The organism is Paraburkholderia sp. IW21, from assembly GCF_041321145.1.
Taxonomy (GTDB): Bacteria; Pseudomonadota; Gammaproteobacteria; order Burkholderiales; family Burkholderiaceae; genus Paraburkholderia.
The window spans coordinates 57,672-113,918 of record NZ_JBGGWA010000016.1 but is presented as its reverse complement, the minus strand read 5'-3'; the positions used below and the strand labels follow the sequence as shown (position 1 = coordinate 113,918).

General features: G+C 57.9%; 52 protein-coding genes, 1 tRNA gene and 2 pseudogenes (2 of these 55 running past the window's edge). 24 read left to right on the top strand and 31 right to left on the bottom strand.

The window, feature by feature from the left end:
* Positions 1-1,048, bottom strand: partial view of an MFS transporter gene (locus ACAX43_RS29425; RefSeq protein ID WP_370711858.1) — the 5' portion only. It extends 164 nt beyond the left edge of the window; the window shows 1,048 of its 1,212 coding nt (coding positions 1-1,048); its start codon is at positions 1,046-1,048; its stop codon lies off the left edge, out of view.
* Between the two features lie 207 nt (positions 1,049-1,255).
* On the opposite strand from ACAX43_RS29425, the gene ACAX43_RS29420 reads away from it, so the two are divergent.
* From ACAX43_RS29420 to ACAX43_RS29410, 3 genes are all read left to right on the top strand, one after another.
* A complete protein-coding gene (locus tag ACAX43_RS29420) occupies positions 1,256-1,918 on the top strand; it encodes a HugZ family protein (protein WP_370711857.1) in 663 nt (220 codons plus the stop codon).
* 397 nt (positions 1,919-2,315) lie between these two features.
* Positions 2,316-2,621 carry an H-NS family nucleoid-associated regulatory protein gene (locus ACAX43_RS29415; RefSeq protein ID WP_370711856.1) on the top strand — a complete coding sequence of 102 codons (306 nt, stop codon included), beginning with the start codon at positions 2,316-2,318 and terminating at the stop codon, positions 2,619-2,621.
* 257 nt (positions 2,622-2,878) lie between these two features.
* Positions 2,879-4,117 carry a cation diffusion facilitator family transporter gene (locus ACAX43_RS29410; protein ID WP_370711855.1) on the top strand — a complete coding sequence of 413 codons (1,239 nt, stop codon included), beginning with the start codon at positions 2,879-2,881 and terminating at the stop codon, positions 4,115-4,117.
* Between the two features lie 117 nt (positions 4,118-4,234).
* Here the strand turns inward: ACAX43_RS29410 and ACAX43_RS29405 are convergent, their stop codons facing one another.
* The 3 genes from ACAX43_RS29405 to ACAX43_RS29395 all read right to left on the bottom strand — a co-directional run bounded on the left by ACAX43_RS29405 (position 4,235) and on the right by ACAX43_RS29395 (position 6,054).
* The gene (locus ACAX43_RS29405; RefSeq protein ID WP_012431468.1) at positions 4,235-4,693 is read right to left on the bottom strand and encodes an Lrp/AsnC family transcriptional regulator; all 459 of its coding nucleotides are present in this window, start codon (positions 4,691-4,693) and stop codon (positions 4,235-4,237) included.
* A gap of 90 nt (positions 4,694-4,783) precedes the next feature.
* A complete protein-coding gene (locus ACAX43_RS29400; protein ID WP_370711854.1) occupies positions 4,784-5,413 on the bottom strand; it encodes an exonuclease in 630 nt (209 codons plus the stop codon).
* Entirely contained in the window at positions 5,410-6,054 is a 645-nt protein-coding gene (locus tag ACAX43_RS29395) for an MBL fold metallo-hydrolase (protein ID WP_370711853.1), read from the bottom strand. Before ACAX43_RS29395 ends, ACAX43_RS29400 begins: the two co-directional genes overlap by 4 nt.
* Before the next feature lie 608 nt (positions 6,055-6,662).
* Here ACAX43_RS29395 and ACAX43_RS29390 point away from each other — a divergent pair.
* Complete coding sequence (locus ACAX43_RS29390) at positions 6,663-7,295, top strand: septal ring lytic transglycosylase RlpA family protein (RefSeq protein WP_370711852.1); 633 nt, start codon at positions 6,663-6,665, stop codon at positions 7,293-7,295.
* Positions 7,296-7,554: 259 nt separating this feature from the next.
* On the opposite strand, the gene rsmI is transcribed toward ACAX43_RS29390, so the two are convergent.
* Positions 7,555-8,433 (bottom strand): 16S rRNA (cytidine(1402)-2'-O)-methyltransferase, encoded by an 879-nt coding sequence (gene rsmI, locus ACAX43_RS29385; RefSeq protein WP_370711851.1) that lies wholly within the window; start codon positions 8,431-8,433, stop codon positions 7,555-7,557.
* Positions 8,434-8,560: 127 nt separating this feature from the next.
* Between rsmI and ACAX43_RS29380 the strand changes: the two genes are divergently transcribed.
* From ACAX43_RS29380 to ACAX43_RS29350, 7 genes are all read left to right on the top strand, one after another.
* Positions 8,561-9,061 carry a YraN family protein gene (locus ACAX43_RS29380; RefSeq protein WP_370711877.1) on the top strand — a complete coding sequence of 167 codons (501 nt, stop codon included), beginning with the start codon at positions 8,561-8,563 and terminating at the stop codon, positions 9,059-9,061.
* A 281-nt stretch (positions 9,062-9,342) separates the two neighbouring features.
* Positions 9,343-9,930 carry a phosphoheptose isomerase gene (locus ACAX43_RS29375; RefSeq protein WP_370711850.1) on the top strand — a complete coding sequence of 196 codons (588 nt, stop codon included), beginning with the start codon at positions 9,343-9,345 and terminating at the stop codon, positions 9,928-9,930.
* 26 nt (positions 9,931-9,956) lie between these two features.
* Positions 9,957-10,748: a BON domain-containing protein gene (locus ACAX43_RS29370; protein WP_370711849.1), complete on the top strand. Its 792-nt coding sequence runs from the start codon at positions 9,957-9,959 to the stop codon at positions 10,746-10,748.
* Positions 10,745-11,095 (top strand): c-type cytochrome, encoded by a 351-nt coding sequence (locus ACAX43_RS29365; RefSeq protein WP_370711848.1) that lies wholly within the window; start codon positions 10,745-10,747, stop codon positions 11,093-11,095. Before ACAX43_RS29370 ends, ACAX43_RS29365 begins: the two co-directional genes overlap by 4 nt.
* 64 nt (positions 11,096-11,159) lie before the next feature.
* Positions 11,160-11,235, top strand: a tRNA-Ala gene (locus tag ACAX43_RS29360).
* Between the two features lie 833 nt (positions 11,236-12,068).
* Positions 12,069-13,130 carry a plasmid replication initiator TrfA gene (gene trfA / locus ACAX43_RS29355; protein WP_370711847.1) on the top strand — a complete coding sequence of 354 codons (1,062 nt, stop codon included), beginning with the start codon at positions 12,069-12,071 and terminating at the stop codon, positions 13,128-13,130.
* 1,156 nt (positions 13,131-14,286) lie between these two features.
* Positions 14,287-14,502, top strand: coding sequence for a hypothetical protein (locus tag ACAX43_RS29350; protein WP_370711846.1), 216 nt, complete (start codon positions 14,287-14,289; stop codon positions 14,500-14,502).
* Positions 14,503-15,125: 623 nt separating this feature from the next.
* Here the strand turns inward: ACAX43_RS29350 and ACAX43_RS29345 are convergent.
* Positions 15,126-15,269, bottom strand: a pseudogene (locus ACAX43_RS29345) (transcriptional regulator); the annotation flags it as partial.
* A 223-nt stretch (positions 15,270-15,492) separates the two neighbouring features.
* On the opposite strand from ACAX43_RS29345, the gene ACAX43_RS29340 reads away from it, so the two are divergent.
* Positions 15,493-15,726, top strand: a complete 234-nt coding sequence (locus ACAX43_RS29340) for a hypothetical protein (protein WP_370711845.1) — start codon at positions 15,493-15,495, stop codon at positions 15,724-15,726.
* Positions 15,710-16,000: a hypothetical protein gene (locus tag ACAX43_RS29335; protein ID WP_370711844.1), complete on the top strand. Its 291-nt coding sequence runs from the start codon at positions 15,710-15,712 to the stop codon at positions 15,998-16,000. The genes ACAX43_RS29340 and ACAX43_RS29335 overlap by 17 nt, the downstream gene beginning before the upstream one ends.
* A 46-nt stretch (positions 16,001-16,046) precedes the next feature.
* Here the strand turns inward: ACAX43_RS29335 and ACAX43_RS29330 are convergent, their stop codons facing one another.
* The 7 genes from ACAX43_RS29330 to ACAX43_RS29300 form a co-directional block, all read right to left on the bottom strand.
* Positions 16,047-18,254 (bottom strand): DotA/TraY family protein, encoded by a 2,208-nt coding sequence (locus ACAX43_RS29330; protein ID WP_370711843.1) that lies wholly within the window; start codon positions 18,252-18,254, stop codon positions 16,047-16,049.
* A gap of 12 nt (positions 18,255-18,266) precedes the next feature.
* Positions 18,267-18,788, bottom strand: coding sequence for a hypothetical protein (locus ACAX43_RS29325; protein WP_370711842.1), 522 nt, complete (start codon positions 18,786-18,788; stop codon positions 18,267-18,269).
* Positions 18,789-19,140: 352 nt separating this feature from the next.
* On the bottom strand, positions 19,141-20,583 hold the full coding sequence (locus ACAX43_RS29320; protein ID WP_370711841.1) for a hypothetical protein: 1,443 nt from the start codon (positions 20,581-20,583) through the stop codon (positions 19,141-19,143).
* 8 nt (positions 20,584-20,591) lie between these two features.
* Positions 20,592-21,800, bottom strand: a complete 1,209-nt coding sequence (traW, locus tag ACAX43_RS29315; RefSeq protein WP_370711840.1) for a conjugal transfer protein TraW — start codon at positions 21,798-21,800, stop codon at positions 20,592-20,594.
* Positions 21,801-21,810: 10 nt separating this feature from the next.
* Complete coding sequence (locus ACAX43_RS29310; RefSeq protein ID WP_370711839.1) at positions 21,811-22,155, bottom strand: hypothetical protein; 345 nt, start codon at positions 22,153-22,155, stop codon at positions 21,811-21,813.
* Between the two features lies 1 nt (position 22,156).
* Entirely contained in the window at positions 22,157-22,369 is a 213-nt protein-coding gene (locus tag ACAX43_RS29305) for a hypothetical protein (protein WP_370711838.1), read from the bottom strand.
* Positions 22,370-22,806: 437 nt separating this feature from the next.
* Positions 22,807-23,781, bottom strand: a complete 975-nt coding sequence (locus tag ACAX43_RS29300; protein WP_370711837.1) for a site-specific integrase — start codon at positions 23,779-23,781, stop codon at positions 22,807-22,809.
* Positions 23,782-24,721: 940 nt separating this feature from the next.
* Between ACAX43_RS29300 and ACAX43_RS29295 the strand changes: the two genes are divergently transcribed.
* Positions 24,722-25,963 (top strand): PfkB family carbohydrate kinase, encoded by a 1,242-nt coding sequence (locus ACAX43_RS29295; RefSeq protein ID WP_370711836.1) that lies wholly within the window; start codon positions 24,722-24,724, stop codon positions 25,961-25,963.
* Complete coding sequence (locus ACAX43_RS29290; protein WP_370711835.1) at positions 25,956-26,549, top strand: 7-cyano-7-deazaguanine synthase; 594 nt, start codon at positions 25,956-25,958, stop codon at positions 26,547-26,549. The genes ACAX43_RS29295 and ACAX43_RS29290 overlap by 8 nt, the downstream gene beginning before the upstream one ends.
* Here ACAX43_RS29290 and ACAX43_RS29285 read toward each other — a convergent pair.
* A complete protein-coding gene (locus tag ACAX43_RS29285) occupies positions 26,546-27,382 on the bottom strand; it encodes a hypothetical protein (RefSeq protein WP_370711834.1) in 837 nt (278 codons plus the stop codon). The two genes, ACAX43_RS29290 and ACAX43_RS29285, sit on opposite strands and share 4 nt — an antisense overlap.
* On the bottom strand, positions 27,379-28,194 hold the full coding sequence (locus tag ACAX43_RS29280) for a DNA adenine methylase (RefSeq protein WP_370711833.1): 816 nt from the start codon (positions 28,192-28,194) through the stop codon (positions 27,379-27,381). The genes ACAX43_RS29285 and ACAX43_RS29280 overlap by 4 nt, the downstream gene beginning before the upstream one ends.
* A 442-nt stretch (positions 28,195-28,636) precedes the next feature.
* On the opposite strand from ACAX43_RS29280, the gene ACAX43_RS29275 reads away from it, so the two are divergent.
* From ACAX43_RS29275 to ACAX43_RS29265, 3 genes are read left to right on the top strand one after another with little or no spacing between them, the layout of a single operon-like run.
* The gene (locus ACAX43_RS29275; protein WP_370711832.1) at positions 28,637-29,836 is read left to right on the top strand and encodes a DUF6884 domain-containing protein; all 1,200 of its coding nucleotides are present in this window, start codon (positions 28,637-28,639) and stop codon (positions 29,834-29,836) included.
* Complete coding sequence (locus ACAX43_RS29270; protein ID WP_370711831.1) at positions 29,836-31,437, top strand: SIR2 family protein; 1,602 nt, start codon at positions 29,836-29,838, stop codon at positions 31,435-31,437. The genes ACAX43_RS29275 and ACAX43_RS29270 overlap by 1 nt, the downstream gene beginning before the upstream one ends.
* Entirely contained in the window at positions 31,430-31,912 is a 483-nt protein-coding gene (locus tag ACAX43_RS29265) for a nucleoside 2-deoxyribosyltransferase (protein WP_370711830.1), read from the top strand. The genes ACAX43_RS29270 and ACAX43_RS29265 overlap by 8 nt, the downstream gene beginning before the upstream one ends.
* Before the next feature lie 133 nt (positions 31,913-32,045).
* On the opposite strand, the gene ACAX43_RS29260 is transcribed toward ACAX43_RS29265, so the two are convergent.
* The 3 genes from ACAX43_RS29260 to ACAX43_RS29250 all read right to left on the bottom strand — a co-directional run bounded on the left by ACAX43_RS29260 (position 32,046) and on the right by ACAX43_RS29250 (position 36,056).
* The gene (locus ACAX43_RS29260; RefSeq protein ID WP_370711829.1) at positions 32,046-33,485 is read right to left on the bottom strand and encodes an HD domain-containing protein; all 1,440 of its coding nucleotides are present in this window, start codon (positions 33,483-33,485) and stop codon (positions 32,046-32,048) included.
* Positions 33,486-33,563: 78 nt separating this feature from the next.
* Complete coding sequence (locus tag ACAX43_RS29255; protein WP_370711828.1) at positions 33,564-34,052, bottom strand: hypothetical protein; 489 nt, start codon at positions 34,050-34,052, stop codon at positions 33,564-33,566.
* A 945-nt stretch (positions 34,053-34,997) separates the two neighbouring features.
* Entirely contained in the window at positions 34,998-36,056 is a 1,059-nt protein-coding gene (locus ACAX43_RS29250; protein ID WP_370711827.1) for a tyrosine-type recombinase/integrase, read from the bottom strand.
* 318 nt (positions 36,057-36,374) lie between these two features.
* On the opposite strand from ACAX43_RS29250, the gene ACAX43_RS29245 reads away from it, so the two are divergent.
* Both ACAX43_RS29245 and ACAX43_RS29240 read left to right on the top strand, forming a co-directional pair.
* Entirely contained in the window at positions 36,375-37,574 is a 1,200-nt protein-coding gene (locus ACAX43_RS29245; RefSeq protein WP_370711826.1) for a tyrosine-type recombinase/integrase, read from the top strand.
* Complete coding sequence (locus ACAX43_RS29240) at positions 37,571-38,437, top strand: hypothetical protein (RefSeq protein WP_370711825.1); 867 nt, start codon at positions 37,571-37,573, stop codon at positions 38,435-38,437. Before ACAX43_RS29245 ends, ACAX43_RS29240 begins: the two co-directional genes overlap by 4 nt.
* Here ACAX43_RS29240 and ACAX43_RS29235 read toward each other — a convergent pair.
* The 3 genes from ACAX43_RS29235 to ACAX43_RS29225 form a co-directional block, all read right to left on the bottom strand.
* Complete coding sequence (locus tag ACAX43_RS29235; protein WP_370711824.1) at positions 38,420-39,583, bottom strand: hypothetical protein; 1,164 nt, start codon at positions 39,581-39,583, stop codon at positions 38,420-38,422. The genes ACAX43_RS29240 and ACAX43_RS29235 overlap by 18 nt on opposite strands.
* A 395-nt stretch (positions 39,584-39,978) precedes the next feature.
* Positions 39,979-41,574 carry a DUF3987 domain-containing protein gene (locus tag ACAX43_RS29230; RefSeq protein WP_370711823.1) on the bottom strand — a complete coding sequence of 532 codons (1,596 nt, stop codon included), beginning with the start codon at positions 41,572-41,574 and terminating at the stop codon, positions 39,979-39,981.
* Between the two features lie 46 nt (positions 41,575-41,620).
* A complete protein-coding gene (locus tag ACAX43_RS29225) occupies positions 41,621-41,938 on the bottom strand; it encodes a hypothetical protein (RefSeq protein WP_370711822.1) in 318 nt (105 codons plus the stop codon).
* A 590-nt stretch (positions 41,939-42,528) separates the two neighbouring features.
* On the opposite strand from ACAX43_RS29225, the gene ACAX43_RS29220 reads away from it, so the two are divergent.
* Positions 42,529-42,729, top strand: coding sequence for a hypothetical protein (locus tag ACAX43_RS29220; protein WP_370711821.1), 201 nt, complete (start codon positions 42,529-42,531; stop codon positions 42,727-42,729).
* A gap of 757 nt (positions 42,730-43,486) precedes the next feature.
* Positions 43,487-45,151: a hypothetical protein gene (locus tag ACAX43_RS29215; protein WP_370711820.1), complete on the top strand. Its 1,665-nt coding sequence runs from the start codon at positions 43,487-43,489 to the stop codon at positions 45,149-45,151.
* 668 nt (positions 45,152-45,819) lie between these two features.
* Here the strand turns inward: ACAX43_RS29215 and ACAX43_RS29210 are convergent.
* Together ACAX43_RS29210 and ACAX43_RS29205 are read right to left on the bottom strand one after the other, a co-directional pair.
* The gene (locus tag ACAX43_RS29210) at positions 45,820-46,962 is read right to left on the bottom strand and encodes a toxin-antitoxin system YwqK family antitoxin (protein WP_370711819.1); all 1,143 of its coding nucleotides are present in this window, start codon (positions 46,960-46,962) and stop codon (positions 45,820-45,822) included.
* A 94-nt stretch (positions 46,963-47,056) separates the two neighbouring features.
* Positions 47,057-48,850 carry a hypothetical protein gene (locus ACAX43_RS29205; RefSeq protein ID WP_370711818.1) on the bottom strand — a complete coding sequence of 598 codons (1,794 nt, stop codon included), beginning with the start codon at positions 48,848-48,850 and terminating at the stop codon, positions 47,057-47,059.
* A 186-nt stretch (positions 48,851-49,036) separates the two neighbouring features.
* Between ACAX43_RS29205 and ACAX43_RS29200 the strand changes: the two genes are divergently transcribed.
* The gene (locus ACAX43_RS29200; RefSeq protein ID WP_370711817.1) at positions 49,037-49,366 is read left to right on the top strand and encodes a helix-turn-helix transcriptional regulator; all 330 of its coding nucleotides are present in this window, start codon (positions 49,037-49,039) and stop codon (positions 49,364-49,366) included.
* Here ACAX43_RS29200 and ACAX43_RS29195 read toward each other — a convergent pair.
* The 8 genes and pseudogenes from ACAX43_RS29195 to ACAX43_RS29160 form a co-directional block, all read right to left on the bottom strand.
* On the bottom strand, positions 49,344-49,979 hold the full coding sequence (locus ACAX43_RS29195) for a hypothetical protein (RefSeq protein ID WP_370711816.1): 636 nt from the start codon (positions 49,977-49,979) through the stop codon (positions 49,344-49,346). The two genes, ACAX43_RS29200 and ACAX43_RS29195, sit on opposite strands and share 23 nt — an antisense overlap.
* The gene (locus ACAX43_RS29190; protein ID WP_370711815.1) at positions 49,979-50,260 is read right to left on the bottom strand and encodes a hypothetical protein; all 282 of its coding nucleotides are present in this window, start codon (positions 50,258-50,260) and stop codon (positions 49,979-49,981) included. The genes ACAX43_RS29195 and ACAX43_RS29190 overlap by 1 nt, the downstream gene beginning before the upstream one ends.
* Positions 50,257-50,643 (bottom strand): hypothetical protein, encoded by a 387-nt coding sequence (locus ACAX43_RS29185; protein WP_370711814.1) that lies wholly within the window; start codon positions 50,641-50,643, stop codon positions 50,257-50,259. The genes ACAX43_RS29190 and ACAX43_RS29185 overlap by 4 nt, the downstream gene beginning before the upstream one ends.
* Before the next feature lie 100 nt (positions 50,644-50,743).
* Positions 50,744-51,668: pseudogene (locus tag ACAX43_RS29180) on the bottom strand (hypothetical protein).
* Entirely contained in the window at positions 51,665-52,591 is a 927-nt protein-coding gene (locus ACAX43_RS29175) for a phage capsid protein (protein ID WP_370711813.1), read from the bottom strand. The pseudogene ACAX43_RS29180 and the gene ACAX43_RS29175 overlap by 4 nt, the downstream one beginning before the upstream one ends.
* Positions 52,592-52,661: 70 nt before the next feature.
* Positions 52,662-53,657 carry a YqaJ viral recombinase family protein gene (locus ACAX43_RS29170; protein WP_370711812.1) on the bottom strand — a complete coding sequence of 332 codons (996 nt, stop codon included), beginning with the start codon at positions 53,655-53,657 and terminating at the stop codon, positions 52,662-52,664.
* A gap of 70 nt (positions 53,658-53,727) precedes the next feature.
* The gene (locus ACAX43_RS29165) at positions 53,728-54,693 is read right to left on the bottom strand and encodes a DUF932 domain-containing protein (RefSeq protein WP_370711811.1); all 966 of its coding nucleotides are present in this window, start codon (positions 54,691-54,693) and stop codon (positions 53,728-53,730) included.
* A gap of 97 nt (positions 54,694-54,790) precedes the next feature.
* Positions 54,791-55,273: a hypothetical protein gene (locus tag ACAX43_RS29160; RefSeq protein WP_370711810.1), complete on the bottom strand. Its 483-nt coding sequence runs from the start codon at positions 55,271-55,273 to the stop codon at positions 54,791-54,793.
* A 939-nt stretch (positions 55,274-56,212) separates the two neighbouring features.
* Here ACAX43_RS29160 and ACAX43_RS29155 point away from each other — a divergent pair.
* A protein-coding gene (locus ACAX43_RS29155) for a ribbon-helix-helix protein, CopG family (RefSeq protein WP_069263260.1) crosses the window boundary here: on the top strand, positions 56,213-56,247 show its start. 166 nt of this gene lie beyond the right edge of the window; the window shows 35 of its 201 coding nt (coding positions 1-35); it begins with the start codon at positions 56,213-56,215; its stop codon lies off the right edge, out of view.

Genomic DNA, 56,247 nt, shown 5'->3' with positions numbered 1-56,247 from the left:
CAAGTCCTTCGGCTGCGTGAATGCCTTTGACGCTCGCCGCCGCCGCGAACAACACCGGCATCATGTTCGCGAGGCCAAGACCCATCAGCGTGAAGCCGATCAGCGCGGCAACCGGATTCGGCAGGAGGAGCGCGCCGACCATTCCCGCGCACGCAAGCGACGCACTCGCCATCACCAGTTGCGGTGCGCCGAAGCGGGCGCGCACCGTGTCCCCGGCGAAACGCGCTGCCGCCATGCCGCCCGAAAACGCCGCGTAGGCCGCGCTCGCGAGGGCCGGCGTGGACAGCACGACGTCTCGCATGTAGACGGTGGCCCAGTCGTACATCGCGCCTTCGGCGATCAGCGCGACCAACGCCATCGCGCCGAGCGCCCACAAGGCCGGCGAGCGCCAGCGGTTGGCACGCGGCGTGGCGGCGTCGGGGTGCTCGGCGTGCGGCACGTGCGGCAGGACGGAAGGGCAGGCGGCGATCAGCACCAGCGCGCTGATCGCCGCCGCCAGCGCGAGATGCACCGCCGGTGCCATGCCGCGCGCCAACAATGCGCCGCCCACTGCCGCGCCGAACATCCCGCCCACGCTGAACATGCCGTGCAGCGATGACATGATCGGCTTGCCGAGCGCCTTTTCGACGGCGCTGGCTTCGGCGTTCATCGCGACGTCAAGCGTGGCCATGCCCGCGCCGAAGCTGGCCAGCACGACAAGCAACATCCAATAGGCCGGCACGATCAGGATGAGTGCCGCACACGCCGTCATCACGAGGCCGCCCGCGAGGCAGGCGCGGCGAGTGCCGACCCGCGCGATCCATGAGGCATTCGCCGCCATCGCGCCGATCGAGCCGCCGGCCACGGCCAGTAGCGCGAACGAAAGCATCGCCGCGTTCAGGTGGAAGCGGTCTCGTACAGTCGGCACATGCACCCCCCACGACGCGTACATCATGCCGGCGATGAAGAACACCGCCATCGTGGCGATCCGGGCGCGCTGCCGTGCGGTGGCGGAGAGATCGCGGTGAGCAGCGGGGAGGGCGGCGAGTTCGGAAGAGCGGTCGGACACTGAAATCTCTTGGAGGGAGGGGACGCGGAAGAAAGCGCGTTGAAAGCGAATTTCTGATTCTAACGAAGCGTGCTGTCTTATGCTTGGAACGGGTTGATCCCACGCTTACGATCGTTCGGGCCCGCGTGCGACGAAGATTAGGCCGGCCGCTGGCCTGTTGCCGCATTGCCCGGATCATCCGCCGCCAATCCATGGAGGAACGCGCACTTGAACATTCCCGCCCACGCTCCGCTGCATCTGCTGCACACGGCCGCTGTCGGCACGCTCGCTACCCACGCGCGCCAACCGGAAGGCTTTCCTTACCCTTCAGTGCTGCCCTTCGCACCGGACTCGCAGCATCGCCCGACGATCCTGGTGAGCCGCCTCGCCGAGCATACGCACAACCTGCAAGCTGACCCGCGCGCCGGTTTTCTGGTCGTCAATGCACCCGATGGGGACGTGTTGAGCGGCCAGCGCGTCACCTTGCTCGGCACTTTCGAGCCGGTCGATGCGGCTCCCGAGGTCGCACAGCGCTACCTGCGTTATCACCCTGACGCCGAACGCTACCTAGTTCTCGGCGATTTCACGTTCTGGGCGATGAAACTCGAACGGCTGCGCTATATCGGCGGCTTTGGCGCGATGGGCTGGCTCGGCGGCGCCGAGCTCGATCCGCTGCCGCCTCTCGGCTTCAATGAAGAGAACGCGCTGATTGAGCACTTCACCCGTCATTGTTCGGGCGCCGGCGGAATTCAGGTGCTTGGCGTCGATCGATATGGCGCCGATCTGACACGGAACGGTGCGCGCACCCGTTATGCCTTCGACGCCCCCCAATCCAATACCGAATCCTTGCATGCGGCGCTCGAAAATTGTGTCCAGCGCCAGGCTAATTAAGTTTTGAATCGCTGTGTGTGGGGAAAACACTCATTCCGCACCAAAGTGTGGTGCGAGTGTTGCAGTATGTTACGACATGTCATGTTGAAGTTTTCATGAGATGAAATGTTGGCATCAAATTCCGATCTTAATTTTCATTTTTTGATAATTGATCCAATAAATACCGATGTGCGACGACATTTTTCAGTGAGATACGAAATTATCTATTTGAAAGGATGTACATAACGCCGCAGTCGAATGAAATTTTTTGAAACGATTTTGGATTAATTTTACGAACACGCTTTTGCGGCCTTTCGATTTTGTGTTAATCTCGCCATCAAATTCCGAGGCATGATCATTTTCAAAGGGCAAGCTGGCTCAAGACTGGCAGTCATTCATCCACACCATAAGGGAACCTATGTCTACCTCTTACAAGGAACTACTCGCCCAGCGCGAGAAGCTCGAAAAGCAGATCGAAGAAGCAAAGTCGCGGGAATACGCGGAAGTGTTAAATGAGATCAAGCAGAAAATGGCCGATTACGGCATTTCGCTGGCTGAACTCGGCGGTGGTCGTGGTGCCAAGGCTGCTAAAGCCGGTCGTCCGCGCGCAGGTGTCGCACCCAAGTATCGCGACCCGGATAGTGGCAGCACGTGGTCCGGTCGTGGCAAGCCGCCGCGCTGGATCGCAGGTCAGGACCGCGAGAAGTTTCTGATCGAGAAGTAATACTAATGCCGTCAATCAGTGGCGCTTATAGACCGCCGCTGTTGCCAGAGAAAACCGCGTACCGTCAAGGACGCGGTTTTTTGTTGCGGTGGCGAACCGTTGTGGCATTTTGTCGCGTGCGCTTCGTGCAACGGGAACGCGAATGCTTTTCGTTTAGATAAGCATCTGATTTAAAAGGATTTTTTGTGGTTTATCCCGTGCATTTCGAGATGCGCCGGGTAGAATGCAGGCATTGAACTTTTCACTTTGCTTTTGAGATGCCTTCCACCGCCGCTGTCCAGTCCGCCGAGAAACATCGCGTTGCGCGCAAGAGTACCTTTGTCAGTATTGCGCTCAATACGGTATTGATGACGCTGCAAATCGTCATCGGGGTGTTCGCCCACTCGCAGGCGTTGGTCGCCGACGGTATCCATTCGCTCGCCGATCTGATTTCCGATTTTGTCGTGCTAATTGCCAATCGGCACAGCGGCGCGAAGCCCGATGCGGATCACAATTACGGACACAGCCGTTATGAAACGGTTGCTTCATTATTTTTGGGTGCACTGCTGATTTCGGTCGGCGTCGGTATGTTATGGCGCGCCGGGACGCGTCTCGCCGATTTGCAAAGCATCCCTGCCGTCCATATGAGTGCGCTCGTGGTCGCGGTGTTGGTGCTGATTTCCAAAGAGAGCCTGTTTCGCTACATGCTGCGGGAAGCGCAACGCGTGCGTTCAGCGATGTTGATTGCGAATGCATGGCACGCACGCTCGGACGCGGCGTCGTCGCTGGTGGTCGCAATCGGTATTGTTGGCAGCCTTGCGGGCGTGCGCCTGCTCGATCCTATTGCCGCGGCGATAGTCGGCTTCATGGTGGCCCGCATGGGCTGGATGTTCGGCTGGGACGCACTGCAGGATCTGTCCGACCGCGCGCTCGACGAAGCCGCCTCCGCCGACATGCGTGCGCTGCTGCTCTCTACGCCGGGCGTGCGGGACGTGCATGAAATGCGCACCCGCAAGATGGGCGATTTTGCTCTCGTCGACGCGCACATTCTGGTCGATCCGCTGATCTCGGTATCTGAAGGACATTACATTGCTGAGTCGGCGCGCCTACAGGTGCTGACCGACAATCGCGTGCTCGACGCGCTGATCCATGTCGACCCGGAGAACGATGCGGTTGCGCACCCGCCCGTCAATCTGCCGACCCGGGAGCGCGTAGTCGCCGAAGTCGACGCGGCGTTCGCCGCCGGTGGCGTGAAGGCCGCGGGGGTCAATATTCATTACTTGAGCACGGGGCTCGATGTCGAAGTGGCCTTGCCGGCGCCAGGTTCGGGCGCGGTCGAAGGCACTGAGCAATGGCTTGCGCGCGTCGATCTGGCTGCGCTCAAGCGCCGCCTGGGTGCCCGCAAACTCGACGTGCTGCGGGGATTGGACACGCTGGCGGCCGAAACCGGCTCCTCGATGGAAACGAGTACCGACGCAGCCATCGCTCGCGCCAAGGCCACGGAACCGCATAGATAGCCGTCGAAGCGAACTGCAGCACGCGTGAACCGAAGCATCGCGACGTATCCCGATCACGGCACCTCCCGGCTTCACGGCATTAATACCCTGGCCTCAAGGCGCCTCGGCTTCACCGCATCACAGCGGCAATTGCGTATCGAATTTGATTTCGCGCAGCACGACGCTCGTGCGCACCTGAGCGACGGCGGGAATCTTGAAGATCCGTTCGTGCAGAAAGCTGTCGTACGCCTTGATGTCCGGCGCAACGATCTTGAGGATGTAATCGGATTCGCCGGTCGTGCTGTAGCACTCGGTGACCTCCGGGCAGGTGGCGATTTCCCGCTCGAACTGTTCGACCCCGCCCTCGGTATGGCGCGTGAGATGGATATGCGCAAGCGCGCAGACGTGCAGCCCCAGCTTTTCACGATCCAGCAACGCCGTGTAGCGCTGGATCACCCCTGATTGCTCCATATCCTTGATACGGCGCCAGCAGGGCGTGCTCGACAGGCCGACCTGGTCGGAAATCTCTTGCACGGACCGGCGTGCGTCGAGCTGCAACAGGCGCAGGATTTTTTGAGAGAACGTATCGAGTGTCAACTGCGCCTCCGTTTGCGTCGCCGTATCAACGCATGGTAGAGGGCTCGAAAACGAAACGCAATGTAAACCGGCTTCGACGAGGGAGATTACCTAATTTGCCGGTTCCTCAGCGGCGTTTTGCCCTGAGCCGTCCCCATCTTTAGGGGCCGCCGGATTGGCCGCCTGGATTGCCCGCAGATCCTTGAGCATGTTGCAGAAAAGTGCGCCCTGTTCGATCGCATCGTCGAGCGCGACGTGCGTGTGCGGGTGATCGTCGAACCAGTGCTTCGGGAAGCGCGGCTTGATGTTTTTGCGGTAAGGCAGACCTGTCAGCGCAAAGGCCAGTGTCTTGATGTCGAGCGCCGACCAGGAAAACGGGCAGCGGCCCACGAATCGCATCATGTACCAGAACATATAGGTGAAGTCGAAGCCCGCCGGCATCGCCACGAACACCGGCTTGCCCGGCAACGCTTCGACCCATTCGACATAGGCGATCAGCGCGGCCTCCGGATGCTGGAGATCCTTGCGGCAGGCTTCCCATGCCTCGGGCTGCGTTTTCCACCACGCTTCCTGCACGGGATGCGGCTTGGCGCCGTCGAGCAATTCGAGATTCGCCGAGAAGGTGGCGATCAGCTGCTTGTCTTCCGTATAGGCGGCGGAGGCGAAACTGAGCATCGAATGCGGGCCGGGAATCGGACCGTCCGCTTCGACATCGGTGCTCACATAGATTTCGCTGCTCATGCCTGGACTCCGTCGGCGACATACGGATTAGTGCGGCGCTCGGCGCCGAACGTCGAGGTGGGACCGTGACCGGGAACGAAGGTGACGTCGTCGCCGAGCGGCCAGAGTTTTTCGCGGATCGCGCGCACCAGGTCGGCGTGGTTGCCGCGGGGAAAATCCGTGCGACCGATCGAACCGGCGAACAGCACGTCGCCCACCAGCGCCAGCCGATGCGCGCGGCTGAAAAACACCACGTGACCTGGCGTGTGGCCGGGGCAGTGATAGACCTCGAGGGTTTCGTCGCCGAACTTCACGGTCTCGCCGTTTTGCAGCCAGCGGTCCGGCTCGAATGCCTCAGCCGCCGGGAAGCCAAAGCGCGTGCTTTGATCCGGCAGCTTGTCGAGCCAGAAACTTTCGTCGGGATGCGGGCCTTCGATCGGCACGCCGTAATGCGTGGCAAGTGTCTTCGCGCCGGCGCAGTGATCGATGTGGCCATGCGTGAGGAAGATTTTTTCGACTGTCACATTCTGACGCGCGACTTCGCCCTGGATGACATCGAGGTCACCGCCCGGATCGACGACGGCGGCGCGTCCGCTTGCCTCGCAAACAAGCAGCGAGCTGTTTTGCTGAAACGGCGTGACGGGGATCAAGGTGACTTTCATGGATGACGGCGCCACTGGAAAAACGTTGATTGTACCGGCGTCTCGTCGACGCTCGTCGAGGGCGCCGAAGCACTACTGCAGCGGGCTTTTGTCTGCCCATTTTTGCAGCAGGAGTGAAAATTCATCAAGGTTTTCAATCGCTTGTCATCCCAAATTTAACTTTTGGGTATAATGGTCTCCATGCACAGGAAACTGTGCTGCCACAAGGCGATGCGTCCCCATCATAAATGGGAGCGCGGATCGCCACTCAAGTATGGGCTGTCGCAGTTGTCGACGGCCATCAAGTATCGATGCGTTCGATGCACACGTCTTACCCAGCCAGGCGCCGCGCGCCTGCAACGGACTTAAATGCCGTGACGCTGGGTGAGGCCTACGCCGCCGTTCCTGCGCGCTGATTTCCGCGCGCAAGAACGTGTTTGCCACGTTCGATGGCGGCATGTGGGGTCTGGTCAGGCTGCCGGGGACAGGTTGCGCCAGACGTGAAAATTAACCGTGCGGTAGCGGCTGGGTGAGCCGCGTCCGGGCTTTGACGTTCTGCGCTTGTCGGCGCGGCGCGTTGTCGTCCATTGCCGCCGGAGTCGCAGGCAACACGCTCAACTTTTCGCGTGATGCGGCTCGACAATTTGATTACACGTCTTATGAAAACTCGGTTATCCCGTGGTCTGGGGACACTTTTCGCCTTTTTTATGCTGGCCGGCTGTGCCACGCCTCCGGGCGCTGCCAACACGTCCGCAAGCGGCGTGCCGCTTAGCATAAAGAATGCGCAGGCAGGTTCCTTCGGCCCGCAATCTTTTGATAGCGCGCCGGCAACCGGTGCAGCCGCCAAAGGCCCGTCGCTCGCCGATGCCAAGCCTTTAACGGACGATGGTTCGGGCATTTCGGACTTCCAGCAGACCGGCCGCGCCTCGTGGTACGGCCGCGGCTTCCATGGCCGTCGCACCGCGAACGGCGAGCGCTACAACATGCACGCGCTGACCGCGGCGCATCGTACGTTGCCGCTCGGCTCTTATGTGCGCGTGACCAATCCGGCTAACTCGCGCTCGGTGGTGGTGCGTATCAACGACCGTGGCCCTTATGCGCGCGGCCGGGTGATCGACCTGTCGATGGCCGCCGCAACCGCGCTCGAGATGCGTCACGCCGGTACCGCGCGCGTGAAAATCGAAGGATTGACGCAGCAGGAAGCGCGCGCTGCGCGTAATGAAATGCTGGCGTCGAACTCGGATTCGAGCGCGGAGAAGTAATGTACTGGCTGCGGGCGTGCCTTTGGCTCGCTCGTGACGCCACGCTGCACGGCGGCAACGTGTGCCGTGTTCGCCAGAAGACAACGGGCCGCGTCGAGCCAAGCCGGTCGCTTAGCCTGTTGAAACAGCCCATCTGATTCGTCAAATAGCCCCTGTTGATCACTTACAGGGGCTTTTCTGTCTTGTTGGGCCGAAAAGACCTGTCGCGCGACCTCGAAATGCAGCCAAAACGGGCTGCCCTTTCTTTTACTCCCCCGCTTTATTCCTCGTCTTTCTTTAGCGCCAACGCGCGCGTGTACAGCGCGTTGCGCGACGCTCCGGTGATGGTCGCCGCAATTTTAGCGGCGCTGCTCACCGTCAACTCTTCCAGCAGGATGCCCAGCAGCGCGTCGTGGTCGTGTTCGCCCGCGGCTTCCGGCTGCGCGCCTTCCACCACCAGCACGAACTCACCGCGTTGGCGGTTCGGATCGGCGGCGAGCCACGTTGGCCCTTCGGCCAGGGTGCCGCGGTGCAGCGCTTCATGTAACTTTGTCAATTCCCGTGCGATCAGCAGCTTGCGCTCGCCGCCGAACGCATCGGCCAATGCTTGCACTGTTTCGACAATCCGGTGCGGCGCTTCGTAGAACACCATCGCATGCGGATGGCTCACGAGCGGCTGCAGTGTCGCGGCGCGGGCTTTTGCCTTCGGCGGCAGGAAGCCGAGGAACGAGAACGTCGCGACCCAGTCGCCGGCCGCGCTCAACGTGGTGGTGAGCGCGCTTGCGCCGGGCAGCGGAATCACCGGAAAACCGGCTTCACGCACCGCGTCGACGAGTTTCGCTCCGGGGTCCGAGATGCCGGGTGTACCCGCATCGGATACGTAGGCCACGCGTTCGCCCGCTTGCAGATGTTCGATCAGGCGCAGTGCCGCGGCCCGCTCGTTGTGCTGATGAACCGCCACGAGCGGCTTTGAGATGCCATAACGCGCGAGCAACTGACCCGTGTTTCGCGTGTCTTCAGCGGCGATGCGGTCCACCAGTCCGAGCACATGCAACGCACGCAGCGTGACGTCGGCGATGTTGCCGATCGGCGTGGCCACCACATACAGCGCGGCAGTAGGGTACTGCTGCCCTTGCGCGAGTTCGGAGAGAGGAGTCATGAGGCAGAAGACGCAGACAGACAGAACGAGGCCGCCATTGTGCCACGCAGCGGTGCGCGAGCCGGTGGGTGAGGGGCCGGCGCGGCATGCTGCGAACTCGGCGCCGGAGAGTGCATCGGCGAAGATGCTGAAGCGTGCAAAGGCGAGCGCAGGGGTAAACGCTCGGGCAAGCGTGCCGACCGGCACGCCGGCAGGCGCCCGGGTGAGCGAATCGGCGAGCGCCCGGGTAAGCGCATCCAACCCGCACAACTTTTTGAGACCCGGAGGGTCCAAACTCGTCGGCGCGGCTTTCGAGGCGCGTGCGATGGAATTTTTGCAGCGGCAGCGTTTGCGGTTCGTCGCGCGTAATGTGCTGTGCCGTGGCGGCGAGCTCGATCTGGTGATGCGCGACCGTGACGGCGCGCTGGTGTTCGTCGAAGTTCGTGCGCGTGCGCAGCAGCGTTATGGCGGTGCGGCGGCGAGTATCGGGCGGCACAAGCGGCAACGGATCGTGCGTGCCGCGCGGCATTATCTGGCAACTCGCAGCAGGTGTTCGCACGATGAGCCCGCGTGCCGTTTCGATGTGATTGCATTCGAAGCCGGCCGGCTCATCTGGCTGCGAGATGCATTTCGTGCCGACGAAGTCTGACGCTGGGCGCGGAGAACGCACGTGAGTGCGATAAACTTGCGCTCGCGTGCGGGCCAGTCGACGACGCCGGCATACAGGAAACAGCGAGGAAACAGCGAGGAAACAGCGAGGAAGCAGCGAGGAAGCAGCGAGGAAGCAGCGAGGAAACAGCGCATTTCGCGATGTATTTGCGCGTACGCACTGCATGTCGGCATGGTTCAGCGGGGCAGCACGACTTCGCAATACGACTTCACAACACGGCCGCGCACTGCGGTCCATTCGCGGTAGAAGATAGAGACTCGATGTCAGTCGAACGCATTCAACAACACTTCCGCGACAGCGCGGCAGTCAAACTCGAAGCCCTCGAAACGTTGTCGATGCCGATCGCCGCTGCGATCGACACGATGTTCGGCGCGCTGGCCAACGGCAATCGCATTCTTGCGTGCGGTAACGGCGGCTCGGCGGCCGACGCGCAACATTTCGCCGCCGAACTGATCGGCCGCTTCGAGCGCGAACGCCCGGGCTTGCCGGCGATCGCGCTGACCACCGACACCTCCGTGCTCACCGCCATTGCCAACGACTACTCGTTCGAGCAGATTTTCTCGAAACAGGTCTGGGCGCTTGGCCAATCAGGCGATGTGCTGCTGGCAATCACCACGTCCGGCAATTCCGCCAATGTACTGGCCGCGATCGAAGCCGCGCACGAGCGCGAAATGATCGTGGTCGCGCTAACCGGCAAGGGCGGCGGCCGCATGCAGGAAGTATTGAGCGATACCGATATCCACGTGTGCGTGCCGTCCGAGCGCACCGCGCGGATTCAGGAAGTGCATTTGCTTACCATCCATTGTCTGTGCGACGGCATAGATGCCATGTTGCTGGGCGAAGACTGAGAATAATTCTGAAGGAGAGCTAGTTGATGAGCGTATTCCGCGTCAAGAAGACACTGGTGAGAACCGTGCTGGTGGTCGGGTTCGCGGCGGGCTTGTCCGCGACGTTGCAGGGGTGTTTTCTCGCCGTTGCCGGCGTGGCGGGCGGCAGCGCGCTGGTGGCGACCGACCGGCGCACGCTCGGCGCGCAAACCGAAGACCGCGAGTTGCAGGTGAAGGCGCTGTCGCAGATCAACCAGAATTTGCCGGACGCCGCGCACGTCAACGTCACGGTGTTCAACCGTCGCGTGCTGCTGACCGGCGAAGTGCCGGGCGACGTGTCGAAGCAACGGGCCGAGTCGATCGTGCGCGGGCTGAACAATGTGAATACGATCGTCAACGAACTGGCGATTATGCCGGCCAGTTCATTCTCGTCGCGTACGAACGACACGTACCTTGAAACGCGCGTGAAGACCGCACTGATTGCCGAGAAGAACATTTCGGCGAACAACTTCAAGGTGGTGGCCGAGCGTGGCTCGCTGTATCTGATGGGTCTTGTCACGATGGACGAAGGCAATCGCGGCGCCGATGTCGCGAGCCGTGTGCCGGGTGTGACGCAGGTCGTGAAAGTGTTCCAGTACATCCAGCCGCAGGAAGCGGCAGCAGCAGCCGCTGCGGCGGCGACTGCGCCGGCAGTTGCTTCGCAGCCGGACGCGAGCGCCCCGACGGTCGGGGCGATTCCCGATTCGTCGGTGAGTTCGCGACCGCTCGATCAGCAGGCGCCGGCACCGGTCAGCAATTCGAACGCGGTGCATCCGGGTAATCCGAAGGCGACGCCATGAAGTGGGGCGTTTCTTTCGTTGCCTGTGCATTGACTGTTAGCGTGGTGGCCGGTGTTTTCGCATCTTCGGCATGTGCGGCTGATACGCCGCGTGGTCAGACGGTCGCAAACGCGAATGCCTGCATGGGATGTCACGCGGTCGACCGCAAACTGGTCGGGCCGTCTTTCCAGCAGATATCCGCGAAGTACAAGGGTGATGTCCAGGCGCCGGCAAAATTGTCGCGCAAGGTGAAAGAGGGCGGCTCCGGCGTCTGGGGGATGATTCCGATGCCCGCGCATCAATCGATGAGCGATGCGGACATTCACGCGGTGGTGGATTGGGTGCTGGCTGGCGCGCCATCCAAGTGATGTTTTGCTGTCCCGAGAGGTTTGGCAAAACGAAAAATCCTTGTGCTAGAATTGTTTGCACGTTGGGGGGGTAGCTCAGCTGGGAGAGCGTCGCGTTCGCAATGCGAAGGTCGGGAGTTCGATCCTCCTCCTCTCCACCAAGGAATTTCCTTTGAAACCGGCCACTTGGGCCGGTTTTTTATTGCATCCTGCCTATATCAATCGCGGTCATTTTGGGTCGTTTTTGGTCTGTTGGTGTCCCAAACTTGTCCCGCGCGAATCCCTTGTCGAATCGGCTGATGCGGCCTTTGTGGTTCAGTTCCGCTTCCGCTCGCGGGAGCATCAGTCTGTTGACTGATCTACGCAGACCATACACAATCCAGAGCACTCGACCTTTGACTTGATCACACCGATCAGGGCCCGTGTGGATAAGCACCCTCCGCGCGCGGTTAACGACATGTCAACCGACCGATTACGAACGGCGTCGGCGCAGCGCAAGACAGAGCGCTGCAGGACATGGCGAAGGGGCCACTGAGGGCCATTCGGCCCGCCTCTTGGTACAACGCTGCGGCGTCTGGGCCATTGGCTGGTGCGCACGTTCGGTAGCTCACATGCACATATTGCTTGTGGGCCGCCGGAGTTCGCCCATGCCAACAGATTTTCCCATCGAGTTGCTGACGCTAGGTCAGCTATGCCCTCTCATCCACAGAAAGCCTGCGACCGTCTACGCAGACATTGCCGCGAAGCGCTTCGATCGCCTGCCGCCAATCGTCCGATTGCCCGGTCAACGGAAGTTGTTTTGGCGCAAGCAGGACGTTCTCGATTGGATTGACCTGCACGTCCAACCAGCGGTCGCTGTTAGCGTAGTCGTGCCCAATTTCCGCAACGCTACGCGAAAGGCGGATCCGATAACCGAGTCTCAGCAATCGCGGCGAATCGGGCGACCGACGAAACGACAGCAGTTCGAACGTTTGGCAGCGGCGCGGGAGGGCAGATGAGCTCCTCGGATGAGCAGACTTTGCCGCTAGTTGCCGGGGGTGTTCACCCGCGTCTTTCGCATCGTCAACCGATGCATGACGTGCATACGCGCGCCGTTATCGACCGCTCGACGTGTCGCGAGCAAGAGGTGGCTGGTTCAATGAAATCTGCGGCCGACACCATCTTCGCGCATTCGCCGGAGATCGTACAGCGGTCGGTTGCGCAACAAGCCAAGCAGTCTGCGCAGCGAGCAAAGCTGGACGCGGCTATAGCGGAGAGCGTAGCCAACCAACAGATGTCGCTTCCTTTCTGGCCCGCGAAGTTCCGTGCGCTGCCGAATGAAGTTTTCCGATCGGCTCTCTTCAACGCACGCAACAAATGTAGGAAACGCGAGTATCTGAAAGAGCGAGACATCTACGTCATCGGTGACGGCCGGATCACATACACGGGTGAGGAGCTACGACAGGATGATGAGACGGTCTGGCTTCAGCTGATTCAGCTCGCCAAGTCCCAGCCGCTTGGCGAAAGCGTGCGGTTCACCGCACGCTCTTTTCTCTTGGCCATCGGATGGCCAGTCAAAAGCCAAAGCTATACACGTTTGCGTGATTGCCTGACGCGTATGCAAGCCACATCGTTGCAGGTGATAGTAAAGCGCCTCGGCGGTAGCAACGAGAAAGGCGCGGAAGACGGCAGGGCGATGTCGATGATCCCTGCATTCGAGTGGCGCGACGCCCGTACCGGTGTCGCACTCAAGCAGTACAGGGTGCAATTGGCCCCGCAACTGGTCGACCTGTACGGCGGAAAGGGCTATTTCACCCGAGTTGAGTGGGCGCAGCGGCTCGATCTACCGCCTGGACTCGCAACATGGCTACATGGCTACTTTGCGAGCCATGAAGTGCCGTTCCCGATCAAGGTGGGGACCATCAAGGCAGGGGCGGGGCTTACAACTACGACGCAGAAGCATCTGCGCGAACTTGTCCGAGCCGCCCTGAATGAACTCGAGCGGGTGAAGTTTTTGAAAGACTTTTCTCTCGGTCCGGACGGTCTTGTGAAGGTCGAGCGACTGCATGACCTTTGACCGACCGAAGTATGACCTTTGGCCGGCCGGCTATGACCTTTGACCGACTGGAACGTGACCTTTGACCGGCCGGAATATGACCTTTGGCCGGCATATGATTTCTTCGAGTCCCTTCTGGACGGGGCTAAGCGGTCAGTTTCGGCAACCCCTAACCGTTTACTAACCTCTCTTTAACCGTAAACCGTCCCCACGTTGTGGAAAAGCTATGGAGAACTCAGCAGAGAATTTCGCCTCGGCTTACTTCGTCCCGCCGTGGAAAAGAACAAGTGCGCGCCTGCGGCGCGTGATCAGCCCTGGTAAAACACCGCCGGTCAGCAACTGCCCAGCCGGATTGCCCGGCCCTGAAGGCCGGTCGGCGCTCTCCCACCGCCCTGCGGGCGGCGGTGCCCGTGCGCCTCAATCCGGGCTCGTGGCACTCGCGATGCCGAATGGTCGATCAACGGCTTGGGCTTGCAGGGAGGGGTCTATGGTCGGCAGACCTTATCACTAAGGCAAGCCGCATCGCGGCGCGTCAGGCCGAAGGCAACGCTCGCGGGGAGCCGGTGGGCGGATGCAGGACGCCGGCTACCAAGCCGGCGCTGTCCACGCCCTTGCGGTGTGGGCAGTGCTCCCGTCCACGGGCGGGCGCGGAACGACCACTGCCGCGCGAATCGACGGTTCGACTGGTCAAGCTATCACAGGTACCGAGATGTCGTCTTCTGGGCGGCCCGCGACCAAATAACCTCGGCATCCTTGCGAAAACGCAGGGCCGTAGGCTGCCGTCAAATGTTCCACGGAAGAATTCGAAATTTCCCCAAACGCCCGTCGCAAAAGGCTTTACGGCGGTCAGGGGCAAACATGTTCCACGCACCCATTGAGCGCTTGGCCCTTTCAACGAAGTCACCCTGACATAACAACGCTTATGTCTGATTGCAGCTTCCGATCGTTATAAATATGACGTTGTACGTAGTCGTGAGTCAGACCTCTGCGGCGGATCGCGCGGGGGCGAGTGCTTCGAGGGGCATGCGATGGGCCGCTTGATGAGGTTATTTGGTCGCACCTGCGCGGTGCGGTGGCGGAAATCCGGAGCTTTCGAGAGGGCGAGCGGTGGGCGTATGCTGTATCTACAGGGCAGGCGAATCAGCCTCGCCTCAACCGCGAAATACGGAAACTTAAAATGTCACATCCTGACGTGTACCTGGACAAGGTCATCAACGGCACGAAGGCGGATCTGGATTCCTTCTTGGCGTTCTTCCTATGGGAGTGCCCCTCCAGGATGATTCCCGACAAGGAGGAGGTGCGACGTTGGGCCGAAGCGTTGGACAAGCGCGGCCCCGAGTTCGAATCGGATGCTGCCACCTGTCGTGAGTTCGTTAGCGGAAACGGGGCATAGCCCGCACGTCGAGGCAAACAATGAAACTCTTGCGCAATGACAATAAGGCCCGTCGATGGCGGGCCTTATGCGTTCACGTTAACCATTTGCCGGTGGAAGCGGAGCGGGCAAAGCTGGTGCGGTTGATGCAGCTAGCTTCAGAGAACATCGACCGATAACACGTGTTATGCCGGATCGCCGGGCGACAGGAGCCCAAGCTGCTTGGCCGTGGTAGTTGGCAGGCGCAGTAGCACCGTGCCCGCCTTTGCCCATGCGCTGTCGATCATTACTACGTCGGCCAGCACGCCTTCCAGTTCGAGATAGACCACATCGTCCTTTTCGAACGCTTCCGCATAAAGATGCCAGGACGGCTCGCCGCCCTCGCCGTGGTGAATTTTGATTGATGCCTTGGTGCTCATAGGATGACCGTCGCTGTATGGGTGACGACTGCCAGTGTAGCGGGGGCTGAGTGCCCAACCGACCGACAAGTTTGGATTATCGCGAGCTGCACGGTCGGCGTTGGCTTCGTCAAGTGTGGGCGGTGCGCTGAAAACACGGCCGCCCGCGCGCAATTGCGCAATCGAACGCGCCAGATGCGCAGCGTCAGCCGGAGAGCGCAGCAGGTGCGCCGTCTCTATCGAGTCCTCGTAATGCTCAATGATGATGGCCAATATCTCCAGTCTGTCGCCTTCCGGCGTGCCGGGTTCCGGGTCCTGATCGACCAGCGCCGACACTTCCGCCAGCGCTGCACGATAGTCATCTTCAGTGTGCAGCGGTCGAATGTCCATTTCTGCCCCGAGGCGTCGTATGTACCGAGTGTCGCGGCCCCTGCCACAGTCGCAAGAGACGGGTGTTATGCCAAGTGATTGTGACGACATGGACAGGATGTCCTTCGGCCTGCGCGGCAACCGTGAGGTTAATTGGTCGCGCCTGTGCGGTGCAGCAGGCGAAATCAACACTCTCGAGGGTCCGGGCAGTCGGCGTATGCTTGTAATAATAGGAGAATACGCCATGCCAGCCGACAAACTAGGCCGCTACATGACCAGCCCTGAATTTTTGCAGCGAGCCAACGCATCCGTCGCAGAGGCAGTACGCGAACTGGAAACCAAGGGCATCAAGCCGGTCTACCTTGACCGCCGGACTGGCCAAATTGTTGGCGGTGAGGACGACCAAGGTCGCGAAAAAGACTCTTGCGAGGGTCAGGCGGCTCCCGATATATTGAAAAATAATGGACTCAGGCAATGAGGGCACAAGAATGAGCGATAACGGAGCCGCGCTTGGCAGAGCTTTCGCTGCCGAGCGGAACGCAGCAGACTGGAAGACCTACGCGAAAAATCTTGAGCAACAGTTGTTGGCGGCAAATGCGAACCTTGCGGGCAACAAGGCGTTGAAGGACGCGGCCCTGAGAGAACTGGCAAAAGTTGCTCCATCGAATTACCTGATGGTGCAACAGAATCGCCAGCGGATCTATGACAAGGATTTCGACGCTGTCGTAGCATCAGGCCGTCGCGTCGCGTAGCCCCCCACTTCACAAAGAAACGCCCGTCGGATGGACGGGAGTTTTGCTACATTTTTTCGCGGGAGATGCGACCCGCGTCTCTGGAGTCGGTCGGAGCGCCACCGCTCCCCAGCATCGCAGGCCCTTGGCTGCGAGCAACGTTCGCTCCTTGACTGACCCCCGCGCCGAAATTTTGATTGGTCTTGTCGTGCAGATCTTGTCCCACGCGTCCGGCCATCTGCCCGCCGATCCACGCAAACACCTGATCGGGAATCACGTGGATAAGTGAGAAAGCGCCGTTCACGAGCGACAGGCACATGCTCACGTACAGGACGATGAATCCGATGATGCTGACCAGCCCGGTTGTCGAATCGTACTGCGCGTTCTGAAGGGCGACGCCGAACATCGAATTGAGCAGCGTGCCGAGAGCGGCAACACCGGCCCCGCCAAACACAAAGCCCAACATCATGAACACGGGCCTGAACGTCACATTGAGCAGGAAGATATAGCCGTGCGTTGTGCGCTGGCCCATGCCTTCGCCGTCGCCATCAAGGTGCGCGAACCCCCACAACGGCGATGCCACCATGCTTTCACACACAACGGCAAACCAGCCGACAATGCCTCCGAACCAGACCATGAACGGTAGCATCGGTATGTAGATCGACAGCATTGCGCCGAAGAAAAACAGCGTAATAACCAGCATGACGATGAACGGGCCGAGTGCCTTCATCACGCCGCTGCCCATGCCACCAACCAGTCCCGAGATCCCGCCCGTGGCGACCTCTGCCGCCTTACCAATCAGGGTGTCTTTCGCGCCCAAGGCGGCCTCGACACCAGCGTATCCACCGAGTGCTACCCACCCCGCATCGAGTATGCGATCACCAAGGTTTTTCATACCGATCAGCGGATTGGTGCTGGCACCCGGCCCTTGTCCCGAGTTCCAGCTAACGACCCACTTCACCAGCCCCTGCCCATTGAAGATCTTCCCGATGATGGTCTTCGGATCAGCGCCGGTTATACCCGTCGAAAGGTTGTCCAATGCGTCCTGCGTTGTAGCAACCGATGCGTCCTGTTGAAGCTGTTGGCTATAAACAGTGCTCACCTTACGGTATAGCTGCGGATACGGTATGTTGTCGACACCCGTGCCGGGCACTGCGGCAGCCGTCGCGTCCGCCAGGTTGCTGACCTGCGTATTGGCTTGTGCGAAGGTCTGATACCAAGCGCCCATCATGATCCAGCCGTCCCGTTGCAGGTTCGACTGGATGACGCTCGCCAGTCCATTGATCGCGCTTGATGAGTTCGAGATCGCTTGCGTAATCGAAGACTGATATTGCAATGCCGCCATGTTGATGGTGTTCTCGGGATCGGCCGGCAGCGATTGCCCGTTCACCGCAGACACGTAAGCCTGAGCTGCGGCTAACAAGATGGACTGCATCGTGGTCAGCGCGTTTTGATGTGCGCTGAGCATTTGTGAGTAGGCCGCGTTCGGATCGGCCGAATAGACGACCATGCCATCGTATTCCGGCATCGACGGCGGCGGTGCAAGGTTGATTTCTGCCCCGCCGCACGAAAGGCCGCGCTGATTCATCAGGACGATCTTGGTGCTTGTCGCGATCGGGTTGAACTTCTCGGCTGGATCTACGGACACGCCGCTATCGTTCGGCATGTTGTCGATCGCCGTGTTGGCCGACTGAGCACACAGGTTCGCTTCGAACAGGGCTTTTGCAAGCGTCGTAGCCTGCGGCGCTGCCGGCGTCGCGATCATCGAGCCACCCGTGTTGAGCACGTTCACGGCGGCATCCAGCGTGAGATTGGCGATGCCGACACCGAGCATGGTTCCCCACAGCATCACCATCTGCACGCCGCTGAAGCCACCGAACACCGGTACGAGAGATGAGAACCCAACGCTGGTGCGGATGATGAACCATGGCGATGACTTTTTTTGCCCCATGAATTCGCCGTCCTGCCCGGTCGCGACAAGCGCAGCACTAAAGTGATACATCGCCCAAATCACGCCCACTGCGAGCACGCACGAGTTCAGCACGAGAAACATTTGCGCGACCATGCCGCCCGCTCCGCTGCCGGCAGCGAGCGGGTTGTGTACTGCTGGCCCGAACACCAGTTGGAGCAGGGACATAGACTTGTCACCACTTCGGTTCGCCGCGTTCTGGATATCGCCGATCGATACGGACTGCTGCTGCGCAAACGATGTTGCCGCCACCATAAGAAACGCGGTTGCTAACGCTCCCCGCTGGAGTTGCTTGAGATTTTTCATCGACACACCTGGCTAGAAGAGGCGAGGATTGAACAGGCGTATCAATGCACCTTGCGCTCGGAAGAAGTCGCCGTAGTTGCCGAGCGGCTCGTCGGGCCGCTGCGGACCTGTTTCCATCTGCCATAGGCGATGCTCGTACTTGACCGCAAACAGCATCGGCAGACAGAGGCCGAGCATGCCGTTCACCACGGCGAAAATGTCCCCGCCGAACACCCCCCAAATGACATACAAGCCGCATAGCGTGACGAAGACGAGGCACACGCGTTTCTTGTTGAGGCAGTCTTGCGCGATCCGCTTCAGCGGAAGTGCGTCGGCCGACCGGAGTGCGAGCGCTTCGCGATAGCTTCTGACATGGCGGCTTGTCGGCTTTTGCCGGTCGATTTCATCAGTCAGGTCGCGCACTGTCTTTGCGCCGGTTCCCATCGCGTCTTTCGCGGACTTGAAGGCCCGGAAGATCGGATAGCCGGGGATGATGTACAAGCTCGCGCGTGCGACACGGCGGCCGATGCCGGCTTTCTTCGATTCGTTGCTCATCGTGAATCTCCTTCTCGACTGCGTTTTCGAGCTTTGTGTAGGCCTGTTTCAAGAGGAACCACCAGAAAAAAACAACCCACGCTACTGCTAGGCCAACACCGAGCCAGTTCGTTTCGTTATGATGGTTGCGGGCCCACCACACGGAGGCGAGTAAAAAGCAATGCACGAGGCCGCAGATTTGCGTGATGAGGCAAGCGTCTTTGAACTGGTTGTGAGTGAGTCCCCCGCGTGCGCGGCGACGTCGCACGACGAGGGGGATAGCCGCGATTACATACATAAAGTGGTTGAGACGTTTCATGGAGCCACCTTCAGCTATGTTCTGTTCGATTCGTAATGTCGAAATGGGCAACCCTTACGACTTCAGGCACGAATAGAACCAGTGCTCCTGCGCTGCTCCGACGTTCGCCAGGTAGTAACCAGCGGGACAGCCGTTTCGAAACGGATCGTATCCACCGCAGAGCCAAGATTGATTTTCGTTTCCCGTGCCTCCCTGAACATCGTCGTAGCCACACATCGTTCCCGAAGGTGTTTGACCAGGCGATTGCCAGACATAGTTTTGGCAAAACAATGGCCCATTGCCTGAGTTGCCAATCAAACCGTTGGGAGAGCAGCTAGTGCCCGCACTTGCATAGCCATTCGGCTGAATATATTCATTTGCCGTAAGCCGCCCGGTCGTTAGCAATTGGCCACTCCCGCCTCCACCGCCTACGACCGTCACGCCAGCCCCGTTCCAAGGCTTCAGGTACAGGTTTCCGCCGCCAGTCTCGATGTACTGCGTACCTGGGTTGTAAATCTGCGTACCGTTGCCCATGATCGTGTTGCCGTTGATCGAGGCCTGTCCAGCGACGTTCGCGTTGCCGTTCACCTGCGCGCCGGCCGCTGTGACCGTCCCTGCCGAATTCACATTGCCAACGAGCGCAATGTCTGCCGGCGCACCACCGGGATGCTGCAAGAACAGCGATCCAGTTTGATAGATCGCTGAGTTCGCGCCGTCTCCGTAATAGGTCGAACTTCCAATTTGGACATTCCCTCCAGCCGCCGCCACGACCTTCTGAGCATTGACCGTGGCTGCATTCGAAATGTCATGCAACGTGCCATCCGTGCCTTTGAAATTCAGAGCGCCCTCCATCGGCAGTGAGCCGTCGCGCCGCACATAGGCGGCCCATCCACTCGAACCATAACCCACGCGCATTGCCAGAATGCCGGCGACATTGCCCATCGGATTTGCTTGGGACCATCCGGCACTTATGCCCGTGATCGTGTCGGGAGTCAGCAGGTCCGAATAGCCTCCGTCGCCGCCGATCGCCGCTGCTCCATCATCCAACGTCAAAGGTTTGTCGGTCGAGGGATCTGTAATGGCGCCAGCGATGTACACCAGCCCGTTGACATCGCAACTCGGGGCAACGCACCCTGCCGGTGTCTTGGCAAGTGAAATCACGTACGGCGTTCCGTAGGCGCTTGTTGTGGTGTATTCGGCTGGGATCACGTTGAGGTTTTGCAATTCCGTCATCGTGGGCGCGTACGCATTCGCGACGCCTGCAATCGGTGTCCCGTCGACCAGGTTCGAGTAGTACTTGGCGAGATACACGCCGTTAATACTGTTCCCGATGTCAGCAAGTACGTTCCCTTGCGCCGCAGTCTGCTGCGACAGTATTTCCTGACGCTGCGCCCATATTTGCGTAGCCGCAAACGCGATCGCAATGGACGCGCCGATTCCCAGCGAGAGCAAATCATAGATGCCGCGCTGCCGTGCGCGCGAGCCGATGAATAGTCTATTGAGGTTCAATGCATGCATTTAGTGGCTCACCGGGCATTAGTCGCGCGTACGCGCTGAAGTTGCGCTTCGATTGCAGGACGATCGGTCGAGCGTTCGTGTGCAGCAAGTGATTGCCCAGACAGGACATTCGATTGCCTCACGGCTTTGACCAGTTCATGAACCTGATCAACCAAAAATGCTTGGGTGAGAAGCTGTTCACGCTGGAGTTTCGTCGGGTCGGCCACTGCACCGAATTCGATTTGCCAGTAAGGATTTTGCCAACGGCGGCCTGCCTCGAAGTCTTCGAGTTCCGCGAGGCTCATGGTGCCCGTGCTCTTGGCAACGCTTGATGCGTTCGCATTGAAATACTGAGCCGCAGCGTCTGACTGCTTGATGTCTTGGATCAGTTGGGCGCTACCGGGGAATGGCATGCGCGACGCAATCAGGTCGTTCATGGGCTTGATTGCAGACGACATGTTCGCCTGATACGCCTTTTGCATCGCGATATATAGCTTGCCCGTTTCCGTGCTGGCCTCAGCCTTGGTGATGCTCTCGGGCGGTTGCGGATCGATTGACATACGGGCATAGGCGCGCGCCGCGTCCTGCTGCTGCGGTGTGAACGTCAGATCTATGCTTTTCCCCGGCATGCCTGCACCGATGAGAACAGAATCCACGTCCGCATCGGCGTCCGGCATAGTGGAAGTTTTGCAGCCAGCGTAGCCCATTTGCAGTTCGAGCGGACTGCAATAGTTGTCGGCGTGGATGCTTGCTGAAGCTCGACGCGATGCCTCAACCGAAGGGGCGGGTGAGTTGAGCGCCTTATCGAGCGGTGCATAGCTAACATGCGAGCCACCGGGCCGATAGCTCGACGCTGTTGTGGCAGCGCTATGGATGGCCTGCAATGCATAGTTGCTGCTCGACGTAGCACAGGGATCGATGGGCAACTCGGTTTCCCGAGCAACCTGATCCATTTCCTGTTGCCGCTGCACTTCGAGCGCCATTTCGCGCTGCGTGTTGGACGCCTGAACGACGCTGTCGGACATCTTCGATCCGACGCTGGCTATGTCAGTATCGATCTCGTTCAAAATTGTGGATAACGATGTGCCGAGAGAGGCGATTGCCGTTTGAACTGTCAGTTGTGCCTCTGTGATCGCGCTGACGACACATCCGTCACATACGGCGAAGGCACTACTGCTGACCGAGAGCAGTGCGGCTCCTGCGAGCGTGGCGCTCAGTTTGATCTGGGTGATTTTCACAGTGGCGTCCTCAGTGGCAGGTAGATTCGAGACGCATCGCGGTCGGAGCGGACACGAACAGTTCCAACAGCCGCACTTTCATGGCAATGACTTTTCCTTCTGCAAGCCACTGCCTCATGGTCATTTGGCGCATCACCGACACACCGTTCGCGCACTCGCACGCGGTCACTGCGCGGTCCAGTGCCGCATCGTTGTCGATCTGAACCTGCTGTAAATGTGCGAGCGCTTCGGCGTGACGCGCATCGGCCGCCGCTTGTGCGGCTGCAAGCATGTCGGACGTGCTTTGTTGATCGGCGAGCGTTGACGCCGAGACAACAGCGAGCACGTAGGCGCAAATGATTTTTCGAATCACCATGTCAACTGCCCCCGGCATACACCACGGAACGGCGCATGTCATATAGGCCGTACAGATACGCCCGCGTCTCGCCGGGTGCAGTGCGCTCAATGAGGGTTTCCAAGCGTTGGAGCGACATGTGCCACACGTCTTCGGTCTCGAAGACAACCGATAAATCGGTGTCGAACGGCAGCGAAGAAAGGGGGTGACTTGCTTGTAGAATGCGGGTAGTCATGCGTTGGCCTCTCGTACAGGTCTATGTGTGATCAGGTGCGGCGGCCGGTTCCAGCCGGTCGTCGTACCGACATTCTTTTAAGGTAATCTAATTAAAGATAATCAATTATCACCGACACAGATAATTCGGCAAGTACCGGTTTGTCCTATAGTTCAAACTCGCGGAAATATTTTTTCTCGTAGGCTGGGAAAATTGCCTAACAAACAAAAAGTCGGAGAGCGAGCCGATTTCTTTGCCGGTTCGAAAGGCATTGCTTACGTAAATCGAAGAAAGGAACGAGCTCGTGCGTTCTTCTGGTAGCTGTGGACGCGTACTGGGGTGGTGCTGAACGTTGGCGTGTCTCTAGGCTGGTAAGGCGGCCACGCGATGTTCGGGATGGGTAACTTTAGTTCAGCGATATCGATGGAGCAATCATCTGTCTCGGCTGATTGAATCGATTAGCAGGGCCTCGACCTCGATGATGGTGAGGACGCGCGATTGACTGTTTCATTTAGCTTTCGGACATCTGCCTGTCTTTGCTTGAATTCAATCCACGCGCTGCGGCGCTGAGCGTAGTGTCGGCGCGCTGTCCGGATGGATCGATGCCCCAGCAGTGCTGCCACCTCGTCGGGCGAAGCGATTGCCTTAGCGTTCGCCGAAAACTGATGCCGAGCAGAATAGAGGGCATAGGTACGCTTGGTATCGCCCGGCCATAGTGCCTTACACAGCCGACGTAGAGCTTGGCTGCACCCCTTCTGAATGGCCGAGAATTGAATTCCCCGCGCTTGAAGTTCGCGCAGCGATTCCAGGTGCGCTCGAACAATCGGTAGATCGCCCGAATGTACAGGGATGACACGATGCTCACCGGTCGCACGTCCGTTTGTGGCCTTTGCGTTTCTGACGACTAGTGCTGCTTGGTCCTCGGACAGATTTGCGTGCTGCCATTCGCAAGGTCGCAGCCCCGTCACAATGGCACTCATCAACCAGAGGGCTGTTCTCCGCGAATAGTCGCCGTCACGTGATGGGTTCGCGAGGTTAGCGACCAACACGTCGTAGTCACGCTTGGGGATGCCCTTTCGTTTGCGTGACGACGTGCGTCCGATTTCCCGTTCTGGCTTGCAGTCGACATATGGGAGGAGTCGGATTTCATCGGCCGTTTTCTGAAACAGCGGGTAGCCGGTGCGTTCGAATTCCATCTCGTAACGGCACACCAGACACGCTTGATACTGCCGGAAGGTCGCCCACTTCCATTCGCTCGCGTGCCGTCTCATGTAGGCCACTACATCGGAAGGAGCCGGGTAAGCGTCTTCGGGTAACTGCATTTCATCGGCAATTCGACAGAGGAGACCATGCGCGCGGGCGAGGTACCCATCAATGGTTTCTTTTGTACGAGTCTGGTCTCTGGCAGCTTGCCTTGGGTTCATCATGGTCATGCTCAATTCCATTTAGGGATGCAAACCACAAGTGCTCTGCCGATTGGGGTTGCAAGATCTTATGTCCACAAGACTATCAGCTTCCGTGACCTTGTTGGTATTCAATCGAGACGGCGTCCAATGCACTGTCGGATTCGTTACACGGTGAGGTATCACGTAGCGGCTATATTTCATATAGCCGCGTTACAGCTTCATTTGCAATGAGCTGTAACGGCCACTCGCGTTCAAAAAGGTATCAGATACCAAGACAGATTGAATCCGTGACTCAGCGGGATGCGACATATTTGGAAACTCACGCGAGGGGAGCCAGGGGGGGATGGCAAGCGAGCAAAGGGGGCGCCAATGCAAAAATGCGTTGTTCGCCATTATCTGGTGTTGGCGGGCCAGCCGATGTGGGCGAATGCGTCACAGATGCGTCGTTGTTGCGTTGTTGGTGCAATACATCAGCGCCAATAAGGTGGCCACGGATTGAATGCGTCAAAGATGCGTTATGGATGACGCATCTATGCGACGAGGTGAGATTGAATGCGTCATAGATACGTTGTGGATGACGCATCCATGAGTTCTGCGCAGAGTTGTGGCATATTCGAGGTAACAAATTAATCAGATAAACGTTCGGGGGCAGTATGGGCGGCTCAGGTTCTGGTGGTTGGTCTCCTTCCGCGCCGAGGGATCCGTGTGACACCTTGGCATTTCGGGCGGCATTGAACTCACCGCAGGCGGCGGTTCTCACTGCCGTGACGGTTGGACATGTTCTCGACGTAGTACTCTCTCCGCCCCCGCAGCAGGTTGTTTCCGTCCTGCATATGGGAGCGGTCGCAGGTGTTTTGACCGGTCCCCGTGTGCCTTCGCTGATTCGCTGCCTTCAGAACGGCTATTTGTTCGAGGCCGAAGTTGAGGCTCTAAATGGCGGCGATTGCACTGTCGGCGTGAGGTCCAAGTGAGTTCGGCCATCGCTATCGTTGGCGGCAGCTATGGCGAAGATTGCGCCTTTCCTCGCCGACAGATGTTCCGCGGAAGTGGCGGGCGTGCGGCTGCTGTTCTGTCCAGCCTTGGCACAAAGGTCTGCCTTCACACCGTGCTTGGGAAGGGCCTGGCTAACGAGTTTTCCGCGGTCGCTAAGCTCTTCGGCTATGAATTGGCTGCAACATCGTCGTCGCTCGATATCTGGTTTAGATATCGGTTTCCGCTGGGGCGACCAGACATCTATCCGGCTGGAGGTATTGCTGCAATTTCCCAGCCGCCGGTCGAGGCCGAATCTGCATTGGTGTTTGGCATGATCGAGGGGCGTCCCGCTGTCCATGCGCGACGAGTTGTCTACGATCCCCAGGACGGAAAGGACGCTAAGCATTACAACTCAAATGGGTCGACTGCTGACGAGTTGGCGCTGGTCGTCTCTCTGTCAGAAGGTCGAGCGTTGACCGGCTGTCAAGATCCTGAGGCCGTTGCCGCTGCCTTACTTGGTCAACGAGGCGTTAGCGTCGCGATAGTCAAGTGCGGCCCGCAGGGTGCGCTTGTAAGGACGTCGAAGGACAGCGCTTGGGTCTATTCTTTTCCGACGACTAATGTCTACAAGATCGGGTCAGGTGACGTATTCTCTGCTACCTTCGCTCATGGTTGGTTGGTCAACGGTATGCCAGCAATAGATGCAGCTTGGCTTGCGTCGCGGATAACGGCCCATTATGTCGAGTCTGGCGATGATCGAATTGACTTGGCTGCCGAAGGAGATTTTCAAGTTCAAGCCCGCGCTGCACACCTCAAAGCTGGGCAGGGTAGCCGCCGCCTCATCCCGGACGACAGGCAGGTATATTTGGCCGGCCCATTTTTCAATGCCGGGCAGCAGTGGGCTATTGATGAGACGCGAGGCGCGCTGCGCGATATGGGCTTTAAGGTGTTTTCGCCGATTCACGACGTCGGCGAGGGGCTTGCAGGTGATGTTGCTACTGATGACCTCAAGGCATTGGAAGAGTCTAGCGTTGTCTTGGCACTTCTGGATGGCCTTGATCCCGGGACCTTGTTTGAGGTCGGATACGCTCGTGGGAGATCTATACCTGTGATCGCCGTAGCCGAGGCCGTTCCGGAGTCTGCACTAACAATGGTCTTCGGATCAGACTGCTATGTAACGAATGATCTTACTACGGGCATTTACGCGACTTGTTGGAGGTTGATGGGTGATGCCTAGCCTCTTGCTGCTGTCGGGCGGCATTGACTCTATTGCTCTCGCGTCGTGGCTTCGGCCTGAAGTCTGTTTGACGGTGGACTACGGGCAACGCGCCGCAGCGGCCGAAGTGCAAGCATCCGCGCAGGTCTGCCGTGATCTCGAGCTCAGGCATCAGGTTTTGCATGCCGAAATTCCTAGTCTTGGTAGTGGTTGCATGGCAGGCGACGCGGCGTCTCCGTATTCCGCCAACGGGGAGTTCTGGCCATTTCGAAATCAATACCTCATCACGATTGCCAGCATGCTAGCGATGAAGGCGGGTTGTGACGCAGTTCTTATTGGCACCGTCGTAACGGATCGCCGCCACGCGGACGGATCGCCTGCTTTCCTTAGTGCACTGAGCGAGGTTCTGCAAATCCAGGAGGGGGGAATTCGCTTGATGGCACCCGCGGCGAAGATGACCAGCGAGGAGCTGGTCAGAGTTTCAGGAGTTACGACGTCGGTGCTTGGATGGGCGCACTCGTGCCACACTGGAGCGTTGGCCTGTGGGAGTTGTCCCGGATGCATCAAACACTCAACGGTGATGCAGGCCGTGGGCTTGCAGCGTTAGGCTATGACTGGGAGTCTAAGTCTCAACTGACGTGGCACAGGTGCTGAGTCTGGGTCGGTGAGCTGCTGACCTAGCTTGCGCTTAACGGCGTCCAACGCGAAACGTCCGAGGGTCCTCATTTGCTCCCAGATGATGCAGTCGAGTACGGCAGGACGCACATGCATCGACCGGCAGAAGTCGATGTATTGTTTTTCCATCTCGAAATAGTGGCTTTCAACCTTCTGCTCGGGACGGAAGAGGTCACAGAGTAGGCCGGCGCGGACGATGTGAATATCGAGGATAGCAACGTCGTCGGCGTCAAGAAAGTTCCGCGCAATGAAGCCTGCCGTCTTGGGGCCTATGCCGCGAATGCCCATTAGGCTATCTCGTAACGCTCGCCCACCCGTGGTGGCGACGCGATCCTCCTGAATGTGCTGCATTGCGTCTGCAAGATACTTGCCTTTTTGATTGGGGTAGCGATAGGAAGCTGTACGGTCACCCAGCTGCATGGGCACCTTCAACACTTCGGTCCAATCGTCGGCATTGACATTCAACGAACTGATCAGCGCTGCGTTGCGACAGGCTTCGAACGCCGCTGTGGCTAGCTCGGCAGTGATGCCGTAGCCGCTAAGAAGGCAGAAAGTCACTTCTTCTGCGAGCGTGCCTTGTGCGTGATAAGGGGAGTGCGATCGATCGTCTGCGCAATTCATCCAAACTTGAGACAACCAATATGCTGGTGTGAACGGTAGCCAGTGCTCTCCCCATGCGATACCGGGTGCTACGAAGCGCTCTGCGTCTGGAAGCTCTCGTTTGACTTCTTGCTCGCCGATCCAGTAGGTGACGATCTGAGTCATTTGTCACACTCTCCCGCAATCAGGTCGCCAAGCCACTCGTGAAGCGATGCCTTCTCGGCAATCGACAATTTCAGTACGCGTTGCCGAAGTCGGTCTTTCCGGCGCCGAATGATTTCACGCTGTCTAAAGCCGTCCCCTAGGTAACGGTCGTCGTGGAGGATCTTGGGTTTGGGATAATTGAACCACACGCACTCCTCGCGCATGCCGACCCGTGTTCTAACCTGGAAACGATATTGGCTCCAATCCGCCAGCCGTTCCTGATACAGCGCGCAGTCGTATCCGGAGATCAGCACCATGCAAGGCAATTTTGTCAGGATGTTAAGCAGCCGTTCATGATCTTCTGCGGAGTAGTCATGCCGATAGACTCTCGCTCTACGTCGCGTTTCCGGGTGGTAGGGAGGGTCTACATAAATTAGGGTGTCGGCGTCCAGCGACGTAGATTGAAGCCACTCGATCGCGTCTCCGTGGACGAGGGTACATAGTCCAGTTAAGGCTTCTTCGGTAGCCTCAATCACTGCAGCATCACGTTCAATGCCTATCTGCGTCGCGGCGGCTTTTTTATTCCGCATCACCGCACCACCGCCTAAATGTGTCTCAACATACCTTGCATGAGGAGGCATGAGGTTGATTATTTGGGCGTAACAAGTGCCCTTGCCTCCGTCGTATCGCATGGCAAGAGTATCGCCACATTTGGCGAGGGCGTCAATGTCTTCAGAGCGCCCGCCCGGTGGTCGTGATCTGTAGCTGATCGGACACAGACAATGTCCGTGAAAAATGGACGAACTGCGCGGGGCAATAGCTGTCAGCTCCATGGCGTCGCATATTTTGAGCGTTCATGGACACGCGGAGCGGCATTTTGCGAACAGCCCTTTCGATTTGTGTTGGTTAGCGCGGTGCCGCGTTGGCGCGGTGTCCAGCAGTCCGGCCTCCGTGCTTTGGCCTGTGGTCGGCGCAGATGGAATGCATGCCGCCGTGGTTCAGCGCGGAAGTCAACTTGCCAGAACGACCATAAACCTTCGTGGAGCTCGCGTCGGCGGTAAAGTGACACTACAGAAAACGGAGAATTTTGCGTTCTGACACAATCTCGGACAATAGTGGTCGTTCGACGTATGTCAGCAATTGCCTGCTCAACTGCAGATAATGGACGTTCGCCTGAGGGACCTGCAGTCCACGTCGCGTAAACGTACTGTCACTGGGGTAGCCTGTCTCAGTCGGTTACAATTTGAGGACAGTCGAAACCACCGTGCGGGAAAAATGAACACCAGCGAAGGCGTCCAAGGTGATTTTTTCGAGCTTCCGATCTTCGATACGTTGGCTTCGCTGTTGAGCGACGACGGTAAGCCTGGTGTTGTGGTGATCGGCTGTGGGCGCAATAAGCTCAAATCGGCAGCGCGCGTTAGTCACCTTTACACATCGAGCAGATTTCAACGTTCGAGAGCGATAGCAGAAAATCTTGGAGCCCGATATTTCGTGCTGTCGGCGAAACACGGATTAGTTGCTCCAGACAAAATAATTGAGCCGTACGATTTTCAGATAAAAAATCTGAGCGTATCGGAAAAATGCGCCTGGGCAAGGTCTGCGCTGGATTCACTTGCGACTCTTGCGCAGGATACTGTCGTAACTTTTCTGGCGGAAAGTGACTATGTCGACCCCCTTTTATTTTGCAATTCGGACAGAAATCCACCGCTAAACCTTCTAACTCCACTTAAGACACTTGCTCCAGAACAAATGCCACTTTGGCTGGAGCAAGCGGAGCAGATGAGCATTCGTGTCAGGGATCTGAAAAAATTGTACGCCATCATTGATGATGCGCGAACAATGGGACTGACTTTTAAGTTTTCTAACTTCTCCCAAGCAAGAATTCCTAAGCGCGGCGTATATGTTTTCCTGGATCCGAGGGAACAAAATTTCACAAAAAGTGGCCCGCGAATAGTCCGGATTGGTACCCATGCGGTGAGTTTAGAGTCGAAATCAACATTGAGGACTCGACTGAGAAGTCATTTTGGTCAGGTGGATGGTGCGGGAAACCACCGCGGTTCTATCTTTCGACTCCACGTAGGCCGCGCACTCCTCGACTCTGACGAATTGCAGCGTCAATATAAAACGTGGGGTGAAGGGCAGCATGCATCCGCTGAAGTTCGCGAGAACGAGGTTGACCACGAAAGGAAGGTAAGCAGATATCTGAGTGATTTGGAAGTGTTCGTTATTCCTATCGACGATGAACCTTCGAAAGATAGTTTGAGGGCACATTTCGAGACACAGCTAATTGCTCTTTGCACGGAAAATTTTGAGGTTATTGAAAAGCCAAGCACGAACTGGCTTGGCCGACATTCGCCTATGGCCCCCATAGTTCGTTCTGGGTTGTGGAATTTACGCGATGTTGCCAAGCGATACAAGCCCGATGATCTTGGCTCTATATCCCATCTAATATCTATCCAAGGGAAGCAGACGTAATGAACGAGTTGAATGCAGCATTGGTCCGGCAGCCTGCGTTGCCTCGCTTTATGTGCCATCTCTATCAGCGTCTGCAGCAGCAACGACTTAATCTCGTAACAGGGGCGGGAATTTCAATCAATGCTGGTGTTCCCAACTGGTATGGGTTGCTTGAAAGGCTTGCCGCGCACTCAGCGACTTTGGCGGGAGATTTTAGAGCACATAGAACCGCCGGGCTTACACCAGAATATCTCGGGCAAATCATTTACAACCGACATCGGAATTCTGGTGATGAGGACCTCAGCGCGTCTGGAGAGGCTACAGTCAACCATGATTGGGCGAAATCGATCCACGAAGCAATATATAAAGACGTCGCGCCGAAAATAACGGATTTACTAGACTCACACCCTTATCTTTCTCAACTGAAAGATCTTGTGAGAAAGGTCCCGTTCGTCGTAAATTTCAATTTCGATGATATTCTGGCGCAATCGGTTGGATTTAGGTCTCAACTTGATAAGTCAACTCGATCATACTCTGTTGAATGGCGTCCCGCGCTCTTGGATCGACCGAATCACACCACTATATACCATGTTAACGGACTGTTGCCTCAAGCATCCCTCAAGAAACGAAGTCCGACGCTGATTTTCACGGAAGATTCGTTTGCTGATGCTATTGCTAGGGCGCCGGGAGTGAGTGCGGAGTATATTTTCATGCGATTTGTACAAAATACGATGTTAATCATCGGACATTCGCTTGCTGATGCGTCACTCAAAAACTATTTGCGTCTCAATCGAGACAAGAGTCCTGCCAATCACCACTATATGATTCATTGGCTACATGATGAGGATGCTTTGAATGGTGAGCAGCGTTCCGATATTTTTAATGCCAATCTTGACTTGTACAATGTATTTACGCTTTTTCTGACATCTGCTGAAATGCGAGAATTTTTCTTGCTATTAAATCTTGAGCCGCGCGAATTTGGCGATAAGCTTGATGAAATGGGAGAGGATCGATGTTCATGTCGGCACTACTACATCGTCGGGCCAGTTGCAGCAGGAAAATCTTCGTTATTGGAGCACTTGCGCTGCTTCGAAACTTACGAAGAGTGGACGCAGCCTCCACCTTCAGAAATGTATCGATCCTTCAAGCAATTAAGCCAAGAGGAAAGCGAAAAAGTAGATAGTTTCATTTACGGTGAGCTGAAAGAGAAAAATAGAATAATGCACGCGGCAGGAGTTGGCTTTCATTTTATGGATCGCGGTCCATTGGACTTGTATGCTTTCTCTGAAAATGAAAGTGAAAATAAGGAAAAAACTGCTGCTATGAAACGGATCATAACTCGTCACCGACCATTGCAAAATGGTGGAATTATTTTCCTTCAGGCAAAAGCGGAGACGCTGGTCGAGCGAAACTACACGCGAGGCCGTTCGCCGGAACAGGCTGGAAGTAAAGATTACTTTGAGGCGCAAATAGCCGCATTGAAGGATATCTATAAACCTAGTTTTGTATACAACACCGAAGGCCAGACGCCGGGGCAAATAGCAAAGAAAGTCGTAAGGCGGGTTTTGCTAAAAGGTTACGAGCCTATTGACTTAACAGAGGTGATGGATAGATATGCGTAAAATCGAATTTGCACGTAAGCCGCGCGCCTACCTTGCCGCTCCATTGTTCAATGATATGGAGCGTGATTTTAATGCGCGCATCGAATCCTCTATGGCGCCCTTAATCGACGTATTTTTGCCTCAACGCGATGGAGGACTTCTTACGAAGCTCGTTGCAAGCGGCATGCCGCTTGAAGAAGCAAGGCAGAACGTTTTCAAGAAGGACATTGATGCTATTGCTAGCTCGGACGTTCTAATTGCCGTGCTCGACGGGCGCACGGTAGATGAGGGTGTGTCGTTTGAGCTTGGGTATGCTTATGCACTCGGAAAGTTGTGTATTGGATTGAAAACCGACGATCGAGTATTGCTCGTGACGGGCGATAATCCAATGGTTATTTGTAGCTGCCACCTCATCGTGTCGTCAATAGACGAAATCGTGGATGTCATCCGATCGCCACGCGAGATCGCCGCCTCGGGGAATCGCCTCGCATTTTGAGTGTCAGTGGAGCGGCAAACATCAGGCGGGATTCCACGGCTAGATGACGAAAAAAGGCCTTGTCGTTCGACAAGGCCTTTTTACTTTCTCCGGGGTCGCAGGCAAACGGTGCGGGACGCCGGCGATGCCGCAGCTAAGCTGAGACGAGACCCAACTCTTGAAGCTTTGGCGCCAATTCAGTCCGCACAAGCGCATCAAACTTCGCATTTCCGTTGAATAGCGCATAAACGCGGAATGCTCTATATCGGAAGTTATGAACCTGATTCATCAACGCTTGAGGAAACATAAAGATAGGACGGGCCGCTTCGCCCCTCTCTTTGTCATCGATACGAACGAACTCATGGTACTCAGGTTCGTCAGGCGTTAAACCCGCCAAATGCATTTCCGCAGCGCCAATTCCTCTAGTGGATGCCTTTATTAGAGCAAAGTCCTTTGGTTTCCACAGATGCAGTGAAAGCTCGCAGAGCCCATGACGGACGCGAAAGTCATCGATTGCCGAGTGGAGTTGGCCGACGTCGATAGATGCAGAGACATGGGCTGGACAGACGGCCTCGTAACTTGCGACGAGCTTCGCAGGGGTTCTATGCAATATCGCCGATATATGGGCGATTACACCGTCATCGCGGTCCGGTCGAGTGCGATGACCCAGGAGGTCTTTCGACATTTGGCGGGCTTCGTGCAAGATCGCATTGTCGTCGAAATTGCGCCATCGTCCGTCCTTTGCCATCGCCGCCACATCACTTCCACTACACGAGATTTTTCCTCGGTTCAAAAGCTCGCGAATCACTACGCGGAGCGACCATTCCAATGCCACCACGCTTTTGTGGAACGGAACCTGAAGGTAGTCAAAGTACCGTGATACTAAAAGATGGTCCGCAGCGCGAATAGCCTTCTTCCCGAAACAAAAATTTCCTTCTATATCCGTTGTCGCTTGGTCAATGATGTAGTTTATATCGACGTTGCCGTATGGGAGGCCGCTGTGATGTGCCGTCCGTCGAAGATAGTCCAAACGGTCACAATCTAGGTCTGAACTTAGGATGCCTGCAAGTGGGTTGTCCGCGCGCTTCTTGAACGCGTCCGATATATCGGATGCGCGGATCTGATGTTCCTTCAGAATTGCTACCAATTCCGGATCCGTGGCGAGTACCTGTTCGCCCATCGCCTCGTGGTCGAAAACATCTCCATCGGTTTGGCGATTGTCTCCGTCCAGTAACTGTGACGAAGCATAGAATTCTTCTATCTCGTGCTCAAAAGCATGAGAAAAAGGGTAGTGTCCCAAGTCATGGACCAATCCCGCTAGCCGCACTAACTGAAGTTCCTTTGTCGTAAATTTCTTGCCAGTATTTTTGGCGATCGCTGACAACAAGCGCTGCGCGTTGTGGCACGCGCCTAGCGAATGCGCAAAGCGCGAATAATTTGCGGCGGGAAAAACATAGTGGGCCAATCCCAACTGCCTGACGTTATGAAGCCGCTGAAAGGCCTTGCTTGAAACCACTGCGGCTTCTACTCTTGTCAGCTCAATTGTTCCGTGAACCGGGTCCGAGACACGTTTATAAGGTTGTAAGTCTGCCATTGTCGCCCAATGTCCCCGGGACGCGTATTGTATTTTGCTGACGTATCGCGTCACGCGATACGTCAAACGGTTGACCGCTCAGGTCAGTAGGTTGCACTTCTTGAGGTGCTCAATTCCGACGTCCACGGTTGCCGCCAGATGTGGTTTCCGGCGAGACAGCTCACGCTTGAGCCGCTCCCCTTCAAAATGCTCTGAGGTCGCCAAATAATGTAGCGAAGCAAGAAGTTCGAGCCAGTTTGGGAGGGAAAGCGGTCGTGCAGCTGCAGGTTTCCGCAGAACTTGAGCGGCCGCCTTGATTCTTTCCAGAACTTCTGGTTTTAAAGACCGCTGACCAGCAGCATCATCTCCTTGCTGCTTCGCTTCTGCGAGCGCAAAGTAGTCCTGCGTGAGCGCCGTCGAGTACGGTCCTTTCAGGTACCAACTGTATCGATAACCTAAGCTCGCGCCAGCGGCTTGTAGAAGGTAGACAGCCTTTTGAAGCCGCATGCGCTCGTCCAGCGTGTTGACGTCCATGGGCTGATCGGCTGCCTCAAGCGCTAACTTGAGAACCAGCTGTTTGGTGTCCATGATGCCCCTCATTTTTTAAAAGTTACGACCCCGGCGACTTCGACCCACTAGCGCATCTGTGATGGCTTGCAGCGGTGGAGCGCTCGTAGCTTTGTTGTTTCATACCTGTATATATATACAGTATTTTGCGCGCATCGGCGTAAGAGTTTTCGCCAGTGGCAGCCCGGGCGCGTAGGTTTACTGCGCCCGGGCTGCCACTGGAGGGTATCAAAAAACACCTGCTGCGTCAATAAGATAGGTGGCCGGGCAAAAGTGCTACATGAACTGCTAGGGCCTGTCTTTGGCCGTAGCGGCAAAACCAGTTGGCAAGGGCGATATTGGCCTTGTGCAGACTCGGCAGGTCGTCAAGTCCAGGAGGGGCGGTTATGAACAAAGCGAAGCACCGAAACCCTAGGCGCGAGTTGCTGAGTCGCTATGGGCGCGTCACCAGTTGGAACTCGAGCCTGTCAATTCGCGCGGACCGGCCTCGAGGTTACCCTCCGGAGCGAGAGAGTCGCGCGTCGATTCAGTTAGAGGGGGAGTTTACTGAAGCGGTGGGCGGCGTAGTCAGGTTCTTGATCCAGGTTTCTCCGAAGGACAAGCCGGATTTGGGCAATGCAGTCGTGCCGAACATTGGCGCGTTCATTTCGGTCAAGCCGGAGTTACAGGAGTGGTTGATATGACTGAGGGCGAATTTCAACGGTTGTTAACGCTCGCCGGGTCAGCACACCTAGCGTGGTGCTTCGTCGCATTCACGGTGCCATTTCGCCGGTCCGCTTTGATCGTCAGTATCGACTTCAGCACGCGCGCGCCCGACGACGGGACGTAATACGTCGAAGTCGAATCTGATGTCGAGATCGGTGTCGGCCTGCTCCCGGCAACCGCTGGTGTTGCCGCGATGGGCCAGACGGGGGGGCAGGTCCGGGTGAAAATTTTATTGGCGAGCGCTCGAGATAATCGGTGGCGCTAGTCCAGCTTCTTCGCAAGATCCTCCGCCCTCGGATGGTAGTACCGCATAAGCATCTTCGTGTCGCGGTGGCCTGTAATCTTCGCTAGTTCATGGAGCGGAAATTTTTCGGCAAGGCGTGATGTTGCCTCGTGTCGCAAGTCGTGAAAGCATAGGTCGACCAGAAGATTAGGGTTCGCGGCCACGCCCTTGTTCGCACAATCCTCCTCATAGGTTTTTCTCGCCCGTGCGACCGCTCTCTCGAACGCTCGAGTTACCGCGTCGGGACGGAGCGGAAAAAACAATTCGCGCCCATCTTTGATGAGATCTTCAAAGACGGCGATCGCTTTCCTCGAAAGGGGAACGTCGCGCGAACTCCCGTTCTTCGTCATGGCAAGACGCGCAACGCGCTTTGTAAGATCAACTTGGGCTGGGCCGAGCGAGATCAACTCACCTCTACGCATCGCCGTTTCGACTGCAATGTCGATGAGCGCGGGCAAGAAGGCAGACGCGGACGCCGCTTTGACGTACGCAAGTTCGTCGGTCGAGTCGCCTTTCACGGCTTCTGGTTCGATCTTGGCAATGCGGCGAATGCGCTCGTTTTTGATCGTAGGCTTGCGAACTAACTCGACCGGATTGGAGAGGCTTTCCAGCCCCCACTCCTTTCGCGCAATTGTGAAAAGGTGAGAGATGACAGCTAGGCGGCGGACAACCGTCGCCGGGCTATGAGTGACACACCATTCGTCGCGCAGCTTCGCAATGTCAGCTCGCCGGATTCCTGCGAGTGGTCGCTTTGCAAGCCATGAGTCGCGTAGCTGACGAATGATCGACTTCTCTTGCGTTGCGCCTCGTTTGTTCGATGCGATCTCGCGCTCGTAGCGATCCAACGCTTCGGTGAAGGTTGTGCTCTCAGCTTCCGAGCTGCTAACGAAGCGTCCCCGGTCCATCTCGCGTTCGATGGACCTCGCCCACTTCTCAGCATCTGCCTTGGTGTCGAAGGTCTTCGACTCTTGAGGGTAGCCTTTTCTGCGAATTTTGGCTTGCCACTGAAGGTCGCCGCGTTTGGTAAAGGTCGCCATAGCCAAATTGACCGCTAGATGTCGTTTTCGGGACAAGTGTGTCTCAAAATTGTCCCAAAAATGACGGAATAGGTCAATGAGCCTTTATATTTATGGGTAGGCATTCTGATTCGCAATGCGAAGGTCGGGAGTTCGATCCTCCTCCTCTCCACCAAGAACATGTCTTAGATGATCCGGCGAAGTCCAGAAACCCGCGCAGCTGCAAGGCTCTGCGGGTTTTTTATTTCCATTTTTGTCCAAGGGGATTCATTGACATCCGGGGGCAACAGGGGGCAAGTTTAGGGGCAACAGCAAGTTACCACATGGAGTTGCCCCCAGATGCCTCTCACCGACGTTGCTATTCGCGCCGCTAAGCCTGCAGATAAGCCTCTTAGGCTGTTTGATGCCGATGGCCTTTACTTGGAGGTTGCCCCCGCTGGGGGCAAGTGGTGGCGATTCAAATACCGGTTCGGGGGCAAAGAAAAACGTATCTCGCTGGGGGTCTACCCCGACGTCGGACTAAGGGATGCGCGCGAGCGTCGAGACGGCGTTCGAAAGCTGCTTGCGAACGGTGTCGATCCCGGTGTGGCGCGCAAGATGCAGAAAGCCGCCACCGTTGAGCGCGCGGCGAATAGCTTCGAGGCCGTTGCCCGTGAGTGGTTTGCGCGATATTCGCCCGGCTGGGCGGAGTCGCATGCCAACAAAATCATGGCTCGTCTTGAAAAAGACGCGTTCCCGTGGTTAGGCTCCCGGGCGATCGCGGAAATCAAGGCGCCCGAGCTTCTGTCAGTGTTGCGCAGGGTCGAGGGGCGCGGTGCAGTCGATACGGCGCACCGAGTTCAGCAGAACTGCGGTCAGGTTTTTCGCTACGCAGTAGCAACCGGGCGCGCTGAACGGGATGTTAGTGCCGATCTGAAAGGCGCCTTGCCTCCGGCGCGTCATACGCACTTTGCGTCGGTGACCAACCCCCAGGAAGTTGCAGCATTGCTGCGCGCTTTGGACGGCTTTCAAGGGACGTTCGTAGTGCAGTGCGCATTGCGGCTGGCTCCCATGTTTTTCGTCCGCCCCGGGGAGCTGCGTACCGCACAATGGTCGCAGTTTGACCTTGATAAGGCCGAATGGCGTTACACCGTCAGCAAGACCAAGACTGAACATTTGGTCCCGCTGGCCAAGCAAGCAGTGACGATACTTCGAGAGCTATATGCCCTTACGGGACACCGCCAATACGTATTTCCAGGGCGGGACGTGAAGAAGCCGATGAGCGGGGCGGCGATCAACGCGGCGCTGCGGCGTCTTGGTTTCGACACGAAGACCGAAATCACCGGTCATGGCTTTCGGGCGATGGCGCGCACGATCTTGCATGAGCAGCTACGCTTTCCAAGCGAAGTTATTGAGCACCAGTTAGCTCACAAAGTTTCTGATTCACTAGGCACTGCTTACAACAGGACAAAATTCATTGATGACCGAGTGGCGATGATGCAGAAGTGGGCGGATTATTTGGAGCGCATGAAGGCCCCGACTGGTGGGGAGGCGGCGTGACCAAGGTCAAAAATAGTATGCCGGATTATTTGTCGGCCGCAGAGGGGCCGTTTAAGAAGATCTACCGCATCCTGCGCGACAGGCAGTTTGTTCAGTACCAGCTGTCAATCAAGCTATGGCGCAAATCGGGAAGGCCGAAGGAACTGGCCGCAGATCTCCGTCGCTCCGATGATGGCGGTTTGACAACCCGTTTCCTGCAAGATCCGAGTTCGAGTGCGCAGAAATCGGCTGAGACTTTGAAAGAGCGATTTGCCAAAATTGAGCGATCTGTGAGTGGCTACATCGTCGGGAATGGCTTGGCCGAACAATGGAGTGAGCTGGAAGCCCCAATTAAGAAGGTGTTGCAATCGGGGCAATCCATCGATGAAATTTTGTCTGCCACGGAACTTTCTGTTTTCGGATTTTTTGAATACGGCTACGAAGCTCATTTCGTAGCACCAATCATCGCTACTGTGTGCGCAATGGCAGGTTCCAGAGCGCTGCTGAATAACGAACTGAGCTATGCGTCATATTGCGCAGATCGTGGGTTATATTGGTCCAGTGCAGACGTGCTGATTCCCAATCCGCGTGACCGTTTCACGGAGCGAGCCAGTAAGGGCGGCCAAGCAAAGGCTCGGCTCGATGAGCCCGGCAAGGCTAAGGTCAAGGATGAGGTTGCCAAATTGCTGGTGGAGTTGGCTCCAGGCGTTGGGTGGAAATCTTTGTCGGAGGCTGTTAACCAGGTCGCTCGCAAATTGACTGAAGAGCAATCCGTATTCGTTGAGAAATCCGGATTAAAGACGGATGCTCTTCCGGATACTGTCCGACGATGGATTGACAAGGAACCATCCCGGTTTCCATATCGCCTAAGATCCAGCGATTGATACACCTGCTTGCGCCGGAATCGTGCTCTCAATAGTTGGCACACTCCGCGGTCGCCCGGACTTGATCTTCTGTGGAATCTTCCCCATGTCGAACGTGTGCATGTGCTCGACGCTGCGGCTTATCAGGTATTGATCTGCCTTTGCGAGATACAGGAGATTCGTGCGGAGTGCGTCACGCTTCTCGCGCTCGTTGCAGTTGATCTGACCCACACCGACGCCATGCTTGTTTGCATACCGGCGTTTTAGCCACGCCTGATTGCTGTTCCAGTAGTTTCCCTTGCCTTCAGTTGCGACATTGGACCAGTATTCGCCGATCTGCTTAGCGATGAACTCGTCGTGGTTATGCTTCCTTGCATCGTAGAAAAGGATTACATGCAGGTGCAGGCCGGATTCTTCGCCTTGCTCAATGGCCCAGACGTAATTCGCGATATCTTTCATCAACTCATTGTACCGACGAGCAACGAAGAAGCGTTTGCGATACTGCTGGAACATCTCAGGCGTAACCCATCGACGAAAAGCAGGTTTGATACGCAACGTCAGTGACAGCACCAGCCAGCGGGATCTTCCCGTCTGCTCAGAGAACATGGCCTCTTCCATCTCAAGAACACTGCGCTCTCTGCGCGTTGCGTTGACTAGACGAAGACGCTCACGCTCGTTGAATTTCCGAGACTGAACGCGTGCACGGATCTTCCCGATTAGGACGTTGAATATCTCGAAGTGGGCCATCCCCGTGCGAACATGCACATGGTGAGGTTCTTCGAAATTGAAATGCCTTTCGCCAAACGGGTCAAGCAGCCCTATCTCTTTGCAGGTATCGTAGAATGCTTCAACACGTGCAGAGTATCGGTACATGCTTGAATATCGTCCAATGCAGTCATTCATGGATCTGTAGAAGTTTTTGCCAAGGAAAAGCTCGCGTAACTGCATCAAACCACTGTACTTTGCTCGCTCCTCAATGAATCCCCCAGTCCATCGGTTTTCGAGAGTTTTCACAAATTTCTCGATAGTAAAGAGATGCCTTGATGCATAGCCCATGTGGATGATGGTTCTGATTTTCCCATCGTCATCGGTTTGTTCAAGATTGATTCGTTCATCAACTTGAGAAATTATGCCGAGTGTCTCAAGATCTTTAGTGATTTCTGTCATGGTTGCAACATGGTGTGTCTTTCACTGTGTTGGTGAGGGTAATTGATTGTCCCGCTTCTTCGATGAATGAACTGCCTGCAAGCGATGCTCATCTATCGTTGAATCGAGACATGCTAATGTCGATCTATTGATCGTCTATTTGTTTGAACTTATTGATTCGTATCTCTAAATATTTAATATTCCAATTGAAGCATAAGTGTGATTGACTCGTTTCGCTCGACAGCACGAAGCATTCAATCAACGATTGCCGGGTAGGAGTAGTATTTTCGTTCCGATCCTCATATGCATAGTTCTGCACGCAATAAAAAATACCCCGACCAGAATTGGCCGGGTTTGAGTGGATGAAGGGAAAATCAACGGTCGATGCTACACATGCTACCTGTAGCGTTGTAGCATCAGTGGTGATCCGGTTTCAGCATATCCTTGCGGTGCGTGCCGAAGTAGCTGTCCAGCAACTGAACCGAAACAACCTTTTCGCCCGAGGCAAAGTTCAGGCGCACAATACCCTCGTGGGCGAGGACATAAAGCGCATCGACGACATAGTCGCGCTTCGAGCGGATTTCTGCGTTCCCGACGTACTGTTGAATCTGGCGAACTGTGACGATCCAGCCCGTCCAGGGTGTTCCGCGTACCTCGTACTTTTTGAACTCTCGCCGCAAATATTCGAGTACGGCGCGTGCATACTTCTCTTCGAGAGGCGTATTGATGTCACCAAACAACGCGATATGCTGTTCAGTGAAAAAAAAGATTAAACGAATTGCACTGAGCAAGATGTCCCGCTGGATCACGTTTCCTTCGCGTTGCTCGATGACGTGCAGATTAGACGCAATGCGCAGGATGTTCTCCGGCATGCGGTTCGCGAATTCAGGGATATTGCCGAGATAACCGCCTTCGGCCCTGTTCTCCTCGATCCACGCCAAGGTCGTGCGAAACTGCTCTTCCGCGCTATCGGCGAGGGTTAATGCCGTTCGCTTGATCTTCCCGGAACGCAGCATTTTTGCGTAGCGCTCGAAAATTCGTGAAATATTCGCATTGTGACGATCCCGTGCCTCACGGACAACCTTGACGCGACGAAGAATTTTCTGTGGTGGGATGGGCCTGCACATCGCGATGAGTGTTCGTGCGCCCATGCCAACATCGATAAAATCAGCGCCATGCTCCTTCACATAGGCTTTGAAGCGCTTTGTTTGCATCCCCCACGATACCGCCATTCGCGGCTCTGACTGGAACACAGACTCGGATGTCATCCGTTCGCGCTGAATTGCTGCGCCATCCCAAAGCAGGCAGAACTGAGGCATCATTCTGCCAAGCTGAGGAAGAATTGTCGTCGCGTCCGGATTGATCCAGGAAGTGCAAGCCGATTGACTTTCGATGCTGCGCGCAAGAGCGGCGTAGCTCACATCGCGGTGCATGATGTTTGCTGCGTTCTTCGCAGTACTTCGTTCGGGTTTTGACAAATCGATGAATCGACTTCTGGCTTCGAGTAGCTTCTCTGGATCGTAGATGGTTTCCTGGATTTCCTTGATGGCATCCTTTATCTTCGCCCTCAGGATTATTGTGTCTGCTGCGGCTTCGTGCAGATCGGATGAGCCTTCGCTTTCGAGAATCTGAAAATCGCTATGGGCCTGCGTCAGCTCATCGTTGACCCGTGATTTTCTGCTTCCGGAACCTGAAACATAAATTGCAGAAATTGACGTTGGGCAGTGGATTACATCGAAATATTCGACATCGAAAAGGCACTGCGTTGCGACCGAAGTGGTGGAAATCATTACGGTGATGATGAGTTCTGGAACGGCATTCGATACCGCATGAATCTCATCGTGCAGTGCTCGTGCGTTCTTCGGCAGGATCGTGCTGATGTCGTCTCTATTGAATTTGGCCAGTCTGACCGGGAGCCCAAAGGTTCTTGCATCGTCAGCTTGTTCTGGCTGTACGTGCGGTGATCGGCTGTGTCTTGACTCCCAGCGCAGTGATAGTGAATTGGTATCCATAGGTAAACCATTGTGAAAAAAGAGGGCGCCGAAGCGCCCTTGATGATCAATTTGGCATTGCGTCAGCCGACGGCAGTGCGACGCTCGAACTTCGCGTCGCCGTTTTTACTTCAAGCATTTTCTTGGCCCACAGGGCGAGAAATTCCTTTTCACCCTGCGTGAACCCGTTCGCCTTCAGCCAGACGTACAGATCTGCTTTTTTTCGAACCTTGGCTGAGACAGCGCGACGCATTGTTTCGAACTGACATCCGAACAAGGTGCAGCTGATTTCCGCTTGCTCGATTTCAGTTTGTAGATCTTCGACAGATGTATCCCCACATTCGGTTTGGGTGTTCAAATTTCCTCCATTTTTGCTTGCTTCCATTTAACTATCAATTGGTAATCATGCTTTGCCTTCAAACTGAAGATTTCCTCTTCAGATAGCTGACCGCCGCTTCGCCAAGAATTCGAGTTCCACTACCGATTTTGAACGGCTTGGGGAGGTCGCTATCCGGTTTTTTCCATTCAGCGTACGCCCAGGATTTCGACTTGTTGATAATCGTGCAGAACTCCCTCACCGAGAGGACCGGTGGTATTTCGTTTAACGTCATAAGACACCTATTTCGATGGCCGACAGCAGACTCACGCTATCGCGTGGTAGCAGCGCTGCGGCTCGTTGTGAAAGATCGATGAAGTAGCGCACCCGCGCTAACCTGTCATGCCTGTACCGACCTGCACTGCATTGGTCGATATCGAGATCGTAGGGATGGGATGCCGCAGAAACTAGGCGTCTACTAAAAGTAAAGAAATCGATGTGCGGAATCGGGCTGCCGGGCGTCGTGAGGTCACAGAGACGGGGCATCACGAGAGAGGTGGCGCCTATATGGCGGAAGATGACAAGGGAAGCCCCCAGATGTGTTCGACGGTCGTTGCAGTCGAACGGATTTCGATTGTTAGAGAATGGGAAGGTTTCGCATGTTCAAGATCTGCGGCGGGCGATTCCGAGATGATGTTCGTGATGTATTCGGGCAGCAGTGCCGCCGGGATGTTGGTCCGAACGTCGGCAACGAGCTGCGACGGCACGTGAACAACGAAGTCGCCTGGTGCGTCCTGCAAACTGTGCTCGTAGGCGACGCCGTATTGAATGGCGAGGTAGAGGGGAATTTCGACGGATGATCGTAGCAGTGGCCGGAGGACCATCGAGGATGGCGATCTAGCCCGATTGCCGCCGCTTCGCAGCTTCGAGCGCCTCGTGAAAGCGGAGCGGGAAGGCTGCGAGCACAATGAACTGTGCCGCTGTGACACGGCATGCACGTGCACGTTGGTCGCGACGTCAGGCGGCAGACCGGCCATTAGCTGCCATTCGGAATGCCGCAGAACGCTCCACAGCAGACGCTCATAGAGCCCGCTACATGGCGGGTAAAGATTGGCGACAGCATCAGGCGGCACCTGCAATGCATGCCATCGTGAGTGTGCCGCGTTTGGTCAGCAGTGCGTGCCGCCCCTACCCGATATGTCGTTGCCAAAGGATTATCGTTCCCGCTTACAATCCCCATACCCATCTTCGGCGACGGCTGTTCAGTCCAACGGCATTTATCTGCCACTGGAGCGGTCGTGCATTGAACAGGCTTCGCCGGAGCGAGAGATAAACACTATCCGTCAAAGCGCACGTTCAACGAAGGAGGCTTGCGTATGAGAATGGTTGACGCTCTACACCGAGACCACCGCCGATGCGCAAGTCGGCCTGAGTTTGTGGTGTCGAGGCGGCAGGCCGCTCGGCGAGATTGGCGTTTCGTTGCGAATTTGAACCGTGGCCGATTCTAGTGCCCAAGCCCTTAGGGATTTGGCGGAGGTCCATCTCGGAGCTGTCCTCAAGCCATTGCCGAGCGACCGTATGGGTCGGTTTGTCCTTTTCATAGAAGTGGTCCGAGCGATGGACTACTGGGGAACGCATGCGCCGGCCTTGGTCGGTGACAGCGAGAAGGTCGCGCAGTCGATCGACCTGATGTATTGGGGATGGAACAGGGCTGTCGCCGAGCTTTTCGAGCCCCTGGACCAGCCAGGCGGCGTCCCCCTGATGGAAAGCACATACGAATCGCGTGTCTTCGCTACTGGGCTCATGCAAGAGTTCGGCAAGGTTTCGCTGCTGCGCCGCTTGGCTGACATGAGTGAGCGAGGCATCGTGCAGATCACGAGGGATGGTGACCAGTTTCAAATCTACATGAGCGAGGATGCGCGTGCGCAGTTCGCCGACGCTGCGGAGTCGGACCGCCTCATAGCCGCACAAGCGCTGCCATCGTCAAACGCGGGTTGGACGACGGTTTCGATGCGCAATGCCTTGCGCATCCCCGACATGCCGGGCAACTACACGGCTACGGCCGACGCGCCAGCGAAGCGTTGGCTCAGGCCCGATATCCAGGAGCTCATCAAGCCAATGGTGAGGCCTTGGGACACTGGACGAGGCGTGATGGTGGCCTATGACGCGCGCATCGAGGTCGATGAGCACTACATGGCTGAAGCCCTGTCGCTAGCGACACATTGGCGCGAGGCCTCGGGCATACACCCTGAGGCCATGCTGGGCTCGATCACAGGCGCCGATATCACAGGCGTGGGCGCCTCGTTAATTAGCCTTCACTCCAAGCACTTCGCCTGCGTGTCGGTTGCGAAGAAGCTTTACGACCATGTCTCCGTCGGCCAAAGCTTGACCATCTGGGGACCACGAGCCGCGCTTGAAGAGTCTATCGCCATGATGAGCGGACGCCCCGGGTCTGTCGTCCATAGCGTCTTCAATGCACTTGCCATGACATCAGAGCAGGCAAAGAAGCTAGCCGATCACTCGACACCATTGATTCCCTTCCTCTTCGACTTGGGCAACGGCTTCATCTTGCGGCCCGTGTCGTGCTTGACGCGAAACCCCTTCACAGCGGCCAGGACCCAGCATCAATGGCTAGACCCTCGCACTGAACATGCCGTCGCAGCAGACCGCGAGAACTGGATGCGGGAGCATCTCTACGCGATGTTCCGTGGTTCGCGATACATTTGCTTCCCAGGCAACCTCAAGTTGCGCCGCGGAAGCGCAGTTCTGACGGATATCGACGCGGCCATCTACGACCGCCGCACCGGCGATGTCGGAATCTTCCAGTTGAAGTGGCAAGATTACTCCACCAACGACGTTCGCCAACTCCGAAGCAAGGCTGCGAACCTCTCCGCCGAGCTGACTGACTGGTCCAGTAAGATCATGTCGTGGATTGAGGAAAACGGCGTTTCGGCACTCGATAAGTCGCTGCGGCTCAAACAGAAACGTCGAGAGGCGGTTAGAAGCGTCATGCTCTTCGCCATTTCAAGGTCGTCTGTCCGCACGCGAGGCTATGGTGTCAGGACCGACGCACCTTCTTTGGCCATGGCGGTATGGCCCCAGTTCGTTCGCGCTCGCATGGAAGTTGGCCCTTCTGCGCGGTCCTTGCGAGACCTGCATGCGCGACTTCTCCAAGAGTACGGGCAAGTGCCCGACATCCATCCGATGTCGGCTTCGATACCAGTGACCGGCGCGACGCTCCACCTCCACGATTTTTGGAACCGTACAGACGATGAGCACTAGAATCGGAACGTTCCTGAAAATTGCACAACAGATGCGCGGCCCTGTGCTGTCTAATTCTGCACGCGGGACGGCCCTGTCGCGCCACGGAGCTCAAACGTTGAAAGGCAGCTTCCGGGAAATCGCCATGTCGGCTTAGGGTCCGGCTACGGACGGCCGCGTCAGGCCGAAGTGGTTGTTTGCCGACGGCGTTACCGCAAAGAAGTAGCCGGGGGAGTGCGGAGCCAGCAGGTCCAAGACTCGCCGGCTCCAGCGATGGCGAAGAGGCGTGTTTCAGTTAGTCGGCTAGGCTGTCGCGGATGAGGCGGTAGCTGTTAGCAAGCCAGTTCGGGAACTGCATGTGTCGCATCGGTCCGTGCCGAAGCACTTGCGTTCAGACTCACCGGGGCCTTCAGGCGGAAGCCCTGACCCCAGTGCGACTTCTTTACGCCGCCCCCGGATTGGCCTATAGCAACGTCCGTTGACATTGTGTGAGCGGGGCAATGCTGCCAGTCCGGTTATCGTTTGTGTGATTGCGAGTGCGACGATCCTGGTCGGCCCCGATAACCGGTGGAACTTCAGAAAAACGGAAAAAGCGGTACGGGGGCGATCGGATGGCGGTCTCCTTAAGCACGAGGATGGCCGCCCGGTCCAGCTTGGGAGATTTTGTCAGCAGTTGCGCCGATTACGGATTACGGCGTGGAAGCCTGCGGCACAGCCTGCTCGCACTGCTGCCGGTAAGCTTGTTTTTCTTCATCGCGAACCTGAATGACGCGCCCATCCCTCGGGGCATTTGGATTATTTTTATCGATCAATTCCGCGATGCAGTTTGCTACCGCCTCGTCCCGCTTTTGCTTCGCGTAATTCGCCTCCATGTCCGTCTGGGCTTGCTTGTCCGCGGTAGCCTGCGCTGCAATTTCGTCCGCAGTCGGCTGACGAACGCCTCGGTCGTAGGTCACTTCCTTGGTCACGTTGCCTTTAACATCCCACACCTTGACGACGCCATTCATCTGGTCGTTTTCCCAGTCAGCGTGCCCGATCTGTTTGCCGGTCGCAGCATCGTACTGGTCGTCCGGGCCTTGCTTCTTTCCGGTGACATACGTCACGCGATGAATGACTTGCTTACCGTCCGGCGCATACACCTTTAGATCTCCGTCATATTGGCCGTTGGCACGGTTGACCTGCACCTCGAGATTTCCGGTGTCCGCGTAGTAGCCCATTTCTTCGCCATTCAGGATGCCGCTTTCCCAGTTGTTGACGTACACGAGCTTGTGCGTCTTGGTGCTGTAGAGCATTTGTTTGCCGTCAGGCAGGCCGTTTTTGAACGTCACGGTGACAAAAGGTTCCTTGTCAGAATCGTCGTAAACGATAAGGTCGCCGTCGAGCGTCCCATCCTTGAACGAGGCCTCGATACGGACGGTGTCCGACTGAGGTGCCTTGCAAATGGCTTTGCCGTCGAGCCAGCCGCCCTCTACGTGAACGTCGCAGATCGAGCTGAGGCCCATCGCACCGACCGTCGCCGACGGAAGATCGTAATTCACCACATTGACCAGTTTGGCGAAACCGCTTTGCGAGCCCAGAATCTGACCAGCAGAAACGTTCGTGAGCGTGCCGGTGAACGGCGTATTCGAGTCACCCGCGTACACCTTGCCGTTGTTGATTTCAGCGTTGCGGAAATCAAGAGTTTTGTCTCCGCAACCGGCCAACGCGAGCGCTGTGGCGAACGTCGTGACAAGAAGCATCGACCTGGGGTGAATTGAGAATTTCATATCGTTAATGAAGTGAGTAATGAGGGAAGGGATCGGGGTTGTCGAGGGTGGCGCAGCGATCACCATGAGCCGATTTCAGCGTGATCGCTGCGAAGGGCCAACGAAACACGGCCGTCGAACACGGATGACTCGTCGGCCCTGTCAGGTGAGGCCGAAAACGTTATGGGTTTTGCTGGATTCCCCGACTCGCAGCCGCGGTTCGCATCGATGTCGCGATCGTGTCGGTCACGGCAGCGCGAAGCTGCGCGACCGTCAATGGCTGACTGGTCGGCAGCATGAACCCGCCCATGAGCTTGCCGTTCATCAGGCCCACTATGAGCGAGCCGCCGATGTTGATCGCATCCTTGAGGTCGTCATCGATCGCTACGGTCGGCGCGCCGATGGACTTCGGCAGGGAGATCGTGATCACGTTGGCATTGCGCGGATATACGGACCAGCTTCCCGTCACCGGTAGCGCAATCGGGAGGTCGCTGTAGCTGCATCCCGACTTCCCGCTCTCGACGATTTGCGCGACACCGCCCGCCTGGATGCTCAGCAACAGGCAGCCGCCCGCGATGTCAGTTTGTGTTCCCACGGCCTGTCGCACCGATGTATAGGTCTGGTTCGGATCGCCGACGGTGTAAAGGGCCGAGCCGTTGACGACGGTCGTCGAGCTCACGTCTGCGCCGTTGATCCAGGGCTGCCCCAATCCCTGGTTCACGAGCATCAGGCGATCGTTCGCATAGGCGGTCGTTGCGAGATATGCAGTGGTTCCCGATGGAAACATGCCCGTCATCGTGCCGCGCACGGGATTGCGATAGTCGATCCGCAGTGCGCTCGACAGGGGCTGACCGCTTACATCCGTCGTGCGGTACGAAACTGCCACTTGATCGTTGGTGTTCGGATCAGTACCAACCAGTTTCGACCCAACTGCGGACAGGTTGTACGAAGTATGCAGCTGCGCAGGCGTCAGCCAGCTAGTCCAGGAGCCATCGGCCTTCATCTCGTATGCACCGGCACCCGCATCCAGCGAGATCCATGTGCTGCTAAGACCCGCGTCGTAGCTGCCGGCCGGCGTCGCCGCCGACCAGTTGCTGCCGGATTGCACTTCCTGCGTGATCGAAAGCGCGGAACCGTTCAGGGAGAAGTTTTCGCGGACCGGCGAGAGCGCCGCCGAAAAGTTGCTGCCCACAAGGAACTGCGAAAGGTCGCCATCGACCGTAAAGAGCGGACTGGCGAGGGCTGTCGTCGCATCGACCGGCGAGCTGTACGCCGGGTTGGTGAGCTGCGCGTCGACGTCGGATTGCTGCACGCCGTTGACCGAACCTTTGGTGGCGTAAGCATTCATCGTGGCCTGGACCTGCGACCACGAGATCGCTCCCTGCCCGCCAAGCGCTTCCATGTGACTGACCATGCTGGCGGCGACTGCGGTGGTGCTGGCGTCGCCGCTGGCGACATAGTCCACGTTCGGATCGACACTGCTGCCAACGAGATTCTGCACGGCCGCCGTTGCATCGGTCAGGGATTTCCCCGCCTTCATTTGCGAGACGACCATGGTCGTGAGCGGCGTGATGTTCTGCGTGCTGCCGGAGACGACTGCCGACAGTGTGAACGTGTTCGTGAACCGGTTGCCGCCATCGGTCGTGTCCGGGGTGACGAGCACGTCGAGCTGCTTGCCGGTCGTGCTGCCCGATTCCTTGAGTGTGTAATTGCCGTTCGCATCGGTCGTGGTCGTCAGTTGACTCGTGTCGCACGCGCCCTGGCCGTTGTCGAAGCACACGGTCGCGCCGGCGAGCGGGCCGTCAAGCGCCCTGCCCGACAACTGGGTGGTCGGCGTGGTTGCCGGCCCCGATGGTGAGCTGCCTGCACTGCTTGCGCCGCCACCGCCCCCACCACACGCAGAAAGTAGGGCAAGCGAGCCGAAGACGGTATAGACCGGAAAGCGGATTCCCCGGACAGGACGTTTGTTCTTCATTCCTTCTTGTTCCTTTCAGATTTAATTGTCGTGTTTACTCTGCAAAGATGGGCGTGGGCCAACTTCGGTCGCACGCCCCCGAATTGCTATATCGGCAGAACACGGAAGAAATGAAGAGTAAACACGACATCAAATGTCGTGTTTACAACGTCGAGAATCAATCGACAGCCGGGCATTCTGCCTGGCATGGCTACCCGTCGTTCTTCACCTTCCTCCGCCACACCGGCCCCGATCTCCGTTGCCCTCGGCAAACGCATCAAGCAATGCCGGCACGAGGCCGACAAGTCGCAGGAGACGCTCGCCTTCGAGGCCCATGTGGACCGGACGTATATCTCCGCGATCGAGCGGGGCATCGCCAATCCGTCCGTCGAAACGCTGGCCAACATTTGCCACGTGCTGGGCGTGACGCTCGCTGAACTGTTCGCGCCACTGGATGGGGTGTCGCTCGCGCCGACCGGCAAGCGCCGGGCCAATGCAGCGACACCGCCCGAGATCAGGCGCAGTAGGCTTCGGTAGTCCGTCTTCCAGTCGGCGGATCGACACTGCGCCGTCCACGTCGACCCGCACACTCGCTTCGGCCGTGATGTACGAGGTATGTGATTCCGGATTCCAGCCGCGCATTGCACGCGGCCAGTACCGGCATAGCGCCGGCCGGATCGAGCAGCAGGAGCGCGTTCGGGATGGTGTCCCGTTCCACAAGCCCGACAGCCAGTGCGGCATGCCGTTCACCGGTTCGACGGTTGGCGATCCAGACGATCACCGGCCATCCTGCGGACAGCTCCCGGGCGCAGAAGAGCAGGATTTCATCTGCGTAACTTTCGGCCTGGACAGGCTGTACACCGGCATTGAGCTCCCAGACGAAGCTGGCCAGTTCCGAAGGCGTCAGTCCATGCAGGTAGTGCGGCCAGGCCCGATCCCAGAAATATGCAACGGGGCCGCTCGTATAGTCGCGCACGTCGACTGGATCGGACAGCCTGCCGAGCATGGCGAGCGCCATTGCCGCGCAATGCAGGGCGCTGCCGCTGTCCCACATGCCCTGCCGGCTGAAGAGCAGTCGGCGGCCTCCGGCAAGCGTCTGCAGCCGTCCCGGATACAACGCTGGGTGAAGCTTCTGGATCAGGGTGGACATCAATGGTCCTCCGGCAGGAGGATCGTCGTAACAGCGCGATTGGCCTCGGTGATGATCCAGATTTTGCCGCCGCCCGGTATCACATAGCTCGACAGCAGGCGTCTGTGGATCAGCAGGGCCAGCTCGTTGCTGGCGATGTCGGCAATATCCAGCTCACCCCAGTCGCCGCGCAGATGCCGTCCCAGCAGGACGGTCGCCGAAATCCCGGCCTGTTCCAGCACGGACCGGGCGGCCAGGGTAATGATGGGTTGGCCCATCCGGAAACGCGGGCGGCGGTTCATGCGCACCTCCTGAGCGGATCGTTGATCGTCGGCCATCGTGGGTAACAGGCATGAACACTCGCGGGCGGGCGCTGCGGCGCATTGCCGGAAACCAGCTGCCCGATCAGCTCGATCGTGGTGTTCGAGCGATCCCACTCGGTAACCACGATGACGCGCGCGCCGTCCGGCAGTGGGTAGATCGACAGTAGACGCAGGCCGGCCGCGACCGACAGGTTGTTCTGTGCATGGTCGTCGTCGGACACGATGCCCCAGTCGCCGGCAATGTGCCGCAGCATGACGCTGATGACGGGGATCTGGTTGGCGCGTAGTTTTTCCAGTGCGTCGGGCGTGACCAGCAACCGGCCCGGATAAAACAGCGGTTTGAGACGGATGGTGTTGCTCATGGATGGCTCCAGAATCAGGACGAGCACGGGCCTCTGGAGGAACCGGATGCGTGATCGCAGAAATGTGAAGGAAGGGGACCGGGCGCAGGACGCGCCCGGTTTATGCCGCCGGCACGATGACCAGCTTGCGTAGCGCGGCGGCTTTCGCCTGCGAGCAGCCAAGGTGCTGGCGGATGCTCGCGACGGTCGGACGCAGGAGACCGGCCTCGATGCCGCGTCGCAGCCTTGTGACTTCGGTTTCAGGTTCAGTCATGACAGGGACAGGCGGCGCGTCAGCCGTAGTCACGTCGGATACATCAGTCGTGACTGCGGCTACGGGGGCGCGATGAACCGTGACGGGCGACCTGCCCTGCGGCAGCAGCGCGATCCACCACAGCAGGCAGGCCATGCCTTCGAGAACCGCCGCAAACACGAGACTCGTGAGCAGTTCGAGCCGCGCATCCGTGACACCGCGTAGCGTGGCCAGCCGCGCCGTGACCGGATCGTCACGGGCGGCGTCACGATGCGACGCGTTACTGTCTTCGATGGCCTGATACCGGCGCACGTCGGTCACTTCGGCGTCGAGTGCATCGAGCCGGGCAGCCAGCGCGGTTCGCCGTACCTGTAGCGTCGGGCAGCTACGGATGCAGTGCTGCGCATCGGCGACAGCAAGATCGGCCGCAACCGAAGCGCGCTCCGCCATGACGGCCGTCAGTGCGCGATGAGCCGGCACGCTGGCGATGGACACGGCCGACGCCCGGACCTCCCCCGCATGCGATTGACAGCAGGAAGAACGTCGCGTGTCCCCACGATGCAGCAGTCATGCAGCCGAGCCACAGCAGCGTACCGATGCCTCGTACCGCGAGCGGCGCAGCGCGGCATAGCGCGGGCAGCAGGTGAGCGCCGCCGATCAGCACAGCGCTCACTGCAACCCACACCAGCCGCTCCGACAGCCATCCGCCGCGCTGCCAGCCGGCCAATACCGACATGCAGACGGCGGTGGCGGTTGCCGCGACCGCCAGAGCGAATGCCGGACGACGGATCATGCGGCCTTCCCGCCGAGCAGTGCGGCGCGCTGATCCAGCCGGTCCTGCAGGCTGGATGCCGTGGGCGTTCCGCTAGCGTCGGCGTGGGTGTTACCGTCACCGTGACCACGATCGTCGCCGGATTGAGCCGGATAGAACTTGTCCGCGACGGCGGCTTCATCCTCGATACTGTCCTCGAATGCGCCGTTACCGAAACCGGCCCGCGCGGCGGTATCGAGCGCAGCCTGATTGAACCCGGCCGCGCGACGTCGCGCATCAAGCTCACGCGCTTCGGTGATTGCTGCTTCGAGCGTACTGCCGGTGCGTACGCCGAGATCGACGTAATAGATCGCCGAACGGTAGCTCAGCGTGGTGGACTTGCCGCGCAGCTTCAGTTCCAGCGGCAGACAGGCGAGCAGATTGCCTGATACCGCAGCGAAGTAATGCAGGCGTGCGGCGAGCGTGCGGATCGAGTTGTACGAGGTGGTGCGGAAGATAAACGAGCCCATCTCATCTTCGTCGCCGATCAGCACGTTTAGCCGTCCGTAGGGCTTACAGGCGCCGCCCTGACCGAACGTGCAGCCGTCCGGCGACGGGCACGGCAGCTCCTCGATACCGGCGTCACCGGCGCGGCGGCAGGTTTCTCCATTGCCGACGCAGACGGGGCGCCCCGTCTCGCGGTCGAAACACGAATATTCGGCACGCAGGTTCAGGTCCGGATCGGCAAAGAGAAACCGCACGGGGATCGCCCGCAGTTTGCCAGTGGTGGCCTTACGCAGCGTTTCATTGAGCGGATGCAGTAGCCAGCCGTCGCGGTTCTGAATCTGGGTTGTGAGTGTGAACTGGTCGTCTTTGCAAGGCAGGCGCTTGCCGTCCTTTTCGACGACACGACCGATGGAAATCCGCCCGATGACGGGCGGAGTAATGCTAAGGCCTTTCAGCATGAACTTCTCCTGTATATACGTAATCAGTGGGGAATGAAGCGGGGGAGGGAAACGCAGGACCGTCAGGAATTCAGGTGTTCACGAGAAACCGGCGCGAACCCGGTTTCGTAATGGCGTACTGCGCGGCAAGCTCGGGGTGGTCCGTCAGTAGCCGTTGTAGATCGATGCCGGAGCCGTCCCGGCTGCGTCTGAACGACACCGAGCCCGTCTCGAATTCGGCCCGGTCGGCTTCGCCCATCGCCTGCTGGATGGTCTGTCTCAGCTTCGACTCGATGGCCTGCTGGACCTCGATCCTGTCGCGCACGGAAACCAGATCGGCGAACGTGGACGAGAGCGACCTGTCGCCCGTGAAATCGACTGTGCCGCCCGCGCCCGGATTCAGGCAGCGTAGCGCGCGATCCGCCGAGTCCGAGCCATCGGCGGGCGGCGGCGTATCGGTTTCGACGTAGCGCCAGAATGCCGCTTCGAGTTCGATCAGCCGTGCGATCAGTGCGTCGTCGCGCACCACCCGATGCACTTCAAGCTTCTGGCCGCAGAGCAGCACGGCCACGTCGGCCGCGTGTCCGCCCGTGACCGCAAGCTGGTGCTGAACCTGGAGCTGCACGTACTCGGGCACCCCATCACGCCACAGCCGCGCGCCGAACTCGCCCGCCGTCTTGCATTCGAGCAGTTGCACGTCGCGTTGGCCGACGACCTCACGATCGATATTGGCGAGCATGAACGGTACGGCCGGATGCTGGAGCACGGCATTGATGCGCCGGACACGATTGCCGGTCTGCTTCGTGTAGGACGCGGCCACGATCGGCTCGAGCAGCGTGCCCCAGTACACGGGTTCGGTCGTATCGTTCACGTCCGGCTTCGGCAGGTTCGCGTCTCGGCTGGTCTTGATGAGCCACAGTTCGAGTGGGCTCATGTACGGCGACAGCCCTACGGCAGCCGCCGCGTCAGAGCCGCCGATCCCGTTTTTCCTCACCGACAACCAGTCCTCGCGCGAGAGCGATTTCGTGTCGACGAGGCGTAGCGCGGGCCGAGACCGACCGCGCCCAGCCGATTCAGGCAAAGCCATTTAACCTCCAGAAAACGGAAGGCCCGGCGGGAAGATCCCGGCCGGGCCGTATGACGTCATGGGCATGGACTCAGGCAACCAGCTTCATCGCCTCGTCCCACGCGCGCTGCTTGATTACATTACCGGCGCCGAACCAGGCGGCGTCGCGCCGGTTATCGTCGCTACGTGCGCGGCGGTGATGGTCGATAAATTCTGTAATAGCGTTAAGCGCGCCCCAGAGGCTGCCACGTGCAGACGTGAGGTCCGCACCCATTCCCTGTCCGGCATACAGTGCTTGTACGGCCCTGATCGCACTGTTGTTGATGGCCGGCGTCGGGAAACTGGAACTGGCCGGATACGTCAGCACGCGGCAGAAGAACGCCTCGGCAACCGTGTCGCTCACCTTGCGATCTGCCAAAGCTTTCATGCGCACCATGAAGCCGTCCCACGACGAAATCGCGATGCCGAGTTGGCGCTTGACGGCTTGAGCGTCGAACTGCAAGCGGTGTGGGACCTTCACCGCGCCAGCCGAATCGCCGAGGGCAATCTGCAGCGTGTTGTTGCATACGACGCGCACCGATGTGAATTGCGCGGTGGTCGCGAGCGTGCCGTCGCAGGCCGTGGCGAGAAGCAGGTAGCCGTTCACCTCGTCGCGTCCCTTGAGCGAGACGGACTGGCCGGTACGGGCGAGCGCCCACAGTTTCTTGCCGTCCTTCAGCACGCCGGCCGTCTCCAGCTCGAAGCCGCCGACTTCGGTGAGATCACGATAGAACTCCAGGATTTCGCGCGGCTGCACAACCTGATAGCGCGACGACACGACGGACAGCGGCGCCTTTGTATCCGATCGGTACAGCACGCGCTGTTCGGGAAAGGCGTGGATCGAGCCGAGGCCGGGACCGGTTTGTCCGGCGACAAAGCGGACATCGGCTGATTCGATCGTCCAGTCCATGCCGGCCTGGCGGGCCCAGACCTCGATAGGCTGTTTCGGGGAAAGCTGATTGCCGAGACCATGCCACGGGGTATCGCCGACATAGGCCATGTTGCTGACGAGATGCATAAAACCTCCAGACGAGTGCATAAAGCCCGGCACGCGGCCGGGCGGTAGGGGGGGATGACAGGGAAAGATCGGGAAAGGAGAAAAACGGGAAGCCGGATCAGTCCGGCCGGATCGAGAAGGTGTGTCCGCAGGCACGACAACGCCAGTTGTCGAGTACCTTTTGATCGATGGTTTCGCCGAGCGCCGCTCCGGTCGCACAGCCGGCGGCGGCACCGGCCAGCCCCGCGATGACCGCGCCTGCGATGCTGCCGCACAGTACACCGAATGGGCCGCCGAGCGTGCCGGCTGCGGCGCCAATCTCTGCACCTGACAGGGCTGCGGCGACCGCACTGATGCCGCCAGCGGTAGCGCCGATCGAACCACCGATGCGTCGTGCAATGTGGCGCGGCTCGGTTCGGAACGATTCGCACGCAGGACAGGCGTAGATCACCTCGCCCGTATCGGGGCGGTAGCGGGGCAGTTCCTGGCCGAACGGACGGGGCGATGCCTGCGCAGTTTCGTGCAGACGCATCTGTTCACGCAGCCTTTCGTCTTCGTCGCCCTCGTCGAATGGCAGGTAAGGTGGGCGGCGATCAGACATGGCAGGCCGTCCCCTTTCGCCGGACGTGACGGGCGTAGCAACCGACACACATTGTCCACAGCGCGCCGAGCGCGAAGCAGATCACATAGGCGACCAGATAATCGAGGGGTGGGGTAGGAAGCATCACCGGACTCCTGAGGCGGGTTCGCCGGTGCGCAGTCGCATCGCGGCGGAGTGGCAGAGGGCTGCCGTGCTCAGGTCGGTGATATAGGTTTGATTTTCGTTTGGATCGGGACGGGTAACTATAGAAAGGTTTCTCGCGAATTGCGGCGAGAAGCACATGACCTCCGTGATTCCCTTTCGGGGAATCACTGGAGGGTCGCACTTTACGAGGGGCTTGCTGAATCTAAAGATTTTTGCGATGGGGGATTCTTGAAAGTCGTAAAAAGAGATTCTTAAGAAGCCGAGCAGCTGCCGGCGAACGGCGTTCGTCGGCTCTACTGGCGTCCATCCGGTATCTAATCTATTCGCGACATTCAAGTGTCCCTTGCATTGCTTTGGCAGAGGCCGAAGTTGGCCGCTACCGCCGCCCGGGCGGGGCGATCGCCTCGGCGCGGGCTCGGATGCAAGCGGCACAATCCATCCCTTTCTGCCGTTCGCAACCTCTCATCTGGCCAACAGCAGCTTCCGGGGGGTGACGGTCAACCGCGACAACTGGATAAGGAACTCAACGCCTGATCGCCTACGCCGAGGAACGCGGCCACGCCTTGGTGCTATCTACGCAGCTTCGTGTTGCGCAACAGCTTCAGGCCCGGCATCCGGGCAGCGGAGCAGCGACTCCGCCGGCAGTGCCACGGTGGGAGCCAAGCAGCGGCGCTGGAGGCTTTCCTGGGCTGGGCGTGGAACGCCCAGAACTGGGGACAAACCCGCACGTAACAGAATCCCGTTGGTAGCTGCACCTCGGTGGTGTAAAGTGGTGCACTTAACTTGGGGATCAAGATGGCGACTAAGGCCAAGCATGTGACGAAGGCGAC

Coding starts and splice junctions, on each gene's coding strand:
- ACAX43_RS29255 (WP_370711828.1), bottom strand. CDS start 34,052: ATGGACACCAAACAGCTGGTTCTCAAGTTAGCGCTTGAGGCAGCCGAT.
- ACAX43_RS29235 (WP_370711824.1), bottom strand. CDS start 39,583: ATGACAGAAATCACTAAAGATCTTGAGACACTCGGCATAATTTCTCAA.
- trfA (WP_370711847.1), top strand. CDS start 12,069: ATGAGCTCCTCGGATGAGCAGACTTTGCCGCTAGTTGCCGGGGGTGTT.
- ACAX43_RS29410 (WP_370711855.1), top strand. CDS start 2,879: ATGCCTTCCACCGCCGCTGTCCAGTCCGCCGAGAAACATCGCGTTGCG.
- ACAX43_RS29195 (WP_370711816.1), bottom strand. CDS start 49,979: ATGTCCACCCTGATCCAGAAGCTTCACCCAGCGTTGTATCCGGGACGG.
- ACAX43_RS29340 (WP_370711845.1), top strand. CDS start 15,493: ATGCCAGCCGACAAACTAGGCCGCTACATGACCAGCCCTGAATTTTTG.
- ACAX43_RS29320 (WP_370711841.1), bottom strand. CDS start 20,583: ATGCATGCATTGAACCTCAATAGACTATTCATCGGCTCGCGCGCACGG.
- ACAX43_RS29395 (WP_370711853.1), bottom strand. CDS start 6,054: ATGAAAGTCACCTTGATCCCCGTCACGCCGTTTCAGCAAAACAGCTCG.
- ACAX43_RS29220 (WP_370711821.1), top strand. CDS start 42,529: ATGTTCAAGATCTGCGGCGGGCGATTCCGAGATGATGTTCGTGATGTA.
- ACAX43_RS29245 (WP_370711826.1), top strand. CDS start 36,375: ATGCCTCTCACCGACGTTGCTATTCGCGCCGCTAAGCCTGCAGATAAG.
- ACAX43_RS29330 (WP_370711843.1), bottom strand. CDS start 18,254: ATGAAAAATCTCAAGCAACTCCAGCGGGGAGCGTTAGCAACCGCGTTT.
- ACAX43_RS29275 (WP_370711832.1), top strand. CDS start 28,637: ATGAACACCAGCGAAGGCGTCCAAGGTGATTTTTTCGAGCTTCCGATC.
- ACAX43_RS29270 (WP_370711831.1), top strand. CDS start 29,836: ATGAACGAGTTGAATGCAGCATTGGTCCGGCAGCCTGCGTTGCCTCGC.
- ACAX43_RS29165 (WP_370711811.1), bottom strand. CDS start 54,693: ATGCATCTCGTCAGCAACATGGCCTATGTCGGCGATACCCCGTGGCAT.
- ACAX43_RS29300 (WP_370711837.1), bottom strand. CDS start 23,781: ATGACCATGATGAACCCAAGGCAAGCTGCCAGAGACCAGACTCGTACA.
- ACAX43_RS29375 (WP_370711850.1), top strand. CDS start 9,343: ATGTCAGTCGAACGCATTCAACAACACTTCCGCGACAGCGCGGCAGTC.
- ACAX43_RS29310 (WP_370711839.1), bottom strand. CDS start 22,155: ATGGTGATTCGAAAAATCATTTGCGCCTACGTGCTCGCTGTTGTCTCG.
- ACAX43_RS29335 (WP_370711844.1), top strand. CDS start 15,710: ATGGACTCAGGCAATGAGGGCACAAGAATGAGCGATAACGGAGCCGCG.
- ACAX43_RS29325 (WP_370711842.1), bottom strand. CDS start 18,788: ATGAGCAACGAATCGAAGAAAGCCGGCATCGGCCGCCGTGTCGCACGC.
- ACAX43_RS29370 (WP_370711849.1), top strand. CDS start 9,957: ATGAGCGTATTCCGCGTCAAGAAGACACTGGTGAGAACCGTGCTGGTG.
- ACAX43_RS29390 (WP_370711852.1), top strand. CDS start 6,663: ATGCGGCTCGACAATTTGATTACACGTCTTATGAAAACTCGGTTATCC.
- ACAX43_RS29170 (WP_370711812.1), bottom strand. CDS start 53,657: ATGGCTTTGCCTGAATCGGCTGGGCGCGGTCGGTCTCGGCCCGCGCTA.
- ACAX43_RS29400 (WP_370711854.1), bottom strand. CDS start 5,413: ATGAGCAGCGAAATCTATGTGAGCACCGATGTCGAAGCGGACGGTCCG.
- ACAX43_RS29305 (WP_370711838.1), bottom strand. CDS start 22,369: ATGACTACCCGCATTCTACAAGCAAGTCACCCCCTTTCTTCGCTGCCG.
- ACAX43_RS29415 (WP_370711856.1), top strand. CDS start 2,316: ATGTCTACCTCTTACAAGGAACTACTCGCCCAGCGCGAGAAGCTCGAA.
- ACAX43_RS29365 (WP_370711848.1), top strand. CDS start 10,745: ATGAAGTGGGGCGTTTCTTTCGTTGCCTGTGCATTGACTGTTAGCGTG.
- ACAX43_RS29260 (WP_370711829.1), bottom strand. CDS start 33,485: ATGGCAGACTTACAACCTTATAAACGTGTCTCGGACCCGGTTCACGGA.
- ACAX43_RS29225 (WP_370711822.1), bottom strand. CDS start 41,938: ATGGAAGCAAGCAAAAATGGAGGAAATTTGAACACCCAAACCGAATGT.
- ACAX43_RS29215 (WP_370711820.1), top strand. CDS start 43,487: ATGGACTACTGGGGAACGCATGCGCCGGCCTTGGTCGGTGACAGCGAG.
- ACAX43_RS29175 (WP_370711813.1), bottom strand. CDS start 52,591: ATGCTGAAAGGCCTTAGCATTACTCCGCCCGTCATCGGGCGGATTTCC.
- ACAX43_RS29200 (WP_370711817.1), top strand. CDS start 49,037: ATGGCTACCCGTCGTTCTTCACCTTCCTCCGCCACACCGGCCCCGATC.
- ACAX43_RS29205 (WP_370711818.1), bottom strand. CDS start 48,850: ATGAAGAACAAACGTCCTGTCCGGGGAATCCGCTTTCCGGTCTATACC.
- ACAX43_RS29350 (WP_370711846.1), top strand. CDS start 14,287: ATGTCACATCCTGACGTGTACCTGGACAAGGTCATCAACGGCACGAAG.
- ACAX43_RS29265 (WP_370711830.1), top strand. CDS start 31,430: ATGCGTAAAATCGAATTTGCACGTAAGCCGCGCGCCTACCTTGCCGCT.
- ACAX43_RS29185 (WP_370711814.1), bottom strand. CDS start 50,643: ATGAGCAACACCATCCGTCTCAAACCGCTGTTTTATCCGGGCCGGTTG.
- ACAX43_RS29190 (WP_370711815.1), bottom strand. CDS start 50,260: ATGAACCGCCGCCCGCGTTTCCGGATGGGCCAACCCATCATTACCCTG.
- ACAX43_RS29230 (WP_370711823.1), bottom strand. CDS start 41,574: ATGGATACCAATTCACTATCACTGCGCTGGGAGTCAAGACACAGCCGA.
- ACAX43_RS29290 (WP_370711835.1), top strand. CDS start 25,956: ATGCCTAGCCTCTTGCTGCTGTCGGGCGGCATTGACTCTATTGCTCTC.
- ACAX43_RS29210 (WP_370711819.1), bottom strand. CDS start 46,962: ATGGTGATCGCTGCGCCACCCTCGACAACCCCGATCCCTTCCCTCATT.
- ACAX43_RS29285 (WP_370711834.1), bottom strand. CDS start 27,382: ATGACTCAGATCGTCACCTACTGGATCGGCGAGCAAGAAGTCAAACGA.
- rsmI (WP_370711851.1), bottom strand. CDS start 8,433: ATGACTCCTCTCTCCGAACTCGCGCAAGGGCAGCAGTACCCTACTGCC.
- ACAX43_RS29250 (WP_370711827.1), bottom strand. CDS start 36,056: ATGGCGACCTTTACCAAACGCGGCGACCTTCAGTGGCAAGCCAAAATT.
- ACAX43_RS29160 (WP_370711810.1), bottom strand. CDS start 55,273: ATGTCTGATCGCCGCCCACCTTACCTGCCATTCGACGAGGGCGACGAA.
- ACAX43_RS29280 (WP_370711833.1), bottom strand. CDS start 28,194: ATGGAGCTGACAGCTATTGCCCCGCGCAGTTCGTCCATTTTTCACGGA.